This window comes from Arthrobacter sp. 01T425 (assembly GCF_056398725.1).
Window position 1 is genome coordinate 57,672 of the sequence record NZ_JBFTPY010000015.1, and the last position, 55,103, is coordinate 112,774.

Here is a 55,103-nt window from a genome sequence, read left to right on the forward strand (position 1 = left end):
GAACCTGGACGCCGCCGCCCTGAAGGAGCTGGCCGCCCCGCTGCTGCCGGCGTCGGAGCTGTTGGGGGCAGACCCGCTGGCCTGGGTCCTCGGCGGCGGTGAAGACCATGGGCTGCTCGCCACTTTCCCGGCAGGGGTTCCGCTCCCTCCCGGGTTCACTGCGATAGGCTCGGTAGAGGCCCCTGCACCAACCGAAAGCACGGGAGTAACGATCGCGGGCAGGCCCGCTGACGCTGTGGGATGGGATCACTTTGCAGACTAAGATTGCCGCCAACGCGCAAGCGATGAAGCGGTGGTTGGGCAAGGCGGAAACCACGCTCGGCAACCACAGCGACCGCCTGAACGCCATCAATATCTTTCCGGTAGCCGACGGCGACACCGGCACCAACCTCTACCTGACTGTCCGCGCCGCGGCCCACGCCGCGGACGCCGCCGTGCCGGGACACCCGGACGGGGCGGCGCACGCGGCGCCGGACCCGACCCTGCATGACGTTGGCGCCGTCCTGGCGCAGGCCGGCCAGGTTGCCATGGAGCAGGCCCGCGGCAACTCGGGAACCCTGTTCGCCGTCTTCCTCTGCGCTGCCGCCGAACCCCTGGCCGGGCACACCCGGATCAGCTCACCCCTGCTGGCTGCGGCCCTGAACCGGGCCCAGATCCGGGCCTGGTCCGCGCTGAGTGATCCCGTGCCCGGCACGATGCTCTCCGTCATGGAGGCTGCCGCCCGGGCCGCGGCCGCGGTGGACTCCGCACACGACGGCGATGACAGCAACCAGACCCTGGGCCTGGCCCTGGACGCCGCCGTCGAGGCGGCCCTGGCCGCCGTGGTCCGCACGGAGGAGCAGCTCGCTGCCCTGCAGGCCGCCCACGTGGTGGACGCCGGCGGCGTGGGCATGCTGCTCATCCTGGACTGCCTCCGCTCGGCCGTGCTGGGCGAGGAGCTCCAGAGCGAACTGCTGGACGGACTGCACGGCTACGACGTCCAGGATCCGCATATCCACGTCGGCATGCCGCGCGACGAAGGTGTCGAAGTCATGTGCACCATTTCCCTGTCCCCGCTGGACGCCGCCATGATGCGCCAACGGCTCGACGAAATGGGCGACTCGGTGATCATGAGCCAGGTCGGCGGCGGCGCCGACGCCGCCGGGCTCTACCGCTGGCGCGTCCACGTCCACGTCCTGGATGCGGACCTCGCCGTCGCGCTGATCCGTTCCCTGGGCGAGCCCACGGAGCTTTCCGTGAGCGAGCTCGCAGTCCCGCGCGACCCGGAGGCGCCGGCCGCCACCGTTGCCGCCACCGCAGCCCCTACAGTTGCCACTGCGCGTGCCGCCGAAACCCGAAACCCCGACGGACATGCACGCTGAACTTGAACTGGGCCTGGAGCGCCGCATCGGCAAGCGCTCCGCGGCTGTCATCGAAAAACACCTTGGCATCACCACTGTCGGCGGGCTCCTGAACTATTTTCCCCGCCGCTACCTCAGCCGCGGCGAGCTCACACCCATCAGCGAGGTCCCGCTGGACGAGGAAGTGACGCTGATCGCCCGGGTGGTCTCCAACAGCACCCGGCCCATGCGCGCCCGGCGCGGTTCCCTCACCGACGTCGTGATCTCCGACGACGCCGGCGGTGCCGCTTCCACGCGGGCCGCCGGCGCACTGCCGGGCACACTCAAGGTCAGTTTCTTCAACGGGTTCCGGGCCAAGGCCGAGCTGCAGCCGGGCCGGCGCGCCATGTTTTCCGGCAAAGTCACGCGCTACGCCGGATCCCTCGGCCTGACCAACCCGGATTTCCTGCTGCTGGACGAGGACCCCGAAACACCGGGCATTGACCCCGAGAAGCTCGCCGCCATGCCGATCCCGGTGTACCCGGCCACGGCGAAACTGACCAGCTGGTCCATCCAGAAGGTCATCTCGACGCTGCTGGACACCGTGGAACTGGAAACCCTCGGCGACCCGCTGCCCGCCGAGATCGCGGCGCGGGAGAAGTTCCTGCCGGTCGCGGACGCCTACCGGCTGATCCACGCCCCGCAAACGCCGGCGGACTACCAGTGGGCCCGCGACCGGTTCCGCTACCAGGAAGCCCTGGTGCTCCAGTCGGCCCTGGCCCGCCGCCGCGCCCAGCTCGCCGCCGAGGAAGCGACCGCCCGCCGCCCGGCACCGGGCGGGCTGCTGCCCGCCTTCGACCGCCAGCTCCCGTTTACGCTGACCGCCGGCCAGACCGCCGTCGGCAAGACGCTCTCCGACGAGCTCGCCCAGGACTCGCCCATGAACCGGCTGCTGCAGGGCGAGGTGGGCTCCGGCAAGACGATCGTGGCGCTGCGCGCCATGCTGCAGGTGGTGGACGCCGGGGGACAGGCTGCCCTGCTGGCCCCCACCGAAGTCCTCGCCGCCCAGCACTATGAATCCATCCGGCGCACGCTCGGACCGCTCTCCCGGGACGGGATGCTCGGCGGGTTCGGCCCGGACGCCGTCCAGGTCACCCTGCTCACCGGCTCCATGCCCACCGCGGCGCGGAAGCAGGCCATGCTCGACGCCGCCTCCGGAACGGCCGGAATCGTGATCGGCACCCACGCCCTGCTCAGCGACAACGTCTCCTTCTACGACCTTGGCCTGATCGTGGTGGACGAACAGCACCGCTTCGGCGTGGAGCAGCGCGACGCCCTCCGGGCCAAGGCCAGCAAACCGCCGCACCTGCTGGTCATGACCGCCACCCCGATTCCCCGGACCGTGGCCATGACCGTGTTCGGCGACCTCGAAACCTCCGTGCTCGATGAGCTCCCCGCCGGCCGCGCCCCCATCTCCACCCACGTGGTGGGGCTCGCGGAACACCCGGGGTGGGCCACCCGGATCTGGTCCCGTTCGCGGGAGGAGATCGACGCCGGCCACCAGGTCTACGTCGTTTGCCCCAAGATCGGCACGGACGACGACGGCGACTTCACCCCGGCCGAGGCCGAACCGTCCGCCGCAGACCTCGAAGGCGACAACGGCGCGCGGGAACTCGCCTCGGTCACCGGCGTCGTGGAACATCTCCAGGACGAACCGGCACTCGCCGGGGTACCCGTGGCGCCCCTGCACGGCCGGCAGGACCCCGTCCTGAAGTCCGAAACCATGGCCTCCTTCACGGCCAACCAGACCAAACTGCTGGTCTCCACCACCGTGATCGAAGTCGGCGTGGACGTCCACAACGCCACGCTCATGGTGATCCTGGACGCTGACCGCTTTGGCATCTCCCAGCTCCACCAGCTGCGCGGCAGGGTGGGCCGCGGCGGACTGCCCGGAACCTGCCTGCTGGTCACCACCCTGGAGCCGGGCCATCCGAGCCGGCGCCGCCTGGATGCCGTAGCCGCAACCACCGACGGCTTCGAACTGTCCCAGGAAGACCTCAAGCTCCGCAGGGAAGGCGACATCCTGGGCGCCTCGCAGTCCGGCGGGCGCTCCACGCTGAAGCTGCTGCGCGTCCTCGAACACGAGGACGTGATCGCCCGGGCCCGGCAGGACGCCCAGCGGATCGTGGCCGCCGATCCCGCGCTGGCGGGCCAGCCCCGGCTTGCGGCCGCGATCGATGAATACCTGAACCCCGAGAAGGAGGCGTTCCTTGAACGCGGCTAGGACCACGAGCCAGGCAAACACGTCCGCAGGGGTCCGCGCATGAGCCGGATCATTGCCGGGGCGGCCGGCGGCAGCACGCTGAACAGCGTGCCCGGGAACCTGACACGGCCCACCACCGACCGTGTCAAGGAGGCCCTGTTCTCCAGGCTGGACGCCTTCAACGTCATCGCCGGCGCCCGCGTGCTCGATCTGTACGCGGGATCCGGCTCGCTGGGGGTGGAGAGCGGCAGCCGCGGCGCGGACTCCGTGGACCTGGTCGAATTCGACGCCAAGGCAAGCGCCGTCTGCCAGCGGAACGCCGATCTTGTCAACACCGTCACGGGCCGCAAGGTGGTCTCCGTGCACCGCTCCAAGGTCGAATCGTTCCTCGACCGGGCCGCCGGCTCCGCGATCTGGGACCTGGTGTTCCTGGACCCGCCCTACCCCCTGGACGAGCCGGCCCTCGCTGCCGTGCTGGCCAAGCTGGTGCCGCACCTGGGCGAGGGAGCGGTCGTGGTGGTGGAACGGTCGTCCCGGAGCCCCGAACCGGCATGGCCCCAGGGCATGGAACGGTTTGCCGAGAAGAAGTACGGCGAAACCCGGCTGTGGTTCACCGAGCCCGGCGTGGAAGCCGCGGACGCTGTGGAAGCCGTGGACCTGGAAGCAGGGGACTAGCCGGCCAGCGCGTCCAAATCGACGCCGGCGAGCAGCCGGGCCGGATGCGGACCGCGCGCCGTGAGCGCCGCCGTCCAGACCTCCGGCCACGGCCCCTGCGTCCCGGTCAGGATGATGTTCCCGGGGAACCGGCCAGTGAACATTCCGGCCTCCGCGAAGGCCGAGACGTCGGCCATGGCCCGGCGCATGGCCGCGATCTGGCTCCGGACCAGGGTCAGTCCGGGTTCGTCGCCCACGTTGACGATCAACACGCCGCGCGGCGTCAGCCGGGCCGCCGCCTCCTGGTAGAACCCGGTACACGCGATGTGTTCCGGCGCCTCCGGCCCGGAGAAGATGTCCAGGATCACGACGTCGAAGCGCAGGTCCGCCGGAAGCCCGGCGAGAGCGTCGCGGGCATCGCCGATCACCGTGTGCAGCTCGGTTCCCTCCGGCAGGGGCAGCTGCGCGAGCACGAAGTCCAGCAGTTCCCGCTCCAGCTCCACGGCGTACTGAACCGAGCCGGGCCGGGTGGCCTGGATGTAGCGGGCCAGCGTCAGGGCCCCGGCGCCCAGGTGCAGCGCCGTGATCGGCTCGCCCCACGGGGCGGCGAGGTCCACCACGTGCCCGATCCTGCGCAGGTATTCGTAGAAGATGTCCGCGGGGTCGGCCAGGTTGACGTGGGACTGCTCGGCGCCGCCGATGCTCAGCACGAAGCCGCCGTCGGTAAAGGGATCCGGTTCGACTACGGCGTGCTGCCCGGTGGTCCGCAGGAACCGCGAGGCCCCGGGTTGCTGCCCGGCCATGTTCACAGCCTGTCGCGCAAGGTCGCCAGCCGCTCGGCGGCCTCCTCCAGAACGTGCAGCTGCTTGCAGAACGCGAAGCGGAGCAGGCTGCGGGTGCGTTCGGCGCCGTCGGCGTGGCAGAAGACGGGCACCGGGATCGCGGCGACGCCCACGAGGGCCGGCAGCCTGCGGGCCAGCTCCACGGAATCGGTGATCCCCAGCGGTGAGGTGTCCACGTTGACGAAGTAGGTCCCCTGCGGGGTCAGCACGTCGAGGCCGGCCGCGCGCAGTCCCTCGCTGAGGATGTCGCGCTTGTACCGGAGGGTGTCGGCGATGCCGGCGTAAGACTCGTCCGGAAGCCCCAGGCCCACCGCGATCGCGGCCTGGAAGGGCGTGCCGGAACTGTAGCTCAGGAACTGCTTGACCGTCCGGGCGGCGGCCACGAGCTCCTCCGGCCCGGAGAGCCAGCCGATCTTCCAGCCGGTGAAGGAGAACGTCTTGCCGGCCGAGGAAATGGTCAGCGTGCGCTCCGCCGCCCCGGGCAGCGTCGCGATCGGGATGTGCCGCACACCGAACGTCAGGTGCTCGTACACTTCGTCGGTGACGATGACGGCGTCGTATTTCGCGGCCAGTTCGACGACGCGCTCGAGCACCTCGCGGGGGAACACCGCTCCGGTCGGGTTGTGCGGATTGTTGATCAGCACCACCTTGGTGCGGTTGCTGAATGCGGCCTCGAGTGCGGCCAGGTCCGGCATGAAATCCGGGGCCAGGAGCGGGGCGGTGACATGCGTGGCGCCGGAGAGCCCGATGATGGCGCCGTAGGAGTCATAGAACGGCTCGAAGGTGAGCACTTCATCTCCCGGACCTACCAGCGCGAGCAGGGCCGCGGCGATGGCCTCCGTGGCGCCGGTCGTGACGATGATTTCGGTCTGCGGATCCGGGTCCAGCCCGTAGAACCGCTGCTGGTGCACCGAGATCGCCTCCCGCAGCGGCAGGATGCCCTTGCCGGGCGCATACTGGTTGGCTCCGGCGGCGATCGCGGCCTGGGCGGCCTCCTTAATCTCCACGGGGCCGTCCTCGTCCGGGAAGCCCTGGCCAAGGTTGATGGCGCCCGTGCTCAGGGCCAGGGTGGTCATCTCCTCGAAGATCGTCACGCCCAGCGAGCCATCGGGGGAGAGCAGGTTGGCGCCGGTTGCGGCGCGCTGCCACGGCAACGGCATGAGGGGGCTCATCGGGTGCCCGCCTTCTCGTCCCGGCCGGTGAAGCTGTCCATGGTGGTGTAGATCCCAAAGACCTTTCCGCCCACGAAGTCCCACGCCCGCACCGGCAGTATGCCCTTGAGTACTTTCCCCAGCGTGGCCATGGCGGGGGCGATCAGCAGCGGCCGCCCGGCGGCCGTAGCGCGCCATGCCCTGTCCACGGCGTCCTCGGGCGTCATGAGCGGGGTCAGCAGGGGACCGCGGGCTCCCTCGAACATGCCGGTGGAAATGTAGCTGGGGCAGAAGGTGGTGACTTTCAGGTGGCCGTAGCCCTGCTGCTCAAGCTCGAGCCGGAGCGAGTCGCTCCAGCCGATGACGGCCCATTTCGAAGCCGCGTACACGCTCATCCGCGGATTCGAGACCGTGCCGGCGGCGGAGGCAACGTTGAGGACCCGGCGCGGGCGGCCGGCGGCGGCCATCATGTCCGGCAGGAACTCCAGGGTGACGTACATGGGGGCGAGGGCGTTGATGTCCATGGTCAGGGCGATGTCACGGTCCGGGGCGTGGTCCCAGAAGTACGCGCCGCGGACAATCCCGGCGTTGTTCACCAGCAGCGCCAGCGGCCCCTCGGCCCGGGCCTCCCGGGCGGCGCCGGCAATCGCGGCGCGATCCGCCAGGTCCACCGTGCGGGGGACGGCGCGGGCGCCCAGAGCGGCAACTTCAGCGGCGGTGCCGGCCAGGGCATCGGCGTCGACGTCCCAGAGGATCACCACCCCGGCGCCTTCCCGGGCGGCGCGGAGGGCGTAGAGCCGGCCCATGCCGCTGGCGGCACCGGTGACCAGGACCACGCCGCCGTCCACGGTGAAAGGCGGCGCAGCGACAGGCCGCACAGTGAAAGGAGAAGTCGCGCGATTGTTCGATGCTGACATTCAGCCATGTTATCCCGGGCTGCGGCGCGGATACGGTAGGTTCGGAGCATGAGACGCGCTGTTTGCCCTGGCTCTTTTGACCCCATCCACAATGGACACCTGGAAGTCATTGCGCGTGCCGCGGGCCTCTTCGACGAGGTGATCGTGGCCGTGTCCACGAACTATTCCAAGAAGTACCGCTTCAGCCTGGAGGAGCGGATCGACATGGCCAGGGAAACGTTCGCGTCCTTGCGCGGGATCGTGGTTGAACCCGTGGGGGAGGGTCTCCTGGCCGAGTACTGCCGGCAGCGCGGTGTGTCGGCGATCGTCAAGGGCCTGCGTTCGTCCTCGGACTTCGACTACGAACTGCCGATGGCCACGATGAACCGGCAGCTGACCGGTGTCGAGACGGTGTTCCTGCCGGCGGAAAGCCACTACCTCCACCTGTCCTCCACCCTCATCAAAGAGGTCTTCGCCCTCGGCGGGGACGTCTCGGACTTTGTTCCCCGCTCCGTGCTGAAACGGCTGGCCCCGGGCGAGCCGGTCCCGAACCGGGCGCGCAAAGTGTAAGCTTGACCGGTACTCGGCGGCCTGCTGCCGGTTGCGGGGCCCGAATCCGAGGCCGCTTGTGGTGTGAACCGCCGGCGTGCCCCCGGTTTGAGTCCGTCCGGAAGTTCAGGCTAAGATAGTACGTCGGTCATATGTTCAACAGGAGTTCTCATTAAACGAGATGCTAGTTCGCCCTTGGCGTTCGACGTCAAGGACCTCGGACGCAGTCCGGGAAGCATGCGGACGCTGACGGAACATGTACCCGCGCCAAGTGATCTTGGCGTGGCGCTCATTGGCGTGCAGGAAGGCTCGGATGTCGAGCTGGACCTGCGGCTTGAGGCCGTACACGAAGGAATTCTGGTATCAGGAACCGCGCACGTTGAAGTTACTGGCGAATGCGGCCGATGCCTGGATCCCCTTGCGTATGACCAAGAGGTTGATGTGCAAGAACTTTTCTTCTACGAGGATGCTGTGTTCTCCGATGAAGAAGACGAAGAAGAGCAACGTCGAGTCGAGCACGATCTGATCGATCTTGAGCCGGTGTTGCGGGACGCAGTTGTCACCATACTGCCGTTCCAGCCGGTGTGCCGGGAAGACTGCCAGGGCCTTTGCTCCGAATGTGGAGTGCGCCTGGAAGACGAGCCGGGGCATCACCACGAGGTCGTAGATCCTCGCTGGGCCGCCCTGGCTGACTTGGCTAAGCCTGACCGGCAAAACTGATTTGTAAGTGTTTTTCTAGAGAGAAATGAGTTAGCCGTGGCTGTCCCGAAGCGGAAAATGTCTCGCTCGAATACCCGCGCCCGCCGCTCCCAGTGGAAGGCAACTGCCCCCCACCTGGTGAAGACTGTCGAGAACGGCCAGGTCACGTACAGCCTGCCGCACCAGGCAAAGGTCGTTACCGACTCGGCTGGCACTGCGCTGTTCCTTGAGTACAAGGGCCGCAAGGTCGCAGACGTCTAATCCGCCAACAGGCTGAAAAAGATGTCTTCAACTGAAGAGCTTCTGAAGCGTCTCGGTGTCACTATTGACGCCGGGACGCTTCGTCTTGCGCTCACACACCGTTCCTACGCCTACGAAAACGGCGGCATCCCCACCAACGAACGGCTCGAGTTCCTGGGCGACTCCATCCTGGGGTTCTCCGTAACGGACGCGCTGTACCGTGACAACCCCACGCTGCCCGAAGGCGACCTGGCCAAGCGCCGCTCCGCCGTCGTCAGCACCCGGGCGCTGGCCGGCATCGGCCGCAGCATCGGGCTGGGGGAGTACATCTACCTTGGACAGGGCGAAAAGCTCACCGAAGGCAAAAACAAGGCCTCCATCCTGGCGGACACCATGGAGGCGCTGATCGGCGCCACCTACCTCTCCAACGACATCGAGACGGCCCGGCAGCTGGTCATGCGGCTGGTCGGCCCGCTGTTGAAGGACGCCGCCGCCCTCGGCGCGGGCACCGACTGGAAGACTTCCATCCAGGAGCTCGCCGCCAGCCGGCAGCTTGGGACCATCAACTACGCGGTCGACGGCTCCGGGCCGGACCACGCCCGGACGTTCGAGGCCGTGCTGCGGATCGGCGGCACGGACTACGGCACCGGCACCGGCAACTCCAAGAAAGAGGCCGAACAGGAAGCCGCCGCCGACGCCTGGCGCCGGCTGACCGCCCCGTCCGCGCCGGATCCGCAGCAGCTGCAGTCCCAGACCGGCAGCTAGGCAGCGGCGTTGCCTGAACTGCCCGAGGTCGAGGTGGTCCGGCGCGGCCTGGTGAGCTGGGTGCGAGGCCGGACCATCACCTCCGTCGAGGTGCTGGACCCGCGCTCCCTGCGCCGGCACGCCCTGGGACCGGAAGACTTTGCCGGCAACCTTGAAGGCGCGCGGGTCCTGGACGTGGTCCGCCGCGGCAAATTCCTGTGGATGCCGCTGGCGGACACGCCCGCCCCGCCCGGAAACGGTACCCCGGCCGGCGAGCCCGCCCCCGCTGTCGCGCTCATGGCCCATCTGGGCATGTCCGGCCAGCTGCTTATGCAGGACCCCGGGGTTCCGGACGAAAAACACCTGAAGGTCAGGCTGCGGCTCAGCCCGGCCGACGGCATGCCCGAACAGCTCCGGTTCGTGGACCAGCGCATCTTCGGCGGCCTGTTCCTGACCACGCTGATCCCCACCGACGACGGCGGCCCTGGCGGCCTCGCCGAAACGCCGCTGCCGCTCATCGCCGAGGAAGCCGCGCACATTGCCCGTGACCCGCTGGATCCCTGGTTCTCCTTCGAGACCTTCTACCGGCGCCTGCGGGCCCGCAAAACCGGGCTCAAGCGGGCGCTGCTGGACCAGGGCCTGGTCTCGGGGATCGGCAACATCTACGCGGACGAGGCCCTCTGGACGGCGCGGCTGCATTACGCCCGGCCCACCGACACCCTGCGCCGACCCGATGCGGTGCGGGTCCTCGACGCCGCCCGTGCGGTCATGACGGATGCCCTGGCCGCGGGCGGCACGAGCTTCGATTCGCTCTACGTCAACGTCAACGGAGCCTCCGGGTACTTCGACCGTTCCCTGAACGCCTACGGCCGGGAGGGGCTCGAGTGCAAGCGCTGCGCCGCCGCCGGCCGGGTCAGCCTGCTCCTGCGGGAACAGTTCATGAACCGGTCCTCGTACACCTGCCCCGTCTGCCAGCCCCGGCCGCGGAACGGGCGCTGGTAGGGGGCGTCCGGGCGTAGTGCCCGGCCAGCCTCGCCAGGCCCTCGTCAAGTGAAACGGCGGGGGCCCAGTTGAGGAGTTCACGGGTCCCGCGCTGGTCGAACCAGTGGGCCGTAGAGAGCTGTTCAGCGAGGAATCTGGTCATCGGCGGCTCCCCGGCCCGGCCGGACCTGGACCACACCTTCTCCACCACCGATCCCGCAGCCCGCGCGAGACTGCCCGGCACCGTCCACGACGGCGCAGGGACGCCGCCCGCGGCGCAAATGCCCGCCAGCAGCTCACCAACCGGGCGGGGTTCGCCGTTGCTGACCACGAGCGCCCGGCCGTGGATGTGCTCCATCCGGTCAAGCGCGGCGACGATGGCCGAAGCGGCGTTGTCCACGTAGGTCGTGTCGATCAGTGCCGCACCGGCGTCGAGCAGCGGCAGGCGGCCGCGGCTGGCACGTTCCAGCACCCGTTCCACCAGCTGGGTGTCACCCGGGCCCCAGACGATGTGCGGGCGCACCGCCGTGACCCGGAAACCCGGCGAGTCCGCGGCCAGCGCCAGCAGTTCGGCCTCGGCCTTCGTGCGGGAGTAGTCACCGTGCGCGCGGGCCGGGTCCGCCGCCTCGGCGCCCAGCCCGGCGATGGCGGCCCCGGAATTGGCCACGGACGGGGAGGAAACAAACACCAGCTCCCGCACACCGGCCTCGCGGGCGGCCAGGAGCAGGCGGCGCGTGCCTTCGACATTGACCTCGTCGAACTCCGCGGCACGGCCGGTGAAGGACACCTTCGCGGCCAGGTGGATGACGCCCTCGGCGCCGGAGACGGCGCGGCGCACGGCGGCCTCGTCCGCAACGGACCCTTGGAGGTCCGTGGCGCCGTCGACGCCGGAGGGGCGGCGCTGGAACGTGCTGACGGCGTGGCCCTGCCGCACCAGCAGCTGTGCCACCTCCCGCCCGAGCAGTCCGCTCGCGCCGGTGACGAGGACCCTCATGGCGTGCCCGGACGGCCGCCGGCCAGCACCGCCGAAGCCCACCGGGCCAGGCGGCTCCGGTCGATCTTGGCGTTGTGGCGGATGTCGGTCGGCTGGGAGGGGACAGCGAGCACGGCGGAGACGCTGACCCCTGCCGCGCGGGCGGCGTCCCGCACGCGGCCCGCCAGCTGCGGCGCGGCGGGACCGGCCCGGCGGACCGGCGGAACGGTTTCGACGACGGCGACGACAGCCTGGGTCCCGGACGGACCGACCCCGACGACGGCTGCCATCCCGACGTCGTCCAGGCGTTCGATGGCCTGCTCGGCGCCTACCGGCGTCACCACGGCGCCCGGGGCCGTCACGACGTGCACGAGGCGTCCTTCCACCCAGAGCCGGCCGGCGGCGTCGAGGTGCCCCACGTCGCCGGTGCGGTGCCATCCGGCCGTGCGGACGCTCTCGCGCTGGGTCAGCCAGAGCCGGTCGTAGGCTTCTTTCACGTGCGGGGCGCTGACGAGGATCTCCCCGCTCACTCCGGCCTCGCTGACGGGCTCGTTCCCGGGTGCGGTGCCGTCCGCGGCCAGCGGGATGATGGCCACGCGGGCGCCCTGCACCGGCCGGCCCACGCACACGCCGTTGCCGGCGCCTGCCATGGTTCCGGCGGCGGCGTCGGCCGCGGCGGCACGGATCTGTTCGAGGCTGATGTCCGTGACGGGCAGCGCCTCGGTCATCCCGTACGGGGTATGCAGCGAGGCGCGCGGCAGCAGCCGCTGCACCTCTGCGAGGAGGGTTTCAGGGACCGGCGCGCCGGCGGAGAGCAGCAGCTCCACGCGCCCCAGCGCCTCGTGTCCGGCGCGGCTCAGGCCGGCCCGGGTGGCCAGGACGTTGCGCAGCGCCGCGGGCGAGGCGAATACCACCGTGGCGTCGATGGCTGCTGCGGCGTGCGCCAGCGCGCTGGCCGTCAAGGTGCGGGGGGCGGTGACGTCCATGGCGGGCGTCACTGAAACGGCTCCGAGCGCCGGTCCCAGCAGGGCGAACGGCGCGAAGCCCGCCACCAGGCGTGCGCCCGGGCGGATCTCCAGCGTCGCGGCCACGGCATCGCGCATCGCTGCCAGCCGCCGGTGCGTGTAGACCACGCCCTTGGCGGGCCCGGTGGAACCGGAGGTGAACAGCACCGCGGCGGGGGCGTCCGGGTCCGGAACCGGGGCCGTGCCCGGGCGAGGGAGTCCGGGGCTGAGGCCGGCTCCGCGGCGGGCAAGGGCAGCGAGGGAGGTCTCGACGGCGAGGAGCCGGCGGCGGCGGGCCGGCAGGTCCCGCACACTGATGCGCCGTCCCGGCCAGCCAAGTACCGAGGCGGCCGCCAGGGCCTTGTCGATTCCGATGAGGAAGTCCGGGGTGGCGCCCTTCACCGCACGGCTCAGGCCGCGGGTGCCCAGGCCGGCGTCGGCCACGATGACCACCGCGCCGAGCCGCAGGCAGGCGTAGAGGACCACGGTCAGGTCCACGCCCGGGGGAACCATCAGGCTCACCCGGGTGCCGTTCCCTACACCGGCGTCCTGCAGGCCCGCCGCGAGGGCGGCGATGTTCTGTTCGAGCTCCTGCCAGCTGAGCGAGCGGGCGACGCTGCCGTCCGTGGCCATTTCCGCGACGGCGGTATCCCCGGCCGCCGGTCCCGCCGCCAGCTCGGCGAGGGGCGCCCAGAGGGGCGTGACCCCGGCGCCGGGCTCCAGGGGCCCGGCCCCGAATTCCAGCATCGAGTCGTCGGCCGGGCCGTCGGCCGGTCCGCTGTCCGGGCCGCACCCGGCCAGCCACTCGAAGACGGGCGCGGCGATGTCCCGGTCTTCCGCGACCAGGTGGCCGGCACCCTCGAAGCGGTGAACTTTCGCGTCCGGCAGCCGGCCGATGAGGTCCTTGAGGTACCGGTCGGAAAAGATCGGATCGCGCGGGCCCCAGAGCATCAGGGCCGGAACCCCCAGCCCGCGCACCCCTTCCGCGACGCGGCTGAGCGTCGGAAAGCTGGGATGGGACGCGTCGGCGGGAATGTCCGCGACAAAGTTCCCCACGCCGGCGCGTCGGCCGGCGCCGCGATAGGGGGCCATGAAGGCGCCACGGACATCCGCGGTGAGCGGCGGGCGGGCCAGGGCATGCGTCACGCGCAGGAAGCTGTCCGTCCCCGTCGTTCCCCAGCGGTGCACGGCAGGGTGCAAGGCAAGCCGCAGCGCAGGCGGGATGCGGGCGCCGGAGGGCTGGTGCACGGCCGTGTTGGTCAGCACCACGCCGGCGAGCTGCTGCGGATGGGCCACGGCCCAGCCCAGGCTGATCACGCCGCCCCAGTCGTGGCCGACGGTGACGACCGGCCCGTCCAGGCCGAGCGCCGCGGTGAGGTCGCCCAGGTCGTTGATCCGGTCCTCCAGGCGCCGGAACGTGCCGGTGCGCTCGGAGAAGCCCATGTCCAGCTGGTCCACGGCCACCACGCGCCACGGGTGTGCGGGGTCGGATCCGGCGGCCAGCAGGGTCCGCCACAGGTAGGACCACGTCGGGTTGCCGTGCACGCACAGCAGGGTGCCGGCAGGTGTCAGGCCGCGGCGCGTGAGCTGGGCACCGTTGTCCAGCAGGTGCCAGCGGCGCACGGTGCCGGGCTCATCCGCGGCGGAGGTGGACGCCACATCGATTTCGCGCGACCATTCGGGGTCGACGCCGGGCCAGTCGGCGGCTACCAAACGATTTCCACCATGGCGGTGTTCAGGCCGGAACCGACGCCCATGCACAGCACGCGGTCCCCGGCGGCGAGAGTCTGCGCTTCGGCCGCGAGGGTCATGGGGAGGGAGGCCGGGCCCACATTGCCCCAATGCGGGAACGTGATCGGCACCTTGTCCGGGTCCAGGTCAATGGCGTTGATGATGGCCTGGGTATAGGCATTGCTCACCTGGTGCGTGACGTACCGGTCCATCGAGGCCCAGTCCCACTCCGGCTGGGCCTCGTGCCAGGCATCGACCACGAGCTGCAGGCCGCCGTCGAGCAGGCCTTTGGTGTCGGTGGCCATGCCGTCAATGCTGCCCACGCACAGTTCATGGTGCTCGGTTCCGGCACGCATCACGCCGCCGAGGACCCGGTGCGCCCCGGGGTGCTCGTCCGCCGGGCCCAGGACGGCCGCAGCGGCTCCGGAGCCGAGCGTCAGTGTGGCGAACTCGCGGTTGAAGTCCTCGCGGGTGGTCTCGGGCCGCTGCAGCCGGGCCAGGGTGGCCTCCTGCGTTGGCTGGGCGTCTTCACCGTTGACGATCATCGCGTACTTGATCTGGCCGGAGTCGATCATGTTGGCCGCCAGCGTCATGCCGTTGACGAATCCAAGGCAGGCGTTGGCCAGATCAAAGTTCATGGCCGACGAAGGCAGGCGCAGTCCGTGGTGGATCTTCACCGCGACGGACGGTTCGAGGTTTCGCCGCGTCACGGAGGTGTTGATCAGCAGGCCAATCTCGGACGCTTCGATGCCGGACTCGGCCAAGGCCTTTGCGCCCGCCTCGATGGCTGCGTCGTCGAACGATGTCCCGGGGGCCCACCAGCGCCGGTGCGTGATGCCTGCGACCCGTTCGAGCAGCTTCGGGGGGACCCTCAGCCGCCGCAGGGTCGAAGCCAGCCTGCGGTCGAAATCCATGGAACTGATGATCGTCGGAGCTTCGACGCTGCTTACCGAAAGTAGAGCGGTGTTGCTGTGCCGGAATGTTGCATTGCCTACCAATTCAAGCCCCTCTTCATGTCCGTCCTGCGCTCCGGCGGTGGCCGCTCACAAGCCCGAGAGCTTAACTATGCCCCGTGCAGGTCAATTCCCGCATATGCGGCCTCAGCCATCTGCGGCGGCTTCGCGCTGGTTCTGCGCGGAATGGCCGCAGATGCGCAGTAGATTGTAAGTATCCGGGGCCGCCCCGGAACCCCCGTGTCCGTCCGAATCATGCTTTCGTCGGACAGCGGACCAGTCCGCCGACCAGGAGAACCGAAGCGCCTTGCACCTGAAAAGTTTGACCGTCCGGGGATTCAAGTCGTTCGCCTCGGCGACGACCTTTGAATTCGAACCGGGCGTCACCGCCGTGGTGGGCCCCAACGGCTCGGGCAAATCCAACGTGGTGGACGCGCTGGCGTGGGTCATGGGCGAACAGGGAGCCAAGACCCTCCGCGGCGGCAAGATGGAAGACGTGATCTTCGCCGGCACCTCGGGCCGGCCGCCCCTGGGGAGGGCACACGTCTCGCTGACCATCGACAACAGCGACGGCGCCCTCCCGATCGAATACAGCGAGGTCACGATCTCGCGCACGCTGTTCCGGACCGGCGGCTCGGAATACGCCATCAACGGCGCGGGATGCCGGCTGCTCGATATCCAGGAGCTGCTCTCTGACTCGGGCCTGGGCCGCGAGATGCACGTGATTGTCGGCCAGGGCCAGCTGGACAAGGTCCTGCACGCCACCCCCGAGGACCGGCGCGGCTTCATTGAGGAGGCCGCCGGCATCCTCAAACACCGCCGCCGCAAGGAAAAGACGGTCCGCAAACTCGAAGCCATGCAGGCCAACTTGTCCCGGCTCAGCGACCTCACCGGCGAAATCCGGCGGCAGCTGACCCCGCTGGGCAAACAGGCCGAGGTGGCCCGGCGCGCCCAGAGCGTCCAGTTCGAGGTCCGTGACGCCCGCTCACGGCTCCTGGCCGACGACCTCGTTGCGCTGCAGTCCGCGCTGGCGCAGGACGTGGCGGATGAATCGGCGCTCAAGGCACGCCGCGCCGTCGTCGAACGCGACCTCGAGGCCGGGCGGCAGCGCCAGGCCGTCCTCGAAGGGCTCGCAGCCGAGGCCACGCCCGCGCTGAACGCCGCGCGGGAGAACTGGTATTCGCTTTCCACCGGGCGCGAACGGCTCCGTTCCCTCGGTTCGCTCGCAGAGGAACGCCGCCGCCTGCTCGGCGCCGCGGACGTGGTTCCGGACACCGGCCGGGACCCGGACCAGCTGGAGCAGCAGGCCGCCCGCGTCCGCGACGAGCAGGCCGGGCTGGAACGGCAGATCCTGGACCGCACCGAGGCCCTGGACGCCGCGACAGCCGCCAAACACTACGCCGAACAGGCCGCCGCCGCCGAGGACAAGCGGCTCGCGGCCCTGCTCCGCGCCGCCGCGGACCGGCGTGAAGGCCTGGCCAAGCTCGCCGGGCAGGTCGGCGCGGCACGGTCCCGCGTCGAGTCTGCCCAGTCCGAGCTCGGCCGCCTCCGCGAATCGCAAAAGGCGGGCGAGGAGCGCCGCCGCCAGGCGCACAGCGAGTTCACGGCCCTGGAAGCGCAGGTCGCAGGGGTCGAGGACGGCGAGGAATCGCTCGACGCCGATTACGAGGCCGCGAGCGAGGCCCTCGAAACCATCATCGCCGAAATTGACGCCCTGAAGGCGGCCGAGCGTGAAGGCGAGCGGGAACGCGGCGCCCTCATGGCCCGCCGCGATGCCCTCCAGCTGGGCCTGAACCGCAAAGACGGCTCCGGGCATGTGCTCGGTGTGGCAGCCGGGGACCTGGCTGACGGGGTCCTGGGATCGCTGGCATCCATGATCGCCGTGGATCCCGGATTCGAGGCCGCCGTCGCCGCCGCACTCGGCAGCGCGTCCGACGCCGTGGTGGTCCGGGACCAGCAGACGGCCGCCGCTGCCGTGCGGCTGCTGCGCGCGGACGACGCCGGCCGTGCCGCGCTGCTGCTGGCCGGCCCCCCGGCCGGGTCCCCGCCGCCGGTGGCCGATGCGCTGACGGCCGATGCATTAACCGGCGGCAGCACGCTTCCCGCGGGCGCGCGCTGGGCTGTGGATCTTGTGTCGGCTGAGGCACCGGACGTCGCCGGCCTGCCGCTGGCCGCCCTGCTGGCCGGCGTCGCCGTCGTCGAGGACCTGGATGCCGCAGCGCAGCTGATCGCCGCGCGTCCCGAGCTGACCGCCGTGACCCGGACCGGGGACGTCTTCACGGCGCTGACCGTGACCGGCGGGTCCGCGTCGGCGCCGTCGCTGCTGGAAGTCCAGGCCGCCGTCGACGACGCCGCGTCGAAGCTGGCCGCCGTCACCGCCGCGCTCGAACGCAACCGCTTCGCACTCTCCACCGCCCGGACCCGGCGCGCCGAAGCCCAGGACCGTGCCGACGCGGCCCTCGCGAAACTCCACGATTCCGACGCGAAACTCGCGGCCGTCGCCGAACGCCTGGGCCACCTGAACGCGGTGCTGCGCAGCGCCGTCGCCGAAAGTGAGCGGCTGGCCGCGTCCCTGGCCAGGGCTGAGGCCCAGATTGTCAGCGAACAAGGTGCGCTGGAAGCGGTGGCGGCCCGGCTCGCCGCGGCCTCAGAGGCCCCCGCGGAGCAGGAACCTTCCCCGGAGCACCGGGATGCCTTGGCCCTGGCCGCCTCGCTGGCCCGCACGGCCGAGATGGAGGCCAGGCTCGCCCTGCGCAGCGCCGAGGAACAGCTCACGGCCACCCGCAACCGGGCGGCGTCGCTGGAACGGGCCGCCGCCACCGAACGCCGCGCCCGCGAGGAAGCCGCGGAACGGGCCCGCCGCCGCCGGCTCCAGGCCCGGCGCGCCGCCGCCGTCGCCGGCGCCGTCCAGCAGGTCATCGGATTCATCGACGTGTCCGTGGAACTGGCCCGCCGCGAGCGGGACAGCGCCGAGGAACGCAGGGACGCCATGGACCGTGAACTGGCCGGGGTCCGCAGCGGCAACGACGCGCTGGCCCGCGAACTGGCCGAACTCACCGACTCCGTGCACCGCGACGAGCTCGCCCGCACGCAGCAGCGGCTGCGGATCGAGGCGCTGGAACTGAAGAGCGTGGAGGAGCTCGGGCTGACTGCCGGACAGCTCGTGGCCGACTACGGACCGGACCTGCCTGTCCCGGTCCCTGCCGGCGACTCGGCGGACAAATGGGCCGCACTGCGCGCCCCGGTGGACGAGGACGGACGCGAGATTTCCGACGGCAAGCCCTTCGTCCGTGCGGAACAGGAAAAGCGGCTCAAACGCGCCGAACGCGACCTCGCGGCCCTGGGGAAGGTCAACCCGCTGGCGCTCGAGGAGTTCGCCGCGCTTGAGGAGCGCCACCAGTTCCTCAGCACCCAGCTCGAAGACCTGAAGGCCAGCCGCAAAGACCTGTTGGACATCATCAAGGAAGTCGACGACCGCGTCCAGAAGGTCTTCGCCGAGGCCTTCGAGGACACCTCCCGGCAGTTTGTCCGCGTCTTCGCCCGGCTGTTCCCCGGCGGCGAGGGCCGGCTGGTCCTGACCGACCCCACCGACATGCTCACCACCGGCATCGAGGTCGAAGCCCGCCCGGCCGGCAAGAAAATCAAGCGGCTCTCGCTGCTTTCCGGCGGCGAACGCTCCCTGACGGCCGTGGCGCTGCTGGTGGCCATCTTCAAGGCACGGCCCTCGCCCTTCTACGTCATGGACGAGGTCGAGGCCGCGCTCGATGACACCAACCTGGGCCGCCTCATCACCATCTTCGAAGAACTCCGCGAATCCAGCCAGCTGATCGTCATCACGCACCAGAAACGCACCATGGAAGTCGCCGACGCCCTCTATGGCGTCACAATGCGCGGCGACGGCGTCTCCACGGTGATCAGCCAGCGGCTCAGTGCGGAGATCTGAGCAAACGTCCAGGTCCCGGCACGGCGGCGTCCGCGCGCAACAAAAGCGCTGGCCACGGCCCATTTGGGGTTTGTGAGAAGCTAGGGGAGTGAACGATATCCTCCCCATCATTCTGCCCATTTTCGCTGTCCTGGTGGTCCTCGGTGTGCTGATCCCGGTGCTCATGAAGACCCGGAAGAGCGCCAAGACCTACACCGGCCCGCGTGACGCAAACGACCCCGTGCAGGCCCCGGGAGCCGGAACCCTTGTGGAGGACCGTCCCGCGCAGGCGCCGGCACCGGCACGGACCTCGCCGGACGGCGTCGAACTCGAAGAACCAACCCTCGAAGTTCCGGACGACGCAGCCGGGCTGGAAACCGTCCCGGTGGAAACCCCGCTGCCGGTGGCCGGGCGGCTGATGCGGCTGCGCGAGCGGCTCGTCAAGTCCAACAACATCCTCGGCAAGGGGCTCCTGGCCCTGCTCTCGGCAGACAAGATCGATGAAAACGTCTGGGATGAGGTCGAGGAAACCCTGCTGCTGGCCGATCTCGGCACCGAACCGACCATGCAGCTCGTGGACTCACTCCGCGAACGCGTCAAGGTGATGGGCACCCGGGACCCTGAGCACGTCAAGGCCCTGCTCCGGGAGGAACTCATCAAGCTCGTGGATCCGACCATGGACCGGAGCCTGAACGTCGAGCGCCACGGCGACAAGCCCGCCGTCATGATGGTTGTCGGCGTCAACGGCGTTGGCAAGACCACCACCGTGGGCAAGCTGGCCCGCGTGCTCGTGGCCGAGGACAAGGACGTGCTGCTGGGCGCGGCGGACACCTTCCGCGCCGCCGCCGCCGAGCAGCTGGCCACGTGGGGCCAGCGCGTCGGCGTGCCCACCGTGAAGTCGGACATCGACGGCGCGGACCCGGCCTCGGTGGCCTACGAGGCCGTCAAGGCCGGCATCGACCAGGAAGTCGACGTCGTCATGATCGACACCGCGGGGCGCCTGCAGAACAAGGTGGGCCTCATGGACGAGCTCAGCAAGGTCAAGCGGGTCATCGAAAAGCTGGCCGAGGTGGACGAGGTGCTGCTGGTCCTGGACGCCACCACCGGCCAGAACGGACTCAACCAGGCCCGGGTGTTCTCCGAGGTCGTGAACATCACCGGGATCGTCCTGACCAAGCTGGACGGCACCGCCAAGGGCGGGATCGTCGTCGCCATCCAGAAATCCCTCGGAGTCCCGGTGAAGCTGATCGGCCTGGGCGAAGGCGCCGACGACCTCGCGCCGTTCGACGCTGAAGGCTTCGTGGATGCGCTGCTGAACTAGCCCGCACCGCAACAAAAAGAGTGCCCCGGTCCTGTCTGGCCAGTTCAGACGGGACCGGGGCACTCTTTGTTCAAGTGGCTAGTACTTGAAGTTCAGGACCGTCACTGTGCCGGCCGTCAGCTTGAACTGCTGCGTCTGGGACTTGTACGCGAAGCCGGGCACCGTGGCGCGCTTGGCGAGGGGCGTGGGCTCGGCCTTGGCGCCATCGATCACGGTCTGGTCCTCGGCTGCGTAGCTGGGTCCGCTGAGCTGGGTCATGGTCCCGGTGACCGGTTTGCCCGGAAGGTTCAGGGTGACGGAAGTCTGCGCGGCCTTTTCGGGGTCGTTTTCGTTGATGATCACCACGCTGGTGCTGCCGTCGGCGTTCTGCAGCGCGTAGCTGAACGCCGGGCCGCCTCCGGCGCTGTTCACTTTCATGAACTTGCCGGCCTCGAGCTCGGCCACCATGGAGATGCCGAAGAAGTTGGCCCGGCCGGACATCTGGCCGTTGCCGAACGGGTAGGCCCCGGCGCTGCAGATGGCGGACAGGGGCGGGCCGCCCTTGCAGGTCAGCAGCGAGCTGTGGAAGCCGATTCGGGTGATGCCCAGCTGGGCGGCGGTGAGGGCATAGTCTGCCGCCCAGAGCGCAGATGCGTGGGTGCGGGAGGTCTCATTGGAACCGGGGCACGCCGAGATCCCGGTTTCCGGAATCCAGGTTTCCAGGCCGGCGGCCTGACCCACCGCGAGGGCCGCCTTCTGGTAGTTGACGCCACGGTCGTGCATCGTTCGGCTCATCGCGTTTGCCAAGGTAGGCGAGTCCTGGGGCAAGCTGCCGTCACAGTTGGAGAGCGGGTAGTGGTGGAACGTCAGGATCTTCTTCTGCGGGAGGTCCGCATCGACGAACGGCTGCCACCACTTCTGGTCGTAGGCGCCCGGGCCGGAGATGGGCACGTTCGACGCCACTGCATAGATCGCGTTGGCGTAGTCCTTCAATTCCCGAATGTACTGATCCAGGCTGTAGCCGCTGCCGGACTTCACATCGTTGAACACGAAGCCGTTGGGCTCATTGCCCACAGTGATGCTCAGCAGCCGGTCGCCGAGGATCGCCGAGGCGTTTTTGGCCATGTCCGCAGCCCGCGCCGGGTTGTAGTGGCCCAGATCCACTGTGAGGCTGACCCTGGCGTCGCCGGCGTCCAGCAGGGTCTTGAGCCGGACCAGGTCTGCCGGGCCCACGGCCTTGACCGGGTGCGTCTTGTCACCCTTGTAGTCGGCGGGGACGGCCTCGCCGGTGGAGGTCCAGAAGAAACGCCGGTCCACGGCGTTGCCGCCGAAACGCAGGACCGGCTGGTCGATCTCCTTGAGCAGCTTGACCATCGACGCGTTGTCGCTGCTGAGGTCGGGATCGGCCAGATCCGTGGCCTCCAGGGAAATTCCCGCCATGCCCTTGTTCAGGGAAGTGCCCACGAGGTCGCTGGAGACATCGACCTTGAGGGGCTCAACCTTTTCCAGCGGCGACCCGGCCGGCGGACCCGGCTGCGCGTAATAGGTGACGGTCGGGCCCACCTCGGCAGGGGCGAGCGCCGGTGCCGACTGGGCCGGGGAAGAAGCGGCCGGCGGGGCCGGCGTCGGGTTTCCGAGGGCGAGGGGAACCAGTACTGCTGCGGCGACGGCGATAATTCCGGCGCCGGCGATCAGCCCTGCGCGCTTCCTGTTTCCCGCGCTTGTGCCCGCACTCTTACCGGGGTTTGCGGGTTGGGCGGGGTCGGGGCTTTCGGCTTTCCCGGGGGAAGAGTCGAATTTGGCCATGGGGGATTACCTCCGGAAGTTTGTGGCACGTGCCCCCAGCTTAGCCAAGGGCGGAGGCCGCCGCTGACCGGAAGGCCCTGGACAACGTCCCGTGCACGGTCCCGGACAAGATCCCGGCGGAGGCGCCGCCCGGAGCGGACCAGCGGCGGCAACGCCGCAGGTCAGGCGCGGTCCGGGGCCGGCCGGCGGAACGTTTCGCGGGCCGGCAACCACACGGCGGCGGCGGCCAACAGGATGCCGCCAGTGACCCCAAAGGCCCAGCCGTAGCCCAGCCGGTCCGCCAGCAGCCCGGCCACCACCGGTCCGACAATTGCGCCGCTGTCGGAAGCCATCTGGAAGACGGCCAGAACGCGGCCGCCCGAGCGCTCGTTGCCGATCACGTCGGCGATGGCGGCCTGCTGGGCCGGTCCGAGCAGCCCGGAGCCGATCCCGGCGCAGGCGGAGGCGAGCAGGAACCAGGGCAGCTGGTGCGTGAAGCCGATGGCCGCCGTGGCGGTGCCGGTGACCAGCAGTCCGGCCAGCAGGAGCGGCTTGCGGCCGAGGCTGTCCGCGAGCCGGCCGGAAAACGTCAGCGCCACCGCGTTGCCGCCGGCAAATACCGCCAGGGCCCAGCCGGCCGATTCCGGACCGGCGCCGAGCGCCACGACGGCGAAGAGCGGCACTGTGGCCATCCGCACCCCGAAGGTGGCCCAGCCGTTGGCAAAGCTCGAAAACAGGCCGGCCCGGTAGGCGCTGTCCCGCAGCGCGTCCCGTAGTTCCATCGCCGGGGCCGTGGCGCCGGGCTGCCGCGAGGCGGCGGGGACATGGCTGAGCTGGGTCTGCACCACGACGGCGGCCAGCACCAGGGCCCCCGCGTAGGCCAGGAACGGCACCCGCAAGCCGAAGCTGGCGAGCATCCCGCCGACGATGGGGCCGCAGACGTTGCCGATCAGGAAGGCGGAGGCATAGGCCCCGGAGACCCGGCCGCGGCTTTCCGGCGGCGCGAGGCGGACCACGAGCGCCATGGACGCCACCGTGAACATCACCGAGCCAGCCCCGCCGAGGCCGCGGAAGACCAGCAGCTGCCAGTAATTCTGGGCGAAGGCGCAGGCGGCCGTGGACACCGCGACGATCAGCAGCCCGGCCACATAGACCGGCCGTTCGCCCAGCTTCACGATCAGGGTGCCCGCGGCCGGTGCGAAGACGAGCCGCATGAAAGCGAAGATGCTCACGATCACGGCCGCGGCGGTCGCCCCGACGTCGAACGTGGTGGCGAACTGGGGCAGAACCGGTGCCACGAGGCCGAAGCCGATCGCAATCAGGAAGGCCGCCACCAGCATCACCTTGATGTCCCGGGGCAGCCGGGAACGGCCCGGGGCCCGGGAGGGCACCTCGGCTGCGGCGTCGCCGGCGGGGCGGGAGGTCTTGCTCATAATGCGTTCGTCCTTGGGAAGATGCGGTGCCGGCTGGCGGCGGGTCCAACAAGTGCGGGAATAATCCGCTGAAACATAACCGTAACAAGTGTGAGATGCACCATTTACGTCCGGGAGGTTCTTGTAACAACCCGGCAATGTAAATCCTCCGCCAGCGAAACACGGCCCCGCGAAACTCTTTCTAGAACGCAAATAAATGCGTTGGGACCGGCGGACTACTCCGCACCTAATAGCAAGAGAGGACGTAGACCATGGAACTCACCGCAGGTCTCGTTTGGCTCCTGGTCGCCGCGGCACTCGTGCTGTTCATGACCCCGGGCCTGGCATTCTTCTACGGCGGCATGACCCGCGCCAAGTCGGCTTTGAACATGATGATGATGAGCTTCGTTGCCATTGGAACCGTCGGCATCATGTGGATCCTGTGGGGCGCTTCGATGGCTACGACCAACGAAGACAACTTCTACCAGATCTTCGCCAACCCGTTCAGCCACTTCGGCCTGCACAACTTCACCGAACCGGCCGACCTGCTCAAGGTCGGCTACGCGGCCACGTTCGCGATCATCACGGTGGCCCTGATCTCCGGTGCGGTCGCCGACCGCGCCAAGTTCTCCGCATGGGTGGTCTTCACCCCCATCTGGGCCACCCTGGTCTACGCGCCGATGGCCTTCATGGTCTGGGGCGGCGGACTCTTCTCCGCGAATGGCTGGTTCGGCCAGACGTTCGCGCCGGTCATCGACTTCGCCGGCGGCACCGTGGTCCACATCAACGCCGGCGTCGCGGGCCTGATTCTGGTCCTGATCATCGGTAACCGCAAGGGCTTCGGCAAGGACCCGAACCACCGCCCGCACAACATTCCGTTCGTCATGCTCGGTGCCGCAATCCTGTGGTTCGGCTGGTTCGGCTTCAACGCCGGTGCCGCTGCCACTGTGGAGCAGGCCGGCCTGATCTGGATCAACACCCTGGCCGCCCCGGCCGCAGCCATGCTCGGCTGGCTCGCCGTGGAGCGCTTCCGCGACGGTCACCCGACCTCCCTCGGTGCCGCGTCCGGCGTGGTCGCCGGCCTGGTCGCCATCACCCCGGCCTGCGCCAACGTCTCCCCGCTGGGTGCGATCGCCCTCGGCGTCGTTGCCGGTGTGGCTTCGGCGCTCGCCGTCGGCCTGAAGTTCAAGTTCGGCTACGACGACTCGCTCGACGTCGTCGGCGTCCACCTCGTCTCCGGTGTTGTCGGCACGGTCGCAATCGGCTTCCTGGCCACCCCGACCCAGGGCGCCGCGGGCCTGTTCTACGGCGGCGGCACCACGCAGCTGGTCGCCCAGAGCCTCGCGGCAATGATGGCCATCGTCTTCACCGCCGTGATGACCTTCATCATTGCCTTCCCGATCCACAAGCTCATGGGCTTCCGGGTTTCCCAGGAACAGGAAGTTGTCGGTGTGGACCTGAGCCTGCACGCAGAGACCGCCTACGAGTTCGGCGTCGGCGGGCACGGCGGCAGCTTCCAGCCGCTGCACGAACTGATCACGGGCAAGCCGATGGGCGGCGAGCCGCAGGAGGAAGGCACAGCCGCCGAAGTGCCGGTGGACGCCGCGTCCAACGGCAAGCAGAACGCAACGGGCAAGGAAAGTGTGGGGGCATGAAACTGATCACGGCAATCGTCCGACCGGAAAAGCTTGAGGCTATTCGCGAAGGCCTGGAGGCCTACGGTGTGCAGGGCCTCACCGTCAGCGCTGCCAGCGGCTACGGCCGGCAGCGCGGCTACACCGAGGTGTACCGTGGGGCCGAGTACAACGTGGACCTGCTGCCCAAGATCCGGGTGGAAGTCTTGGCCACCGACGAACAGGCGGACGACATCCTGGATGTCATCATCGCCAGTTCCAACACCGGCCGGGCCGGCGACGGCAAGGTCTGGACGATGGATGTGTTCGAGGCTGTCAGGGTCCGTACCGGAGAGCGTGGTTCGGCAGCGATCTAGCTGCCCCGCTCCACTCCCGGAACGGGAGACAGGCAGGGCGTTGACACGGCACGGACACAGCGGGCCGGATACCTGAGAAGGTATCCGGCCCGCTGTGTCGTTGCTGCTTGTGTCGTTGCTGCTTGGTCGTTGCTGCTTGGTCGTTGCTGCTGTGTCGGCCCGGCGCGCCGCGGGATCCGCGCTGGCCCTGCCGCGACGAATCTAGGCCGGCCAGCCCTCCGGCCCCGGGGTCCCGGCCGGATATTCCTCCAGCGGGACATGTCCGGCGGTCCAGGATTTCAGCACCGGCGCCAGGATGCGCCAGCAGTCTTCGGCCGTGTCCGCCCGCACCGAGAGCAGCGGATCCCCGGTCAGCACGCCCTCGAGCACTTCACCGTAGGGGAGGAGTTCGGAGGCGCTCAGTTCGGCCTGCAGCGTGGCCCGGTCCAGGCTCAGGACATTGCCCGGGCCGTTCACGTCGACGTCGAACTGCAGCGTGTCCGGGCCAAAGCCGATCCTCAGCTGGTTGGGGGCGTCCACACCGGTGAACCCCTTCGGAAGGTGCGGCACCGGCCGGAAGGTCACCACGGCCTCCTTGCGTTTCTGGCCCAGCGCCTTGCCTGAGCGCAGGATGAACGGCACGCCCTGCCAGCGCCAGTTGTCGATCTCCACCTGCACCTCGGCGAGGGTTTCAGTAGCCCTGGACGCGTCCACGCCCTCCTCCTTGGCGTAGTCCGGGATGTCCCGGCCGTTGATCGAACCCGCCGTGTACCGGGCCCGGCGGCTGCTTTGCCGGTAGGGGGCCTTGATGCTGCTGGCCCGCAGCACGGTGGCCACGGCATCGCGGAGATCGCGTTCGTCCACGGATGCCGGCGGCTCGATTGCCATGAGGGCCATGATCTGAAGCAGGTGGCTTTGGATCATGTCACGGAGCGCCCCGGCGCCGTCGTAGTAGCGGGCGCGGCCTTCGAGGGCGAGGTCCTCGTCGAAGATGATCTCGATTCTTTCGATGTTCTGCCGGTTCCACACCGGCTCCAGGAACGTGTTCGCGAAGCGCAGGCCAAGGATGTTCAGGACCGTTGCCTTGCCGAGGAAGTGGTCCACGCGGTGGATGTGGTCCTCCGGGACCAGCGCGGCCAGCGTCTTGTTCAGGTGGCGCGCCGACTGCTCGTCGGAGCCGAACGGCTTCTCCATGACCAGCCGGGTGCCGGTGGGCACGTCCTCCGGCGCCAGGGCCTCGCACGCGAGCTGGCTGACCCGCGGCGGCAGGGCGAAGTAGACAGCCACAGGCCCCTCCAGTTTCGCCAGGAGCCCGGCGAGCTGGCCCTCGGCCGTGACATCGAGCTGGTGGTAGGTGCTCTCCTTGCGGATCCGCTTGAGCTCCCGCTTGCCGTGGGCGTCGGCCTTGGAGTCCTCGTCCGCGAACGACTCCTCGATCCGGCCAAGCCACTGCTCCGGCGTCCAGGGGTCCGATCCCGCTCCCGCCAGGGCGAGGCCGTCGGCGCGGCCCCGGGCCACCAGGCGGGCAAGCCCCGGTAACAGGAGCCTTCCGGTGAGATCGCCGGAAGCGCCCAGGATGAGCAGGGTTTTTACAGTTGTTTGGCTGGTCACCTACGCCAGCATGCCATCTTGAAGGCGCATCTTGGTACCCTAGATAGTCGAGTCCTGTTGTCGTGGCGGTTCGTCCAGGCGAATACCAGTCGCGACGCTGGCGTGCCGCACCGGCCGCCACCTGTAGATCCACTGAAAGAAGTGCACGGCGCGTGTTCAATTCACTCTCTGACCGGTTGACAGCAACCTTCAAGAATCTGCGTGGCAAGGGCCGCCTGACCGAGGCGGACGTTGACGCCACAGTCCGCGAGATCCGGCGTGCCCTCCTGGACGCCGATGTCGCTGTGCCCGTGGTCCGGGAATTCACCGGCCGCGTGCGCGAGCGTGCCCTCGGCGCCGAGGTCTCCGGGGCGCTGAACCCGAGCCAGCAGATCGTGAAGATCGTCAACGAGGAACTCGTCGAGATCCTCGGCGGCGAGACCCGCCGGATCCGCCTGGCCAAGACCGGACCCACCATCATTATGCTGGCGGGCCTCCAGGGCGCCGGCAAGACCACCCTGGCCGGCAAGCTCGCCAAATGGCTCAAGTCCCAGGGCCACAGCCCCATGCTGGTGGCCTGCGACCTCCAGCGGCCCAACGCCGTCACCCAGCTGCAGGTGGTCGGCCAGCGCGCCGGCGTACCCGTGTTCGCCCCGCACCCGGGCGCCACGTCCACCGAACTGGACCACCCTGCCGGAGACCCCGTCGCCGTCGCCCGTGACGGCGTCGAGGAAGCCAAGCGCACCCTGCACGACGTCGTGATCGTGGACACCGCCGGCCGTCTCGGCGTCGACGCCGAGATGATGGAGCAGGCGCGCCAGATCCGCCGCGCGATCGTCCCGAACGAAGTCCTGTTCGTGATCGACTCCATGATCGGCCAGGACGCCGTCAACACTGCCCTGGCCTTTGACGAGGGCGTCAACTTCACCGGCATCGTGCTCTCCAAGCTCGACGGCGACGCCCGCGGCGGCGCCGCGCTCTCCGTCGCGTCGGTGACCGGCAAGCCGGTCATGTTCGCCTCCACCGGCGAAGGCGTGGACGACTTCGAGCTCTTCCACCCGGACCGCATGGCCTCGCGCATCCTCGACATGGGTGACGTCCTCACCCTGATCGAGCAGGCCGAGAAGTCCTGGGACAAGGATGAAGCCGCCCGGATGGCGAAGAAGTTCGCCGACCAGGAAGACTTCACCCTCGATGACTTCCTCGCCCAGATGCAGCAGATCCGCAACATGGGCTCCATGAAGAAGATGCTCATGATGATGCCGGGTGCGCAGAACATCCGCCAGCAGCTGGAGCAGTTCGACGAGCGCGAGATCGACCGCGTCGAGGCCATTGTCCGCTCGATGACCCCGCACGAGCGCGTGGCTCCGAAGATCATCAACGGCTCCCGCCGGGCCCGTATTGCCCGTGGTTCCGGCGTGCACGTCTCCGAGGTCAACGGACTGCTGGAACGGTTTGCCCAGGCCCAGAAGATGATGAAGAAGATGGCCGCCGGCGGCGGGATGCCCGGCATGCCGGGGATGCCCGGCATGGGCGGCGGGGGCGGAGCCCGCAAGGGAGCCAAGTCCGCGCCCAAGAAGAAGGCCCGCTCCGGCAACCCGGCCAAGGCGGCGCAGGAACTGCGCGACGCCGAGGCCCGGCGTGCCGCCGGCCCCAAGGCGCTGCCCACCGGCGCGTCGTTCGGCCAGCAGGGCGGCGACTTCGATCCGTCCCAGCTGAACCTGCCGAAGGGTTTCGACAAGTTCCTCGGCGGCAGCAAGTAGCCGCAAGTGCTGACGGCCGCCGGCACTGTGTCGCCGGCAGCATCAGCACTGAAGTGCCATAGGGTTAGACAATGTTCAAGCAGCGCGTAGTCTTCGTCCACGGGGACGGCAGCTTCGGCGCCGCCGCGTGGCCAAAACAGCACGGAATGGCGCTGGACTACGACGCCCTGTTCCTGCGGCGGCACGGGTTTGACGCCGTCGCGGAACCGCTCGAATCCAGCTTCGCCGCCGACGCCGCCATCGTGCTCGCCTCGCTGGCAGACGACGGCCGCGGCGAGGCCGGCGGCCATGTCGTGGCCCATTCGCAGGGCGCGATCGCTGCGATGATGGCCGCCGTCGAACGGCCCGACCTCGTCCAGTCGCTGACCCTGGTGGAACCGGCCTGCCTGTCCCTGACCGCGGAGCTCCCGGCCACCGCCGCGCACCGGGCCCTGATGCAGCCGCTCTTCGACGTCCGCCACAACCTCAGCGACGACGACTTCCAGCGGGAGTTCATCCGCCGCGCGTTCGCGGCGGATGCCCCCGGGGCCACGACGCCGGAGGCCCTCCGGGCTGCGCGCCGGCTCCGCCTGCAGGCGCCGCCGTGGGAAGCCCCGCTGCAGATCGTGCCGGGCGTGCCGACCCTGGTCCTGACCGGCGGCTGGGAACCGCTGTATGAGGAAATCGCCGGCTACCTGCGCGAGACAGGCGCCCTGCACCGCACGGCGCCGGGAGGGCACCGGCCCCAGGATTCAGCCGAAGGGGACCGGGCCATCCGCTCCTACATCGCCGAGGTCAGCCGGCACCAGCACGCCCGGGCGTCCTAGGAAGCTGCGGGTCCTCCCACTGAGGGCTGCGGCAGGTAGACCTTGCCGCCCGAGGCGAGGAACTCGTTGCTCTTCGCCCGCATTCCGGCCGTCATCTGCGCTAGGGCCGCCTGCGAATCTGCTGATCCGTATTCGTCCCGGATGTCCTGGCTGATCCGCATGGAGCAGAACTTCGGACCGCACATCGAGCAGAAGTGGGCTGTCTTGGCCGGCTCCGCGGGAAGCGTCTCATCATGGTAGGCCTCGGCCGTGACCGGGTCCAGGGACAGCGCGAACTGGTCCCGCCAGCGGAACTCGAACCTTGCCTTGGACAGGGCATCGTCGCGTTCGTGCGCGCCGGGGTGGCCCTTGGCGAGGTCCGCGGCATGGGCGGCGATCTTGTAAGTGATCACCCCCGTCTTCACATCGTCCTTGTTCGGCAGCCCGAGGTGTTCCTTGGGCGTGACGTAGCAGAGCATGGCAGTGCCGTAGCGGGCGATCTCGGTGGCGCCGATCGCCGAGGTGATGTGGTCATAGCCCGGTGCGATGTCCGTGACGAGCGGCCCGAGTGTGTAAAACGGGGCGCCCTTGCAGAGTTCCTGCTGGCGCTCCACGTTTTCCCGGACGAGGTGGAAGGGCACATGCCCGGGGCCCTCCACCATGACTTGCACGTCGAAGTCCCAGGCCCGCTGCGTGAGCTCGGCCAGGGTGTCCAGTTCGGCGAACTGTGCCGCGTCGTTGGCATCCGCCGTCGCGCCCGGCCGCAGCCCGTCGCCCAGGGAGAACGCGACGTCGTAGCGGGCGAAGATCTCGCACAACTCATCGAAGTGGGTGTACAGGAAGTTCTCCCGGTGGTGCGCCAGGCACCAGCCGGCCATGATGGAACCGCCGCGGGACACGATGCCGGTGACCCGGTTGGCCGTCAGCGGCACATACCGCAGCAGCACGCCGGCGTGGATGGTCATGTAGTCCACGCCCTGCTCGCACTGTTCGATCACGGTGTCCCGGAAGATCTCCCAGGTCAGGGCGTTCGCCTCACCGTTGACCTTCTCCAGCGCCTGGTAGATCGGGACCGTTCCGATGGGGACGGGGGAGTTACGGATGATCCACTCGCGCGTGGTGTGGATGTCGTCCCCGGTGGAGAGGTCCATGACGGTGTCCGCGCCCCACTGCGTGGCCCACTGGAGTTTGTCGACCTCCTCGGCGATGGAGCTGGTCACGGCGGAGTTGCCGATATTGGCGTTGATTTTCACCAGGAACGACTTGCCGATGATCATCGGCTCGGATTCGGGGTGGTTGACGTTGTTGGGAATGATCGCGCGGCCCGCGGCCACCTCGCTGCGCACCAGCTCCACATCGCAGTTCTCGCGCAGCGCGACGAACCGCATTTCCTGGGTGATGACACCGTCCCGGGCGTAGCGCATCTGCGTGACGGTCCTGCCCTCAACGGCCCGGCGCGGCACCGGCCGGCCGCCCCGCCACTCGGCCGACGCAGCACCGCGGCGCACCGCCGATTTGCCGTCGTCGAGCAGCTCCCGTTCGCGGCCGGCGTAGGGTTCGGTGTCCGCCCTGGCCTCAATCCAGGGGGTGCGGAACGGTTCCAGCCCGCGGACCGGATCGCTGCCCGGGCCGGCAGTGCGGTACACCCGGAACGGCGGGTTCCGGACGCCGCCCGGGGAGGGTTCCAGGGCGATCTCGGTCACCGGCACGCGGATGCCATGCTCCTGGTCCGTGCTGAAGGCCAGCGAGTGGGACTTCAGCGACTGCGTGGCGGCTGCGGACTGAATTTGGACAGGGCTGTGCTGTGTCACTTGGGTGTTCACGGAAAAGCTCACTTCCTTCGCCGGCATTACCCGGACAGGTTCAACGGTCGCAGGCTGCGTCAGCCCGATCTCAGCCCCTGCAGGGGCACCCGTGTGGTCGTAGACGAAACTACCACGCACCTCCGGCCGGCCCTCGAGTGTGACGGAGTGCGGTCGGGCCGCGGTGTTAGCGTGGCATTGTGACTCTGCCCAGGGCCGTGCCCCGCATCCGGATGGCGACGCCGGAAGACCTCCCGGCGCTGCCGGTTCTCGAGGCCTCAGCAGACCGCATCCTCGAAGCGGAGCTGGGGAACCAGACGCTCCCGGCTCCGGAGTTGACGACGCCGGTTGAGCCGCTCTTCATACTTGTCGCCGGAAACCCGCCCGTAGGGTTTGCCCGCGTTGACGAGGTCGGCGGCCAGGCCCATCTGGAACAACTCTCCGTGCAGCCGGACTCCGCCGGGCGGGGGATAGGACGGTCCCTGGTGGAGGCGGCCCTTGATGCGGCCCGGAGCCGTGGCTATTTATCGATGACGCTTTGCACCTTCGCAGGCGTCCCGTTCAATGCGCCGTTTTATGCGAGCTGGGGTTTCGAGGAACTCGCCCAGCCAGGACAGGCGTTGGGCGCCCTGCGGATCCACGAAGCGCAGCTGGGGCTGGACCGTCTTGGCCGGCGGATCGTCATGCGGATTAGGCTTTAGGTCATGACCGGCATCATCGAGTTCAGCGGGCCTATCCTCACCGCGGCGGACCAGGAACGCCGCGGGCTCTGGTCGGTGGGCGGCCTGCTAACCTTCCACCGTCCGGCCGCCGCGCCTGACCTCGTACTCGACGGCTGGGTCATGCCCGGCCTCGTGGACGCGCACTGCCACATCGGCCTCGGCCCGGGCGGGGACGTTACCGAGGACACCGCGGAATCCCAGGCCCTGGCGGACCGCAACGCCGGGACGCTCCTGGTCCGCGACGCCGGCGCCGTCCACAACACACGCTGGCTCCAGCAACGCGCGGACCTGCCCCGGATCATCCGCTCCGGCAGGCACCTCGCCAGGACCCGGCGGTACCTGCCTGGCCTGGCCGTCGAGGTCGAACCGGAGGATCTCGTCGAGGCCGTGCGCAAGCAGGCCCGCGCGGGCGACGGCTGGGTCAAGCTCGTGGGGGACTGGATCGACCGCGACGCCGGCGATCTCGCCGCCAGTTTTCCCGCCCGGACGGTCAAGGACGCCGTCCAGGCCGCCCACGATGAGGGGGCCCGCGTCACCGCACACTGCTTCGCCGAAGACACCCTCGACGACATGCTCGACGCCGGGATCGACTGCATCGAGCACGCCACCGGGCTGCTGCCGCGGCACCTGCCGCGCTTCCTCGAACAGGGTGTTCCGATCGTGCCCACCCTGATCAACATCGCCACGTTCCCGGACATCGCCGCCCGGGCGGCGGCCAAGTTCCCCCGCTACACAGCCCACATGCGCTCGCTGTGGGAGCGCCGGGCGGAGCGGATCCTCGAAGCCCACGAGGCCGGGCTGGCGATCTATGCCGGCACCGACGCCGGCAGCGTGATCAGCCATGGCAGGATCGTGGACGAGATCCAGGCCCTGCACGCCGCCGGCCTTTCCGCCGCTGCCGCCCTCAACGCCGCGAGCTGGTCTGCGCGGACCTGGCTCGGCGCGGAGTCCATCGGTGAAGGGGCAAGCGCTGATGTCCTCGTCACCGCCGAGGATCCGCGGAGCAATCCGGCCACGCTCCGCCGGATCCGGCATATCGTGCTGCGTGGGCTGCCGGTGGACCGGGCGCCAGTCCATGTTTTGGAATAAATTGAAGCTTCAAGTAATTTATCTTTATGTAGAGTCGCCGAAGGCCGGTGGCTACAGAATCCACGGAGCATTGCCATGACCGCAGAAGCCAGCACCCAGGACCTCCTTCCTGCCGAACTCACCATGGGCACCGTGATGCTCAAGGTCGGCGACATGAAGCTCATGACCGACTACTACCAGCGCGCCCTCGGCCTGGAGACTGTGGCCGAACAGGACGGCGGGCTCTACCTTGGGCGCCAGCAGAAGCCGCTGGTGCATCTGGCGCCTGCCCCGGGCCTGAATCTACCTTCCCGCGGCGAGGCCGGGCTCTTCCACACCGCCCTCCTCTTCGAGGACCAGCACTCCCTGGCGGCCACCATCGCCACCGCGGCCCAGTACGAGCCCCAGTCCTTCACCGGCAGCGCGGACCACCTCGTCAGCGAGGCGTTCTACTTCAATGACCCCGAAGGCAACGGCATCGAGCTGTACTGGGACCGGCCGCGGGCGGCGTGGTCCTGGGAGGGCAAGAACGTCGTCATGGACAGTCTCGCCCTGCCGCCGCAGCGCTACCTGCAGCAATACCTGACCGAGGAGTCCGTGGCCGGCCAGCGCCAGGCCGCCGCCGGCGTCGGGCACGTCCACCTGCAGGTCGGCGACGTCCAGTCGGCGCATGATTTCTATGTCGGCACGCTCGGCTTCGAAAAGACCGCGGGCTGGCACGGCCAGGCGCTGTTCGTCTCGGCCGGCGGCTACCACCACCACATGGCCATGAACGTCTGGAACAGCCGCGGCGCGGGCCCCCGGCGCGACACGCTGGGCCTGGGCGAGGTCCTCATCGAGGTGCCCTCCGGCGACGACGTCGCGGCCCTGGCCGACCGGCTCAAGGTTGCCGGCGTCGAATCCCACCACACCGGCGCCGAGCTGCGCTTCGAGGATCCGTGGCGCAACCGGATCCGCGTCGCCGTGCGCTAGAAGTTCTCTCCGGGCGCGCTGGTCGCTGGACATGTCCAGCGCGCACAGCTCCCCCCGGACATGTCCACTCTTCGCCGGCGGGAACGCTGGGCATGTCCACTGCTCGCGGCCGGGACTCCGGAACATGTCCATTGCTCGCAGCCGGGAATGGACATAGTTGCCATATGTCCAGTGCTCAGGGTCAGGGGAGGGCATGTCCAGCGGGCCTTGGTCGGGTTCCCCGGGCCAGCGAGGGACATGTCCACTCTTCGCCAGCAGGAGACTGGAACATGTCCAGTGCTCGCAGCCGGGAATGGACATAGTGGCCATATGTCCAGTGCTCAGGGCCAGGGGAGGGCATGCCCATCGGGCGGGGCGAGGTCGTGCTGAAGCGGCTAGGCTGAAGCGACGCCGAAAACAGCGGTCTGCGGACCGCCGAACCCTAAGGACCAGCTGCATGGGATTCACCGAACTCTTTGTGTCCACCCACGAAGAAGCCCTCAAGCGCGCCGGCGCACTGGAAGGCGGCAGCCCGGCCGCCCCGGGCGCCGTCCGCATCCCGGAGATCAGCGATTTCGAGGTGGAGCGGCTGGGAGACCTCGCCGGCGTCGCCGTGCACGCCCCGGGCGCGGACTATGAACTGGCCATGGTCGACGTGGCCAGCGACTCGCTGCTCGGCGTCCCGGCGGCAATGGTCCGTACGCTGGCGGAACTGCTCAGCTATGAAACCGAAGGGGAGGGCGAGGTCCTGGAGGATGTCGCCGCCAACTGGGCCGCCGAGGAGGACATGCCCTTCGGCCCCGACGAGGCCCGGGACTACGTCCGCCGGATCGCCGAGCTCGCCGCCGGCGTCGACCCCGCCACCAGGTCCGGCCTCTACGTCTGGACGTCCTGACCGGCCCTCGAGGCCGCATCCAGGCCGCGCGCTGGTGCGCCGGGTACGTGTCAAGTCGAAATCCTGCCGGTGATCTGGCACAATGAACAGGTACTCGATCTGCGTGGCCCCTCTCTCCGCGTCTGGATCTTGTCCTTTAGAACCCCCAAGTACGGCCCGCCCCACGGGTGCAGAACGCCGGGCTCGACCCCGTTTCAGAAACAGGAGTGACCACAAAAGTGGCCGTAAAGATTCGCCTTAAGCGCTTCGGTAAGATGCGCGCACCGTACTACCGCATCGTCGTCATGGACTCACGCTCCAAGCGTGATGGCCGTGCTATCGAAGAGATCGGCAAGTACCACCCGACCGAAGAGCCCTCGTACATCGAGGTCGACACGGACCGTGCCCAGTACTGGCTCGGCGTCGGCGCACAGCCGTCCGAGCAGGTCGCCGCAATCCTGAAGATCACCGGTGACTGGCAGAAGTTCAAGGGTCTCCCGGGCCAGGAGGGAACCTTGAAGACCAAGGCTCCCAAGGCTGCCTTCGTTACCCCGGAAAAGGGTTCCGTGATCATCCCGGAAGCCATCACCAAGAAGGCCAAGAAGGACGAAGCTGCCGAGGCTCCCGCCGACGCCGCCGAAGCAGAGACCACCGAGGCTGAGTAAATTGCTGGCAGAAGCGCTCGAACACCTGGTCCGCGGGATTGTTGACAGCCCCGAGGACGTCAAGGTCAGTGCGAAGAACAACCGCCGCGGGGAAACCCTCGAGGTGCGCGTTCATCAGGACGACCTCGGACGGGTGATCGGCCGGCAGGGCCGGACCGCACGCGCACTGCGCACTGTGGTTGCGGCGCTGGCGGACGGCGAGCCGGTCAGGGTCGACGTCGTCGATACCGACCGCCGCCGGTAGCGCGTTCAGCACTACTTGTCTTAAGTCCGGCCCCTTCACCAGATAATGGTGGAGGGGCCGGACTGTTTTCCCGTAATTCCGCACCAGAGAATACAGAATCACCAACCCCGAACAGAGGAACAGATGCAGCTCCAGGTGGCACGAATCGGCAAGCCCCACGGCATCCGTGGCGAAGTGACCGTCCAGGTGCTCACGGACGCGCCCGGCGACCGTTTTGTCCCCGGCACGCAGTTCATCGTGGAACCCGCCTCGGCCGGGCCGCTGACGGTAATCAGCGCCCGCTGGAACAAGGACATCCTGTTGCTGGCCTTCGATGAGATCGAGACCCGCAACGAGGCCGAGACCCTGCGCGGCGCCAAGCTGTTCATCGAAACCGAAGACATCGGCGCCGAGGACGACGACGAGGGCTGGTACGAGCACGAGCTCGTTGGCCTGGAGGTCCGGGTGGGCGGCGACGTGGTCGGCAAGGTCTCCGGACTGCACACCCTGCCGGTCCAGGACCTGCTGGTGGTCACCACCGATGAGGGCAAGGAAGTCCTGATCCCGTTCGTCGAACAGATTGTGCCCGAGGTCAACGTGGGTGAAAAGTACGTCCTCGTCACCCCGCCGCCCGGACTGTTCGAAGTCAACACGGACGAGGCGCCCGAGGCCCAAAACCCCGAGGCCCCAAACCTCGAGGCCCAAAACCCCGCAGCCCAGGCTCCGAAAGCCGAGGGTGCCGCGGCCCGGAACTCCGAAGAGCAGGGCATCGCGTAGATGAGAATCGACGTCGTCAGCATCTTTCCGGAGTACCTGGCCCCGCTGGAGCTGTCGCTGATCGGCAAGGCCCGCCAGGACGGCCTGCTGGACCTCAAGGTCCATGACCTGCGGGACTTCACCACCGACCGGCACCGCACGGTCGATGACACCCCCTACGGCGGCGGCGCCGGCATGGTCATGAAGCCCGAACCCTGGGCTCAGGCCCTCACCGCCGTGGCCGCCGGGCGGTCCGGGGGCGCAAGGGACGCCGGCGCACCTGACGATGCCGGCACCCCCGGCACCCCAGAGTCTGCCGGCCCGGAAGATGCCGCCAAGCCTGTCCTGATCGTCCCGTCGCCGGCGGGGGAGCGCTTCACCCAGGCCACCGCGCACGAACTGGCCGAGGAAGACCAACTGGTCTTCGCCTGCGGGCGCTACGAGGGCATCGATGAACGGGTCCTGGAATGGGCCGCGGAGCACTTCACGGTGCGCCCGATGAGCCTGGGGGACTACGTCCTCAACGGCGGCGAGGTCGCCGTGCTGGCCATGGTTGAGGCCATCGGCCGGCTGCTGCCCGGGGTCGTCGGCAACCCCGAGTCCCTCGTCGAAGAGTCCCACTCCGACGGCCTCCTTGAATACCCCGTCTACACCAAGCCCTCCAGCTGGCGGGACCGCGACGTCCCGGCCGTGCTGCTGAGCGGCAACCACGGAAAGATCGCCCAGTGGCGCCGGCACGAGCAGTACCGGCGCACCGCCGAACGCCGTCCCGACCTCCTCGTGGAGTTCGACGCCGGCAAGCTGCCGCGCGCGGACCGTACGGCCTTCTCCGACCTGGGGTACGACGTCGTCGACGGCCGCCTGCTGCGCCGTCCCGACGCCTAACCGCCGGGATTGGGCTAACCCGCACAAAATGTGGCAAAATTAGTCCTTGTGCCTGCTGGGTTGCGAACCTGCCACAGGGGGAGCGCTACCAACAGCCCGGCACCCCGGCCCCGCCTACTCCTGACAGGGCCGGATTGACAAACTTTCGGCGGAAATTTCCGGGCGGCGCATGCCACCGGCCCTGACCGCCGTAACCCAACGTGAGTGACCTGTGGCGTTCACCAGGAGTGGATCAATGCATATCCTCGATTCCGTAGATGCAGCCTCGCTGCGCACCGATGTTCCCGAGTTCCGCGCGGGTGACACCATCAAGGTTCACGTGAACATCATCGAAGGCAAGAACTCCCGCGTCCAGGTCTTCCAGGGCTTCGTCCTTGGCCGCCAGGGCGATGGCGTCCGCGAAACCTTCACCGTCCGCAAGGTCTCCTTCGGTGTCGGCGTAGAGCGTACCTTCCCGGTGCACTCCCCGATCATCGACAAGGTCGAGCTCGTCTCCAAGGGTGACGTGCGCCGCGCCAAGCTTTATTACATGCGCAACCTGCGTGGTAAGGCCGCGAAGATCAAGGAAAAGCGCGACTTCCAGACCGCCAAGTAAGCCTTTTTCGTCTTCCACGACAGGCTTCCACCGCGGATCCACGGACCGTATCCGGTGCGTCAGCTAGTGCGGCGCCGGAGCTATCCGCAACAGCGCACATTAGTTCACGACAGCGCCAGGGGATACGGAACATGGAACAGCCAAAACGCCAGCCCAGGAAACCGGGCTGGCGTTTTGCGTTGCTCGCCCTGGTGCTCGCCGTGGCCATCAGCGCCGTGGTCCGCTCCCTGTGGGTGGACATCTTCTTCATCCCGTCCGCCTCCATGGAGCCGCTCCTGCACACGGGGGACCGGATCGTGGTGGCGCGGACCGGCTTCCAAGCTGAGCCCTTGGGCCGGGGCGACGTCGTCGTCTTTGACGGCCGCGGCTCCTTTGCCCCGCTCAACAGCGGCAACGGCCCCGTGGTGGATGCCCTCGCCGAAGCCGGACGCTGGCTTGGCCTTGCGGGCAGCGACACCACGTATGTCAAGCGCGTCATCGGACTGCCCGGCGACCGTGTGGTCTGCTGCGACGCCGGCGGCCGGCTCACAGTCAACGGCCAGCAAGTTGCGGAACCGTATGTGTATCCGGGGGACACCCCGAGCGATGTGAAGTTCGCCGTCCAGGTGCCTGCCGGGCGGCTCTGGCTCATGGGGGACCACCGCTCGATGTCCGCCGACTCCCGGAGCCTCCTGGGCGCCCCTGGCGGGGGCATGGTGCCGCTGGAACGCGTCATTGGCAGGCCGGTACAGATCATCTGGCCGCTTGATAGATTTGCAGCAGTAGCGCGGCCCGAACCGGCTGCGACAACGACGACGACGAACGGACAGTAGATGCCCGAGACCGAACCGCGCACTCCTGATCCGCAGGGCCAGGACCGACCCCGGGTTACCGCCTCGGCGATTCCCGCGGATGAGCCGGCGGATCCACCGGCTGGTGCGCCGGCTCCTGCTCCGGCGTCGGCTCCTGCGTCGCAGGACGACAGCGCCGGTGCGCAGCGCGCTCATCGTATCCAGGCTGCCCGTATCGAGACTGCCCCTACCGGGGCTGGGCCGACCGGGGCTGGGCCGACCGCGGCTGGGCCGACCGCGGCTGGGCCGACCACGCCTGAGCCGACCGGGAGGGAGCGGGCCGACGGCCCCGCCCACGCCGATCCGACCTCCCGCCGGGCCAGGAAGGCCAAGGCCCGTGAAGGCCACAGCCCGCTCTTCCTGTGGCTCAAGGAGGTTGCCACGGTGGTCGTCGTGGCGATCGTGCTGTCCTTCCTGATCAAGACCTTCCTGTTCCGGGCCTTTTACATCCCGTCCGAATCCATGGTCAACACCCTCGATGTGAACGACCGCATCTTCGTGAACCTGCTCGTGCCCGAGCCCATGGCGCTCCAGCGCGGGGACGTGGTGGTGTTCCGGGACAGCCAGGGCTGGCTTGCCCCCGCAGCCGCGAAGACGAAGGGCCCGTTCACCTGGGTGCAGGACGGGCTGACGTTCGTCGGTCTGCTGCCGGACAACTCCGAACAGCACCTGGTCAAGCGCGTCATCGGGCTCCCCGGCGACCACGTGGTCTGTTGCGACGCCGGCGGACAGCTCACCGTCAATGGCGCGCCGCTGGACGAGAAATACATCAATGCCGCAGAGATTCCCCAGGTCCGCGACTTTGACGTCGTCGTGCCCGCGGGCAAGGTCTGGGTCATGGGCGACAACCGCAACCACTCCGCGGATTCGCGCGCCCATATGGACACCAACGGCGGCTTCGTCAACGAATCCGACATTGAAGGCAAGGCCGCCGTCATCGCTTGGCCGCTGAACAGGATGTCGGCCCTGGACAACTACCCGGACGTCTTCCGCAGCGTCCCCGCCCCGTCCGGAAAGTAATCCGCCCGTCATGTCAGCAGCCCCCACCCTCGACTACGAACGCCGCTTCCGCAGCTCCGGCGCACGGCTCCTCGCGGGCATCGACGAGGTCGGCCGCGGCGCCCTGGCCGGTCCCGTCAGCGTGGGGATCGCCGTCGTCGACCTGCAGCAACAGAAGCTCCTGGCCGATGTCCGGGACAGCAAGCTGCTCAAGGTCGCGGACCGGGAGCGTCTGGTGCCGCTGGTCCGGGACTGGAGTGTCGCCTCCGCCGTGGGGCATGCGTCCGCGAACGAGATCGACGAACTCGGGATCATCGCGGCGCTCCGTCTTGCCGGGAACCGGGCCTGGTTTGCCGTGCTCGCCGCCGGCGTCAGGCCCGAGGTTGTCCTGCTGGACGGCAGCCACAACTGGCTCTCGCCGGATCTGCAGCCGTCCTTGTTTGACGATGCCCCCGCCGAACCCGGTTGCGATGCCCCGGTGCACACACTGGTCAAAGCCGACATGCAGTGCCTCAGCGTCGCCGCGGCCAGCATCATCGCCAAGGTCGAGCGCGATGCGATGATGTGCGGGCTGCACACCCAGTACCCGGCCTACGGCTGGGACGTGAACAAGGGCTACGGCACCGCAGCGCACAAGGAGGCGCTGCGGACCTCCGGTCCCACGCCGTACCACCGGGTCAGCTGGCAGCTGCTCTAGCTGTTCTGGCCGCTCGGGCACGACGGCCGGTGGCGCGCGGCCGGCGTCGGATGGTGCAAGATGGAACCATGAGTGCCGAGGACCTTGAAAACTATGAGACCGACATGGAGCTACAGCTCTACCGCGAATACCGCGACGTCGTCGGGCTGTTCAGCTATGTGGTCGAGACCGAGCGGCGTTTCTATCTTGCCAACCATGTTGACCTGCAGGCCCGCAGCGCCGACGGCGAGGTCTACTTCGACCTGACCCTGCAGGACGCCTGGGTGTGGGATGTCTACCGCTCCGCCCGGTTCGTCAAGAGCGTCCGCGTCATCACGTTCAAGGACGTCAACGTCGAGGAACTGCCCCGCAGCGAGGAACTCGCCCTGCCCAAGGTCGAGGACCTGGGCAACTGACCATCGTTTCCTAGCCCCTGAGTGGCGCAGGGTTTCCGTTGCGGTCCAGGGCAATGCCCTGCTGCCGCAGCAGGTCCAGCACACTCTCCGGATACGAACCGCAGCCATCCGTGTTCGCGGATCCCCGCTCGGCCGCGTGGTCGGACGCCGTGTCGCCGATGCCAATGGTTGCGACGGCCGCCTTCCATCCGCCGAGCCCCTCGATCTGCTTAGGGACCCACACGTTGGCCGCACCGTTGACGTAGTCCCACACTTTGGGGTGGACCCCCGGGCCCAGATAGATGCCGCCTCCCGCCGCCCGGGTGACGAGTGTGGGCAGTGGCAGGACCCCCATCAATTGCGCGGCCTGATACTCGGACATGTTCCACGGGGGTTCGTCGAAGTAGTACCAGCTCGCCGCGCAGATGCCGTACAGCTTCGGGCCGAACTGCGCATAGTTCAGATACAGCTCCATGATCCGTTGCGTGGTCAGGGTGAGGCTGAACTCGGTCGCAAGCCCGGCCTCCAGCCCCTTCCTCAGGGCATTCGCATCAGGCCACAGGAAGATGTTCTTGACCAGCTGCTGCGGGACCGTGGAACCGCTCGGGTCATCCTTGCCCTGCAGGTAGGCGACGGCCCTGTCCCGGAACTCATCGACGGAGAACGCGCCAACACGCGTTCCCAGCTGTTGGTCCTCGTGGGCGACGGCCGCGGCGATGACATAGCGGCTGATGTGGTTCAGGGACACGTACTGGTAGGCGATCGGGCCGCCGGTCTGCAGCATGTAGGCAGTGCGCGGGGGAGCGAACCAGATGAAGGAGACGGCGGCCAGCTCCGTGATGACCACCATGGCGAGAGCGAACTTGAAGACCCTGGCGAGGAACCGCCGCACCCGGTGCGTGCGTTTTCCCGCCGGATCCGCCGGCTCGGGCTCTGGAGCGGGGCCTGGCTCTGACCGCACTGGCGCGGGCCCGGTCTCGGGCTCAGGCCGCGCTGGTGCGGGCCCGGATCCTGGCGCAAGCCGCGGTGCGGTCTCGGTCTCGGGCCGCGCTGGTGGGGGCCAGCTGGGGCCCGCCTGCCCGCCGGGCGGACCCTGTTCCGTAAGCTGCTGCGTTCCCAGCGGCTGGGCCGCTCGATATTCCATACGCCGATCCTTCGGCCGATCCTCAGGAGAGACTACGGACGCCCCGCGGAATTCGAGGGGGTTGGGAAAAGCCTAGGTGGGCCGTGCGGGCATTGGCTACGTTTCGTTGCCTGACAATCGCATCAACACGTCCTGTCAATGCCGCCACGGATCTGATCGCCGGAAGTGGCCGCCCGGGATCCGCCCAGATCCGGGGCCGTCGGCAGGCGTCGCGGCGAAATGTCCCAACGTTGGTAGATGTGCACTCATGGGTTATCTCCACTGTTGAGAAATTCGGTTACCTGCTGCGCAACCTCGTCGGAGATTCCCGTTTGCCAGCTCGTTTTGAACAGGGGCTGATCGGCATAGAAGTCAGTGTCATCGTCGACGATTGCATACCGCGCAACTTCCGGATGCCGGTCCAGCCACATCTTCACTTCCTCGCCACGAAAACCTGTGTCCGCTGTCGGAGTAACGTCAAAGGTCTTGCAAACGTGTCTGTCGACTTCTTCACGGCCGCCTTGGATATGCCGCCATGTGGACGTTAGAACAACGGCTGCGTCCGTGTCGAAGATGATCTTGCAGACCTTGGACGCCAGGAAAGGATCGATGCCCATGAAGCCGCGAAAGCTCTGTCTCGTACCAACGCGGTTGACGACACCGTCAATGTCGAGGAAAAGTACCTTCATTCCTTGTTCCTCCTGCGGTTCTTTCGTTCTGCCTTGATTATGCGATCAGCAGTGCTGAAGGGGCTGCGGACACTCTTCTCATCAGGCTTGTGCTCTTGTAGCCCGGCGACGTTTTCCACATAGCCGAGGTGGGTCCTGTCGTCGTAAGTGGCGGCGCTGCACGCTGGAGGCATGAGAGCTAAGGATGTGCTGGGCCGGCGCGGGGAGGACCTCGCTGCGGATTTCCTGCAGGCCCACGGCATGAGGATCGTGGAGCGGAACTGGCGCTGCCCGGAGGGTGAGATCGACATTGTCGCGCTCGACGGCGACGCGCTGGTCATCGCCGAGGTGAAAACCCGGAAATCCCTGGCCTTCGGGCATCCGTTTGAGGCTGTCGGCGCGGACAAGCTGGCCAGGCTCCACCGGCTGGCAGCGGCGTGGTGCCGTGCCCAGGGGCTGTGGATGCCGCTGTGCCGCGTGGACGTGATCGCGGTGGTCGACGACGGCATCGGTGAGCCCGCCCTCGAGCACCTCAAAGGGGTGGGGTAGATGGCCCTGGGCCGGACCTATTCTGTCGCCCTCGTGGGCCTCAACGGCTACATCGTGGAGGTCGAAGCCGACATTGGCCAGACCCTGCCGGCGTTCGTGATCCTGGGCCTGCCGGACGCCTCACTGAACGAGGCCAAGGAACGGATCCGCTCGGCGGCGCAGAATTCGGGGATCCCGCTGAGCCGCCGGAAGATCACGGCCAACCTCATTCCGGCATCCCTGCCCAAACGCGGTTCGGGCTTCGACCTCGCCATCGCGATGGCCGTGCTGCTGGCGGCGAACGACATCAGGCCCACGGGCCGCACGGTCTTCATCGCCGAGCTCGGCCTGGACGGCCGGTTGCGGCCAGTGCGCGGTATCCTTCCGGCCGTGATGGCCGCGGTCCGGGCCGGCTACCCGGAGGTCGTCGTGGCCCGGGCCAACGTGGCGGAGGCCGAACTGGTCCCCGGCGCGCAGGTCCGGGGCTACGCCACACTGGCCCGGCTCGCGTTCGACTGCGGCGCGGACCCGCAGGACCTCGCTCTCGACTTCCAACCCGAGACCGAGGACTCCGGCCACCCCGAACCCGGCACCGGTCCCGCCCTGGCGCCGGACATGTGCGATGTCTCCGGCCAGGCGGCGGCGCGGCGTGCATTGGAAGTGGCCGCCGCCGGTGCCCACCACCTGCTGCTGACCGGACCGCCTGGTGCCGGGAAGACCATGCTCGCGGAGCGGCTGCCCGGGCTGCTGCCGGACCTGGGCGACACCGAGGCCATGGAGGTGACCGCCATCCACTCCCTGTGTTCGCTGCCGTCGGGCTCCGTGCAGCTGCTGCGCCGCCCGCCCTACGAGAACCCGCACCACACCGCGACGGCGGTTGCCATCATCGGTGGCGGGTCCGGGCTGCCGCGGCCCGGGGCGGCATCCCGCGCGCACCGCGGGGTGCTCTTCCTGGACGAGGCCCCGGAATACGACCGCGGCGTCCTGGACGCCCTGCGGCAGCCGCTGGAAAGCGGAGAGCTGGTCATCCACCGCTCGGCCGGGTCCGCGGCCTATCCCGCGCGATTCCAGCTGGTCCTTGCAGCCAACCCCTGTCCCTGCGGCAAGGCAACGGGCAAAGGAGTGGACTGCATCTGCACGCCCATCATGCGCCGCCGGTACCAGGCCCGGATGTCAGGGCCACTGCTGGACAGGGTCGACATCCAGCTCGAAGTCGAGCGGGTCTCGCTCGCCGGCTTCGGCCAACCTGCGGCCGAGGAAGGAACGGCCAGCATCGCGGAAAGGGTCCGGGCGGCCCGGACCCGCCAGCTGGACCGGTTGCTGCCATTCGGGATGGAAACCAACGCGCAGGTGCCGGGGCGGCTGCTGCGCGGGTCCCTGCGGCTCGATGCCCCCACCACCCGCATCCTGGACTACGCACTGGAGCGCGGAGTGCTGACCGCCCGCGGCTACGACCGCGTACTGCGCCTCGCATGGACCCTTGCGGACCTGTCCCGGCACGACGTCCCGGACGCAGACGACGTCGGGCAGGCGCTGGGCCTCCGGCAGGCCGCCGCGGTCTCACCCTGAGCCTGCCGGCACGAAGCCCACCCCAGCCGTGCGAAAGGAACCACCATGATTGATGACGACCGAACAGCCCGCGCCGCCCTGGCCCGCCTGTTCGAGCCGCAGGACGCGGCGGCCCTGGCACTGGTCCAGGCAGTGGGGGCGCAGGACGCCCTGCGGATTGCCAGCGGCGCGCTGGCCGCGGGTCCCGGGCTCGAACAGGAGATCACTGGAATCCTGGCGGACGGCGGGTGCGGCAGCGGCTGGTCCGGGCTCAGCGAGGCGCTGAAGCGTTGGGCCCCGCGCGTGCCCGACCTCGCGCCGGAGCGGGACCTGGCCACCATGCACCGGCTCGGCGGACGCCTCATCATTCCCACGGATGACTTGTGGCCGCGGCAGCTGGCGGACCTCGGACTGCAGGAGCCCCTGTGCCTGTGGTGGCGCGGCGTGGAACAGGAGCTGCCACCGGCGGCCCGGTCCGTAGCCCTCGTGGGCTCCCGGGACAGCACCAGCTACGGGGCATCGGTAACGGGCGACCTCGCCTACTCGCTGGCCCAGCGCGGCTTCACGATCGTCTCCGGCGGGGCCTACGGGATTGATGCCCACGCCCACAGGGCGGCCCTGGCCGGAAGCGCGGGCGGCGTGCCCACCATTGCCGTCATGGCCGGGGGAGTGGACCGCTTCTACCCCGCCGGCAATGAGGACCTGCTGCGGACCGTGGCGAACCGCGGCGCGGTCCTGGCCGAGGTTCCGCCCGGGTCCGCTCCCACCCGCTACCGGTTCCTGCAGCGGAACCGGCTCATTGCGGCGTTGGCCTCCGTCACGGTCGTGGTCGAGGCCCGGTGGCGCTCCGGCGCCCTCAACACGGCCCACCATGCCGAAAGCCTGGGCAGGGCCGTAGGCGCCGTGCCCGGATCCATCCACAGCGCCAACTCCGCCGGCTGCCACCGGCTTCTCCGTGAGGGCGGCGCGGTATGCGTCACGGATGCCGGGGAGATCGCCGAGCTCGCCTCCCCGAGCGGCGAGGCGATGCCCCCGGACAAGGCAGGCCGGTCCGAGGCCCACGATGGCCTGACCCTGGAGGACCTGATCCTGCTCGATGCCCTGCCGCTGCGGACCACCACCTCGGTTGAGAAGTTGGCCGCGGTGGCCGGGCTGAGCCCGGACTCGGTCCGCGCGGGTCTTGGCCGGCTCGGGCTGCTGGGGCTGGCCGAATCCCGGCACGGCGGCTGGAAACGCTCAGGGAAGGCGGACTGAGATGGGTTGCTTCACCGGGAAGAAGCGGCTCGCCGACCGGCTCCTTGAATGCCGGGGGAATACTGCCAGAGTAAGAGGGTGTCTACACAGGATCCCCCCGCTGCCTCGCCCGCCGCGCTCGACGGCGGTATCCGGCTCGTCGCCGCACGCTTCGGCCGCTACCTGGAAGCGGAGCGGGGCCGGTCCGCCCATACCGTGCGGGCCTATCTCTCCGATGTCGAAAGCCTGCTCGCGCACGCCGCAACCGAGGGCGTCCACGACCTTGCCGGGCTGGAGCTCGGGACCCTGCGGCGCTGGCTTGGTGCCCAGAGCGAGTCCGGGAAGTCCCGCGCCACCCTGGCCCGCCGCGCCGCCACCGCCAGAGCCTTCACCGCCTGGGCTGTCCGTGAGGAGCTGATCGAAGCCGACCCCGCCCTGCGGCTCAAGGCGCCAAAGCGGGAGAAGTCCCTGCCCGGCGTCTTGCACCAGCAACAGGTCCGGCGGCTCGTGGACGACGCCGAATCCGCCTCGGCCGAGGGGGAACCGCTGGCCTTGCGTAACCGTGCCATGGTGGAGCTGCTCTACGCCACCGGTGTCCGGGTTGGCGAGCTGGCCGGCATGGACGTCGACGACCTCGACCCGGACCGCAGGACCCTCCGGGTGCTTGGCAAGGGCAACAAGGAACGCACGGTGCCCTATGGGCTGCCGGCGGCGCTCGCCGTCGACGACTGGCTCCGCCGCGGCCGGCCGGCCCTCGCTACCGGGACCAGCGGCCCGGCGCTCTTCCTGGGCGCGCGCGGCGGAAGAGTGGACCAGCGCCAGATCCGCAGCGTGGTCAAGGAGATGCTGGAACGGCTGGGAGACACCGCCGCCACCGGGCCGCACGCCCTGCGGCACTCCGCAGCGACCCACCTGCTCGACGGCGGGGCGGATCTGCGCGCCGTGCAGGAAATCCTGGGGCACAGCAGCCTTGCCACCACCCAGATCTACACCCACGTGTCCGTCGAGAGGCTCCGGCAGAGCTACCAGCAGGCGCACCCCCGGGCCTGAGGATCGCCGGTCCGGCGCGTCCGGCCGGCCGGAAAAGGCACACAATTCGGCCCGGATTCCTACACCGGATTCGGCCCGCATACCTGCCCGGCGCCAAGCGGACCAGGGTCCACCTGCGGGACTGCCGAAGCATGCACGGCGCGCCGGAAAAGACGCGCCGAATCGCACTGGCGTAATTAGGAGGGGTAGGGCAGAATAAAACTCACGCCCGGGAAGTTTCAAGTTGAACTTGAAGCTGGAATGCACCACGTCCCAGCTTTGAACCCGGTTGTATATTAGTAGTCTGGCAGGGACCGCCGGCATAAATTCGGATCCGCGCAACAGACAGACATCCAGGCACAGGTCGTTGGGGAAGACGTACCTACAGCTATGGAGGATGGAATGTCTGTTGCACTGACCCGAGGTGTGTTGTTCGTTCACTCGGCCCCGACTGCCTTGTGCCCCCACGTCGAGTGGGCCATAGGGTCTGTCGTGGACAAGCGGACGGACCTGGAGTGGACCGCTCAGCCTGCCGCGCCCGGAATGTTCCGGGCCGAGCTGTCGTGGACCGGAACGCCGGGCACGGGGGCTCAATTGGCGTCGGCTCTGCGAGGCTGGGCGCACCTGCGCTATGAAGTCACTGAGGAGCCGAGCCAGGGGGTGGACGGCGGCCGCTGGTCGCACACCCCGGAGCTCGGGATCTTCCACGCCACCACTGACGTCCACGGCAACATCATGGTGTCCGAGGACCGCATCCGTTACGCCTACGAATCCGGCGCCGGCGACCCCTCGGCCGTCTACCACGAGCTCTCGCTCGCCCTGGGCGAGGCCTGGGACGAGGAACTCGAGCCGTTCCGGCACGCCGCCGAAGGCGCCCCCGTGCGCTGGCTCCACCAGGTCGGCTAGGGCCTCACCGGGCGCACCACCGCAGCAATTCCATAGCTAGGCGCCAAAAGGCAGATGGCGGCAATGTTCACGAAGAACATTGCCGCCATCTGCCGTCCCGGCGTGCTGCGGGCGTGCTGCTGGTCGTGCAGCTAGACGCTGCGTACCGCGATCACGGCGTTGTGGCCGCCGAAACCGAACGAGTTGCTCAGCGCGGCGATGCTGCCGGCCGGCAGGTCGCGGGCGGTCGTGACGACGTCGAGCGGGATTTCCGGATCCTGGTTCTCGAGGTTGATGGTCACCGGCGCCTTGCGGTCGTAGATGGCCATGACGGTCAGCACGGCCTCCACGGCACCGGAGGCGCCGAGCAGGTGCCCCATCTGGGACTTGGTGGCCGAGACCGCTACGGAGTCCACGTGCTTGCCCAGGGCGGCCTTGAGGGCCGCGTACTCGGGCTTGTCGCCGACCGGGGTGGAGGTGGCGTGCGCGTTGACGTGGACGATGTCTTCGGGCTGGATGCGGCCATCGAACATCGCAGCCTTCAGCGCGCGGGTGGCGCCCAGGCCCTGGGGGTCCGGGGCGGTGATGTGGTAGGCGTCGGCGGTGACCGAGGTGCCCGCCAGTTCGGCGTAGATCCGGGCGCCGCGGGCCAGGGCGTGTTCCTCGGCCTCGAGCACCAGGGCGCCGGCGCCCTCGCCCATGACGAAGCCGTCGCGGTCACGGTCGTAGGGGCGTGAGGCGTGCTCGGGATCGTCGTTGCGGCGTGAGAGGGCCTGCATGGAGGCAAAGGCGGCGATCGGCATCGGGTGAATGGCGGCTTCGGCGCCGCCGCACACGACGACGTCGGCCTTGCCGGCGCGGATGAGGTCCAGACCCACGTGCACGGCCTCGGTGCCGGACGCGCAGGCGGAAACGGGGGTGTGGGCGCCGGCGCGGGCACCCAGGTCCAGGCTTACCGCGGCGGCCGGGCCGTTGGGCATCAGCATGGGCACGGTCATGGGCAGGACGCGGCGGGGACCCTTTTCGCGCAGGGTGTCCCAGGCATCCAGGAGGGTCCAGACGCCGCCGATGCCGGTCGCGAAGGCCACCGCCAGACGGTCGTGGTCGATTTCAGTGATGCCGGAGTCGGCCCACGCCTCACGGGATGCGACCACGGCGAACTGGGTGGACGGGTCCATGCGCTTGGCCTCGACCCGGGTCAGGACGTCCAGGGCAGGGGTGGAGGCGCGTGCGGCGAAGTGGACGGGCAGCTCGTACTTGGCCACCCAGTCGTCCTCAAGCGTGTGCGCGCCGGAGACGCCCTTGAGCGCGTTCTTCCACATCGTGGGGACATCGCCGCCGATGGGTGTGGTGGCACCCAGACCGGTAATGACTACTTTGCGTGCCATGGGATCACTCTCTGTCGGTGCGCCTGCCGTATCCGGAACCGCGAACGGGATGGCCGGGGCCTGCGAGGGGAAAACTTTCGGGTGGTGCATTTCGTGGCGGTGCTGGTGGTCCGGTCCGGGCGCTGCTGCAGCGCCCGGACCGGACACCGGGGTCCGCCGATACCGGCGGATGCCAGACTAGGCCTGGGCGTTGGCGATGAAGCTGACGGCGTCGCCGACGGTCTTGAGGTTCTTGACCTCTTCGTCCGGGATGCGGACGCCGAACTTCTCTTCGGCGTTGACCACGATCGTCATCATCGAGATGGAGTCGATGTCCAGATCCTCGGTGAAGGACTTGTCCATTTCGACAGCCTCCGTGGCCAGGCCGGTCTCTTCGTTGACGATTTCAGCCAGGCCGGCCAGGATTTCTTCGTTGCTAGCCATTGATGGCTCCTTTTCTGGTTGTTGCCCTCGGCTGCCGGTGGAATGCCGGCAGCCTAAGGGCGGAAATGATTCAAACCGAGGGTTCGGCTTGGTGCGGGAATGCTTGCGAGCACAGCATGCGGGGCTGGCCCTGAAATTGAAGGACATGCGGTGCAAGGGTGAAACGGGTGGAACGTATTTAGTTCGGAAAAGCGGTGGCTGCCTAAGGAAGCACGACCACCTGGGCGCCGAAGACCAGACCGGCTCCGAAGCCGATCTGCAGCGCCAGCCCGCCGCTGAGCTCGGGGTTTTCCTCAAGCAGGCGGTGGGTGGCCAGGGGGATGGACGCCGCCGACGTATTTCCGGCGTCGGCGATGTCGCGGGCGATCTTGACGGTCTCGGGCAGCTGCAGCTTCTTGGCCATCTCGTCGATGATGCGCATGTTGGCCTGGTGCGGGATGAACGCAGCGAGGTCCTCGGACCGGATGCCGGCTGCGTCCAGGGCCTGCTGGGCCACCTTGGCCATCTCCCACACGGCCCAGCGGAAGACAGTCTGGCCGTCCTGGCGCAGGGTCGGCCACAGGGAAGCGTCGGTCACGGCCGCTTCCTCATCGCTGACGGCGGCGCCGTGCTTGCCGGTCAGGGCGAGCTCGCGGATGTCCAGCATGGAGTGGGTCATGCCGATGGCATCCCACTTGCTGCCGTCCGAACCCCACACCGAGGGGCCGATGCCGGGCGTGTCAGAGGGGCCGATCACGACTGCGCCCGCGCCGTCGCCAAGCAGGAAGGAGATGGTCCGTTCCGTGTTGTCGATGACGTCGGAGAGCTTCTCGGCACCGACCACCAGGACGTAGGAGGCCGCGCCGGAACGCACCAGGGCGTCGCCCTGGGCGATGCCGTAGCAGTAGCCGGCGCATGCCGCGGAGATGTCGAAGGCCGGGGCCGGCGTCGCGCCGAGGCGGTCGGCGAGGCTCGCTGCGGCGGACGGGGTCGCATACGGGTGGGTGACCGTGGAAACAATCACGGCGCCGAGCTGGGAGGCCTCGATGCCGGCCTTCTGCAGTGCTTCACGTGCGGCGCCCTCGGCCATGTCAATCACGCTGACATCGGCGGGCGCGCGGTGCCGGGTGATGATGCCCGTGCGCTGGCGGATCCACTCATCCGAGGAGTCGATCCACTGGCACACGTCCTCGTTGGTCACGATCACGCTGGGCCGGTAAGCCCCGATACCCATGATGCGGGTGTTGGCCTGCACCGGTGCCTGCTTCAGAGTGGGAACGCTCATGCCCCTCCCTCCAGTTCTGCAAATAGGGCCAGGGCCGCGGAAAGATCGTCCGGGGTCTTGACGGTGACTGTCTTGACGCCGGGCATGCCGCGCTTGGCCAGGCCCGCCAGTGTTCCGGCGGGAGCCAGCTCGATCACGCCGGTCACCCCGCGCTGCACCATCGTCTCCATGCACTGGTCCCAGCGGACCGGCCGGGAGACCTGGGCGATCAGGCTGTCGACGGCGGCGGCGCCGTCGGTGACTTCCGCGCCGTCGAAGTTGGACAGCAACGGCACCTGCGGGTCCTTCGGGTGCAGCGACGGACGCAGGGCCTGCAGGGCCGCGCCCGCGGGGGCCATATGCGAGGTGTGGAACGCGCCCGCGACCTTCAGCGGAATAACCCGGGCCTTGGCCGGCGGGTTCTCCGCCAGGGCCTTCAGCTGCTCCAGGGTGCCTGCGGCGACGGTCTGGCCGGCCCCGTTGACGTTGGCGGCCGTGGCCCCGGCGGCAGCAATGGCTGCCAGGACCTCCGCGGGGTCGCCGCCCACGACGGCACTCATGCCGGTCGGGGTGGCGGCGGCAGCGGCTGCCATGCTGTTGGCGCGTTCGCGGACAAACATCATGGCTTCGGATTCCGACAGGACACCGGCGAGGGAAGCCGCGGTGATTTCGCCGACGGAGTGGCCGGCAAGGATGACGGGAAGCGTGCCGAGTTCGACGTCGAACAGCGACTTCGCCGTCACCAGGCCCGCAGCAACGATCAGCGGCTGCGCGACTGCGGTGTCCTTGATCGTCTCCTCATCGGAGGTGGTGCCGTGGGCGGTGAGGTCGATGCCTGCTATTTCGCTGAGGGAGGCCAGGAGGCCTGCGACGGGTGGCAGTTCCAGCCAAGGGGCCAGAAAACCAGGGGTCTGGGAGCCCTGTCCAGGGCAAACGATTGCAAGCACGTAACCAGCTTTCCAAATTACCGCGTGAACATTCGTGTTTTCATGCACCAAGCTCACTGGGTCAGTTTGTAGGAAGTCTACAACGGTTCAGGAGCCGTTGCGGGGAGGTTGCCGCTCCGTGGGGGCCTTCGGCGGGGCAGAAAGCCGGCCCACGACGAGGGCGGTCTGGAGCACGAACGCCTCCCGCGGCAGCAGCGGATCCCAGCCGGTGACGTCGCAGACGCGCTTGAGCCGGTAGCGCACTGTGTTGGCATGGACGAAGAGTTCCCGGGCCGTGGCCTCGAGTGAATGGCCCAGTTCGAGGTACGTGCCGAGGGTCTCCACCAGCCCGTTGGAGGCGGCCAGAAGCGGGCGGTAGATGTTCTTGACCAGCGAGCGGCGGGCGGCGTCGTCGCCGGAGATCACCCGCTCCGGGAGCAGGTCATCGGCCGCCACCGGGCGCGGCGCGGAAGGCCACGCGCGGGCCGCGGTGAGGCCGGCAAAGGCGGACTGGGCGGAGCCGCTGGCCTCGAGGAGGGACCCGGCCTCCGGGCCGTAGACCACCGGGCCGGGGGCAAAGAGCTCGCTGAGTTTCAGGTACGCGGTCTCCCGGTCGTGGACCCCGCCCAGGATCAGGATGAGGCGGTCGCCCTGGATCCCCACAAGGGCGTCCTCGGCGAAGCGCCCCGCCGTGCGCCGCAGTTCGCTGACGTAGCTGGCGCTTGGTTCGGACGGGGAATTCCCGACCATGACCGTGAAGCGCTCCTGTGCTTTCCAGCCCAGGGCCGCGATCCTGGACCGCAGCGCGTCGGTGTTTTCGCCACGGAGGATGGCATCGACAATCAGGGCTTCCAGCCGGGTATCCCAGGAGCCGCGGGATTCCGCGGCGCGGGCATAGACGTCGGCGGCCGCGAACGCGACCTCCCGCGAGTAGCGCAGCACGGCCTCCCGGAGGGCCCCCTGGTCCGCTTCCGGGGCGATCACCGGGACCTGGTCCTCGACGACTTCCACCACGATCCGGATCAGCTGGAGCGCCTTCTGCAGGCTGATGGAGCGGGTCAGTTCGGTGGGCGCGGTGCCGAAGACGTCGGAGAGGATCCACGACGGCGAACTTGGCCGTTCGTACCAGGTGACGAAAGCCGCGATGCCGTTCTGGGCCACCATGCCCAGGGCGGAACGTTCATCCGAGTTCAGCCGGCCGTACCACGGCAGGGACTTCTCCAACTGGCGCAGCGTCGTCGTCGACAGCTGGCCCACGCTGGCCCGGAGCTTCTTGAGGGTTTCGGCTTTCTCCGGAGTCATCGCCCTCGAGCTCGGCTTGCGTTTTTCGGGAGTGGTGATCGGCTCTGCCATGCATTGAGCATACGGGGCGGGCCGCCCAAGCTCCATTTGTGCGAAGGCTACAACTGCCCTTGTCCTGCATCACAGCGGCCCGCGGGAGTCCAGAGCGCCCCCGGAGGGAGGCCCGGGGGAGGCAGGAGGGAGGCGGGGCGGTTAAACGCCCGACGGCGGCCCCCACCTTTCGGTGGGAGCCGCCGTCGAACGTTCGCTCTTGCGCTGAGGCGCGGTTAGGAGTCGCCGCCCGCGTTGCCGGTGGTGCCGGCGTTCACGTTGTGCAGGCGGTACTTCTCGATGGCCTGGGCAGGTGCCTGGGCATCCACTTCGCCCCGGCGGGCCAGCATCTGAAGGGAACGGACCACAACCGAGTGGATGTCGTTCTTGAAGAAGCGGCGTGCCGCGGCGCGGGTGTCCGAGAAGCCGAAGCCGTCCGCGCCGAGCGAGGCAAACTCGTTCGGCAGGAACTGGCGGATCTGGTCCGGCACGGCCTTCATGTAGTCAGTGACCGCGACGATGGGGCCGGTGGCGCCGGCGAGCTGCTGGGTCACGAACGGGACGCGGGCGGGCTGGCCGGGGTTGAGGAAGGAGTCTTCCTCGGCGGCCATGGCGTCGCGGCGCAGTTCGGTCCAGGAGGTCACGGACCAGACATCCGCCGAGACGCCCCAGTCCTCGGCGAGGACCCGCTGGGCTTCGAGGGCCCAGGGAACCGACACACCCGAGGCAAGGATCTGCGTGCGCGGGCCGTCAATCTTGGCCGGCGCCAGCAGGTAGATGCCCTTGATGATGCCCTCGACATCGAGTTCCGCCGGTGCGGGCGGCTGAATGATCGGCTCGTTGTAGACAGTGATGTAGTACATCACGTTCCGCGACGGATCGTTGTCGGCAATTTCTTTCCCGGCTTCGCCGGGGCCGTACATCCGGTTGAGGCCGTCACGCATGATGACGCCCATCTCGTAGCCGTATGCCGGGTCGTAGGTGAGGACGGCCGGGTTGGTTGCCGCCAGTATGGGGGAGTGGCCGTCGGCGTGCTGCAGGCCTTCGCCGGTCAGCGTGGTGCGTCCTGCCGTGGCGCCGATGATGAACCCGCGGGTCATCTGGTCGGCGGCCGCCCAGAAGGAATCGCCGGTGCGCTGGAAGCCGAACATCGAGTAGAAGACGTAGACCGGGATGAGCGGTTCGCCGTGGGTGGCGTAGGACGTTCCGGCGGCGGTGAAGGCTGCCACGGAACCGGCCTCGTTGATGCCGGCGTGCACGATCTGGCCGGAGATGGACTCCTTGTACGCCAGGACGAGCTCGCGGTCCACGGAGAGGTAGTTCTGGCCGTTCGGGTTGTAGATCTTCGCCGTCGGGAAGAACGCGTCCATGCCGAAGGTGCGTGCCTCATCGGGGATGATCGGCACAATCCGCTTGCCGAACTCCTTGTCCCGCATGAGGTCCTTGAGCAGGCGGACGAACGCCATGGTGGTGGCGGCGTGCTGCTTGCCGGAGCCGCGGTTGGCGACTTCGTAGACCTTCTCGTCCGGGAGGGTGACGTCGGCGTGCTTGGAGCGCCGCTCGGGGACGAAGCCGCCGAGTTGCTTGCGGCGGTCCATCAGGTACTGGATCTCCGGGGAGTCCATGCCGGGGTGGTAGTACGGCGGCCGGTAGAGGTCCGCTTCGAGCTGGTCGTCCGTGATCGGGATGCGCAGGTGGTCGCGGAAGGCCTTGAGGTCCGCGAGGGTGAGCTTCTTCATCTGGTGGGTCGCGTTGCGGCCCTCGAAGTGGGTGCCCAGGCCGTAGCCCTTGACCGTGTGCGCCAGGATGAC

At 68.7% G+C, this 55,103-nt stretch carries 51 protein-coding genes and 1 riboswitch (1 of these 52 only partly in view); of the genes, 33 read left to right on the forward strand and 18 right to left on the reverse strand.

The genetic code is table 11. The features are described from left to right. The 4 genes in view from thiL to rsmD are tightly spaced (at most 39 nt apart) and all read left to right on the forward strand, a layout consistent with a single transcriptional unit that may run on beyond the window. Window positions 1-262 carry the 3' end of a thiamine-phosphate kinase gene (gene thiL, locus AC1DNG_RS16145; RefSeq protein ID WP_476887802.1) on the forward strand. It extends 764 nt beyond the left edge of the window, so the window shows 262 of its 1,026 coding nt (coding positions 765-1,026); the start codon falls outside the window, past its left edge; it ends in the stop codon at window positions 260-262. Window positions 263-284: 22 nt separating this feature from the next. Then, window positions 285-1,361: a DAK2 domain-containing protein gene (locus tag AC1DNG_RS16150; protein ID WP_476887803.1), complete on the forward strand. Its 1,077-nt coding sequence runs from the start codon at window positions 285-287 to the stop codon at window positions 1,359-1,361. Continuing rightward, the gene (locus AC1DNG_RS16155) at window positions 1,351-3,603 is read left to right on the forward strand and encodes an ATP-dependent DNA helicase RecG (RefSeq protein WP_476887775.1); all 2,253 of its coding nucleotides are present in this window, start codon (window positions 1,351-1,353) and stop codon (window positions 3,601-3,603) included. Before AC1DNG_RS16150 ends, AC1DNG_RS16155 begins: the two co-directional genes overlap by 11 nt. Before the next feature lie 39 nt (window positions 3,604-3,642). Further along, window positions 3,643-4,257: a 16S rRNA (guanine(966)-N(2))-methyltransferase RsmD gene (gene rsmD, locus AC1DNG_RS16160; protein WP_476857249.1), complete on the forward strand. Its 615-nt coding sequence runs from the start codon at window positions 3,643-3,645 to the stop codon at window positions 4,255-4,257. On the opposite strand, the gene AC1DNG_RS16165 is transcribed toward rsmD, so the two are convergent. From AC1DNG_RS16165 to AC1DNG_RS16175, 3 genes are read right to left on the reverse strand one after another with little or no spacing between them, the layout of a single operon-like run. Next, a complete protein-coding gene (locus tag AC1DNG_RS16165) occupies window positions 4,254-5,039 on the reverse strand; it encodes a spermidine synthase (protein WP_476887776.1) in 786 nt (261 codons plus the stop codon). The two genes, rsmD and AC1DNG_RS16165, sit on opposite strands and share 4 nt — an antisense overlap. A gap of 2 nt (window positions 5,040-5,041) precedes the next feature. Then, window positions 5,042-6,250 carry an aminotransferase class I/II-fold pyridoxal phosphate-dependent enzyme gene (locus tag AC1DNG_RS16170; protein WP_476887777.1) on the reverse strand — a complete coding sequence of 403 codons (1,209 nt, stop codon included), beginning with the start codon at window positions 6,248-6,250 and terminating at the stop codon, window positions 5,042-5,044. After that, a complete protein-coding gene (locus AC1DNG_RS16175; RefSeq protein WP_476887778.1) occupies window positions 6,247-7,107 on the reverse strand; it encodes an SDR family NAD(P)-dependent oxidoreductase in 861 nt (286 codons plus the stop codon). Before AC1DNG_RS16175 ends, AC1DNG_RS16170 begins: the two co-directional genes overlap by 4 nt. An 87-nt stretch (window positions 7,108-7,194) precedes the next feature. Here AC1DNG_RS16175 and coaD point away from each other — a divergent pair, with 87 nt between their 5' ends. The 5 genes from coaD to mutM all read left to right on the forward strand — a co-directional run bounded on the left by coaD (window position 7,195) and on the right by mutM (window position 10,359). Further along, complete coding sequence (gene coaD / locus AC1DNG_RS16180) at window positions 7,195-7,695, forward strand: pantetheine-phosphate adenylyltransferase (RefSeq protein WP_223916485.1); 501 nt, start codon at window positions 7,195-7,197, stop codon at window positions 7,693-7,695. Window positions 7,696-7,869: 174 nt separating this feature from the next. Then, a complete protein-coding gene (locus AC1DNG_RS16185) occupies window positions 7,870-8,394 on the forward strand; it encodes a YceD family protein (RefSeq protein WP_079553424.1) in 525 nt (174 codons plus the stop codon). Between the two features lie 36 nt (window positions 8,395-8,430). Then, window positions 8,431-8,634, forward strand: a complete 204-nt coding sequence (gene rpmF / locus AC1DNG_RS16190; protein ID WP_009356569.1) for a 50S ribosomal protein L32 — start codon at window positions 8,431-8,433, stop codon at window positions 8,632-8,634. Between the two features lie 21 nt (window positions 8,635-8,655). After that, on the forward strand, window positions 8,656-9,378 hold the full coding sequence (gene rnc / locus AC1DNG_RS16195; RefSeq protein ID WP_079553422.1) for a ribonuclease III: 723 nt from the start codon (window positions 8,656-8,658) through the stop codon (window positions 9,376-9,378). Between the two features lie 9 nt (window positions 9,379-9,387). Continuing rightward, complete coding sequence (gene mutM / locus AC1DNG_RS16200) at window positions 9,388-10,359, forward strand: bifunctional DNA-formamidopyrimidine glycosylase/DNA-(apurinic or apyrimidinic site) lyase (RefSeq protein WP_476887779.1); 972 nt, start codon at window positions 9,388-9,390, stop codon at window positions 10,357-10,359. Here mutM and AC1DNG_RS16205 read toward each other — a convergent pair. The 3 genes from AC1DNG_RS16205 to AC1DNG_RS16215 are packed head-to-tail and all read right to left on the reverse strand — an operon-like array spanning window position 10,295 to window position 15,044. Beyond that, window positions 10,295-11,332, reverse strand: a complete 1,038-nt coding sequence (locus tag AC1DNG_RS16205; protein ID WP_476887780.1) for an NAD-dependent epimerase/dehydratase family protein — start codon at window positions 11,330-11,332, stop codon at window positions 10,295-10,297. The two genes, mutM and AC1DNG_RS16205, sit on opposite strands and share 65 nt — an antisense overlap. Beyond that, window positions 11,329-14,028 carry an alpha/beta fold hydrolase gene (locus AC1DNG_RS16210; RefSeq protein WP_476887781.1) on the reverse strand — a complete coding sequence of 900 codons (2,700 nt, stop codon included), beginning with the start codon at window positions 14,026-14,028 and terminating at the stop codon, window positions 11,329-11,331. The genes AC1DNG_RS16205 and AC1DNG_RS16210 overlap by 4 nt, the downstream gene beginning before the upstream one ends. Next, a complete protein-coding gene (locus AC1DNG_RS16215; protein ID WP_476860310.1) occupies window positions 14,022-15,044 on the reverse strand; it encodes a 3-oxoacyl-ACP synthase III in 1,023 nt (340 codons plus the stop codon). The genes AC1DNG_RS16210 and AC1DNG_RS16215 overlap by 7 nt, the downstream gene beginning before the upstream one ends. Before the next feature lie 262 nt (window positions 15,045-15,306). On the opposite strand from AC1DNG_RS16215, the gene smc reads away from it, so the two are divergent. Together smc and ftsY are read left to right on the forward strand one after the other, a co-directional pair. Further along, complete coding sequence (gene smc / locus AC1DNG_RS16220) at window positions 15,307-18,942, forward strand: chromosome segregation protein SMC (protein ID WP_476887782.1); 3,636 nt, start codon at window positions 15,307-15,309, stop codon at window positions 18,940-18,942. Between the two features lie 88 nt (window positions 18,943-19,030). Further along, window positions 19,031-20,242 carry a signal recognition particle-docking protein FtsY gene (gene ftsY, locus AC1DNG_RS16225; RefSeq protein WP_028276845.1) on the forward strand — a complete coding sequence of 404 codons (1,212 nt, stop codon included), beginning with the start codon at window positions 19,031-19,033 and terminating at the stop codon, window positions 20,240-20,242. Between the two features lie 78 nt (window positions 20,243-20,320). On the opposite strand, the gene AC1DNG_RS16230 is transcribed toward ftsY, so the two are convergent. Continuing rightward, a complete protein-coding gene (locus AC1DNG_RS16230; RefSeq protein WP_476887783.1) occupies window positions 20,321-22,027 on the reverse strand; it encodes a hypothetical protein in 1,707 nt (568 codons plus the stop codon). Between the two features lie 161 nt (window positions 22,028-22,188). Beyond that, entirely contained in the window at window positions 22,189-23,439 is a 1,251-nt protein-coding gene (locus tag AC1DNG_RS16235) for an MFS transporter (protein WP_476848955.1), read from the reverse strand. Between the two features lie 251 nt (window positions 23,440-23,690). Here AC1DNG_RS16235 and AC1DNG_RS16240 point away from each other — a divergent pair, with 251 nt between their 5' ends. Both AC1DNG_RS16240 and AC1DNG_RS16245 read left to right on the forward strand, forming a co-directional pair. Continuing rightward, window positions 23,691-25,073 carry an ammonium transporter gene (locus tag AC1DNG_RS16240; RefSeq protein ID WP_476887784.1) on the forward strand — a complete coding sequence of 461 codons (1,383 nt, stop codon included), beginning with the start codon at window positions 23,691-23,693 and terminating at the stop codon, window positions 25,071-25,073. Further along, entirely contained in the window at window positions 25,070-25,408 is a 339-nt protein-coding gene (locus AC1DNG_RS16245) for a P-II family nitrogen regulator (RefSeq protein WP_028276847.1), read from the forward strand. The genes AC1DNG_RS16240 and AC1DNG_RS16245 overlap by 4 nt, the downstream gene beginning before the upstream one ends. A gap of 201 nt (window positions 25,409-25,609) precedes the next feature. Here the strand turns inward: AC1DNG_RS16245 and AC1DNG_RS16250 are convergent, their stop codons facing one another. Then, complete coding sequence (locus AC1DNG_RS16250; RefSeq protein WP_476887785.1) at window positions 25,610-26,998, reverse strand: glucose-6-phosphate dehydrogenase; 1,389 nt, start codon at window positions 26,996-26,998, stop codon at window positions 25,610-25,612. Window positions 26,999-27,150: 152 nt separating this feature from the next. Here AC1DNG_RS16250 and ffh point away from each other — a divergent pair, with 152 nt between their 5' ends. After that, complete coding sequence (gene ffh / locus AC1DNG_RS16255; protein ID WP_223916506.1) at window positions 27,151-28,740, forward strand: signal recognition particle protein; 1,590 nt, start codon at window positions 27,151-27,153, stop codon at window positions 28,738-28,740. Between the two features lie 71 nt (window positions 28,741-28,811). Further along, window positions 28,812-29,546 carry an alpha/beta fold hydrolase gene (locus tag AC1DNG_RS16260; RefSeq protein WP_230011099.1) on the forward strand — a complete coding sequence of 245 codons (735 nt, stop codon included), beginning with the start codon at window positions 28,812-28,814 and terminating at the stop codon, window positions 29,544-29,546. On the opposite strand, the gene thiC is transcribed toward AC1DNG_RS16260, so the two are convergent. Continuing rightward, window positions 29,543-31,348, reverse strand: coding sequence for a phosphomethylpyrimidine synthase ThiC (gene thiC, locus AC1DNG_RS16265; protein WP_476887786.1), 1,806 nt, complete (start codon window positions 31,346-31,348; stop codon window positions 29,543-29,545). The two genes, AC1DNG_RS16260 and thiC, sit on opposite strands and share 4 nt — an antisense overlap. Next, window positions 31,344-31,451, reverse strand: a riboswitch (TPP riboswitch). Its footprint overlaps the gene before it by 5 nt. Window positions 31,452-31,527: 76 nt before the next feature. Between thiC and AC1DNG_RS16270 the strand changes: the two genes are divergently transcribed. From AC1DNG_RS16270 to AC1DNG_RS16330, 13 genes are all read left to right on the forward strand, one after another. Continuing rightward, window positions 31,528-32,028, forward strand: a complete 501-nt coding sequence (locus AC1DNG_RS16270) for a GNAT family N-acetyltransferase (protein WP_476887787.1) — start codon at window positions 31,528-31,530, stop codon at window positions 32,026-32,028. Window positions 32,029-32,031: 3 nt separating this feature from the next. Further along, window positions 32,032-33,138 (forward strand): amidohydrolase family protein, encoded by a 1,107-nt coding sequence (locus AC1DNG_RS16275; protein ID WP_476887788.1) that lies wholly within the window; start codon window positions 32,032-32,034, stop codon window positions 33,136-33,138. A gap of 75 nt (window positions 33,139-33,213) precedes the next feature. Continuing rightward, entirely contained in the window at window positions 33,214-34,089 is an 876-nt protein-coding gene (locus AC1DNG_RS16280) for a VOC family protein (protein WP_476848963.1), read from the forward strand. A 436-nt stretch (window positions 34,090-34,525) separates the two neighbouring features. Then, entirely contained in the window at window positions 34,526-34,963 is a 438-nt protein-coding gene (locus tag AC1DNG_RS16285; RefSeq protein ID WP_223916518.1) for a hypothetical protein, read from the forward strand. A 218-nt stretch (window positions 34,964-35,181) separates the two neighbouring features. Next, window positions 35,182-35,607, forward strand: coding sequence for a 30S ribosomal protein S16 (gene rpsP / locus AC1DNG_RS16290; protein WP_026266438.1), 426 nt, complete (start codon window positions 35,182-35,184; stop codon window positions 35,605-35,607). Between the two features lies 1 nt (window position 35,608). After that, on the forward strand, window positions 35,609-35,851 hold the full coding sequence (locus AC1DNG_RS16295) for an RNA-binding protein (protein ID WP_018773450.1): 243 nt from the start codon (window positions 35,609-35,611) through the stop codon (window positions 35,849-35,851). A 123-nt stretch (window positions 35,852-35,974) separates the two neighbouring features. Continuing rightward, window positions 35,975-36,607 (forward strand): ribosome maturation factor RimM, encoded by a 633-nt coding sequence (gene rimM, locus AC1DNG_RS16300; RefSeq protein ID WP_230009935.1) that lies wholly within the window; start codon window positions 35,975-35,977, stop codon window positions 36,605-36,607. Next, window positions 36,608-37,471, forward strand: a complete 864-nt coding sequence (gene trmD / locus AC1DNG_RS16305; protein WP_476887789.1) for a tRNA (guanosine(37)-N1)-methyltransferase TrmD — start codon at window positions 36,608-36,610, stop codon at window positions 37,469-37,471. Between the two features lie 235 nt (window positions 37,472-37,706). Further along, window positions 37,707-38,066: a 50S ribosomal protein L19 gene (gene rplS, locus AC1DNG_RS16310; protein WP_018773447.1), complete on the forward strand. Its 360-nt coding sequence runs from the start codon at window positions 37,707-37,709 to the stop codon at window positions 38,064-38,066. 131 nt (window positions 38,067-38,197) lie between these two features. Then, window positions 38,198-38,878, forward strand: a complete 681-nt coding sequence (gene lepB, locus AC1DNG_RS16315; RefSeq protein ID WP_079554792.1) for a signal peptidase I — start codon at window positions 38,198-38,200, stop codon at window positions 38,876-38,878. Beyond that, window positions 38,879-39,916, forward strand: coding sequence for a signal peptidase I (gene lepB / locus AC1DNG_RS16320; RefSeq protein WP_476887790.1), 1,038 nt, complete (start codon window positions 38,879-38,881; stop codon window positions 39,914-39,916). A 10-nt stretch (window positions 39,917-39,926) separates the two neighbouring features. Further along, window positions 39,927-40,592 (forward strand): ribonuclease HII, encoded by a 666-nt coding sequence (locus tag AC1DNG_RS16325; RefSeq protein ID WP_223916524.1) that lies wholly within the window; start codon window positions 39,927-39,929, stop codon window positions 40,590-40,592. Window positions 40,593-40,660: 68 nt separating this feature from the next. After that, window positions 40,661-40,987, forward strand: a complete 327-nt coding sequence (locus tag AC1DNG_RS16330; RefSeq protein ID WP_018773443.1) for a DUF2469 domain-containing protein — start codon at window positions 40,661-40,663, stop codon at window positions 40,985-40,987. A gap of 10 nt (window positions 40,988-40,997) precedes the next feature. Here the strand turns inward: AC1DNG_RS16330 and AC1DNG_RS16335 are convergent, their stop codons facing one another. Together AC1DNG_RS16335 and AC1DNG_RS16340 are read right to left on the reverse strand one after the other, a co-directional pair. Beyond that, window positions 40,998-41,858 (reverse strand): transglycosylase domain-containing protein, encoded by an 861-nt coding sequence (locus tag AC1DNG_RS16335; RefSeq protein ID WP_476887791.1) that lies wholly within the window; start codon window positions 41,856-41,858, stop codon window positions 40,998-41,000. A 497-nt stretch (window positions 41,859-42,355) separates the two neighbouring features. Beyond that, on the reverse strand, window positions 42,356-42,778 hold the full coding sequence (locus tag AC1DNG_RS16340; RefSeq protein ID WP_476887792.1) for an HAD domain-containing protein: 423 nt from the start codon (window positions 42,776-42,778) through the stop codon (window positions 42,356-42,358). 171 nt (window positions 42,779-42,949) lie between these two features. On the opposite strand from AC1DNG_RS16340, the gene AC1DNG_RS16345 reads away from it, so the two are divergent. From AC1DNG_RS16345 to AC1DNG_RS16365, 5 genes are all read left to right on the forward strand, one after another. Continuing rightward, window positions 42,950-43,306 carry a YraN family protein gene (locus tag AC1DNG_RS16345; protein WP_230012585.1) on the forward strand — a complete coding sequence of 119 codons (357 nt, stop codon included), beginning with the start codon at window positions 42,950-42,952 and terminating at the stop codon, window positions 43,304-43,306. Further along, window positions 43,307-44,854 carry a YifB family Mg chelatase-like AAA ATPase gene (locus tag AC1DNG_RS16350; RefSeq protein WP_476887793.1) on the forward strand — a complete coding sequence of 516 codons (1,548 nt, stop codon included), beginning with the start codon at window positions 43,307-43,309 and terminating at the stop codon, window positions 44,852-44,854. Window positions 44,855-44,899: 45 nt separating this feature from the next. Beyond that, window positions 44,900-46,087, forward strand: coding sequence for a DNA-processing protein DprA (gene dprA, locus AC1DNG_RS16355; RefSeq protein WP_476887794.1), 1,188 nt, complete (start codon window positions 44,900-44,902; stop codon window positions 46,085-46,087). Between the two features lie 48 nt (window positions 46,088-46,135). Next, window positions 46,136-47,116 (forward strand): tyrosine recombinase XerC, encoded by a 981-nt coding sequence (locus AC1DNG_RS16360; RefSeq protein WP_476874055.1) that lies wholly within the window; start codon window positions 46,136-46,138, stop codon window positions 47,114-47,116. A gap of 381 nt (window positions 47,117-47,497) precedes the next feature. Further along, window positions 47,498-48,001: a DUF3145 domain-containing protein gene (locus tag AC1DNG_RS16365; protein WP_026266435.1), complete on the forward strand. Its 504-nt coding sequence runs from the start codon at window positions 47,498-47,500 to the stop codon at window positions 47,999-48,001. Window positions 48,002-48,132: 131 nt separating this feature from the next. On the opposite strand, the gene fabF is transcribed toward AC1DNG_RS16365, so the two are convergent. The 6 genes from fabF to AC1DNG_RS16395 all read right to left on the reverse strand — a co-directional run. Beyond that, complete coding sequence (gene fabF, locus AC1DNG_RS16370) at window positions 48,133-49,368, reverse strand: beta-ketoacyl-ACP synthase II (RefSeq protein ID WP_028275211.1); 1,236 nt, start codon at window positions 49,366-49,368, stop codon at window positions 48,133-48,135. 177 nt (window positions 49,369-49,545) lie between these two features. Beyond that, window positions 49,546-49,791: an acyl carrier protein gene (locus AC1DNG_RS16375; protein WP_018773434.1), complete on the reverse strand. Its 246-nt coding sequence runs from the start codon at window positions 49,789-49,791 to the stop codon at window positions 49,546-49,548. Between the two features lie 202 nt (window positions 49,792-49,993). Next, window positions 49,994-51,055 carry a beta-ketoacyl-ACP synthase III gene (locus AC1DNG_RS16380; protein ID WP_026537071.1) on the reverse strand — a complete coding sequence of 354 codons (1,062 nt, stop codon included), beginning with the start codon at window positions 51,053-51,055 and terminating at the stop codon, window positions 49,994-49,996. Continuing rightward, window positions 51,052-51,981 (reverse strand): ACP S-malonyltransferase, encoded by a 930-nt coding sequence (locus tag AC1DNG_RS16385; protein WP_476887795.1) that lies wholly within the window; start codon window positions 51,979-51,981, stop codon window positions 51,052-51,054. The genes AC1DNG_RS16380 and AC1DNG_RS16385 overlap by 4 nt, the downstream gene beginning before the upstream one ends. An 87-nt stretch (window positions 51,982-52,068) precedes the next feature. Then, window positions 52,069-53,313: a PucR family transcriptional regulator gene (locus AC1DNG_RS16390; RefSeq protein ID WP_018773431.1), complete on the reverse strand. Its 1,245-nt coding sequence runs from the start codon at window positions 53,311-53,313 to the stop codon at window positions 52,069-52,071. A 215-nt stretch (window positions 53,314-53,528) separates the two neighbouring features. After that, window positions 53,529-55,103: transketolase-like TK C-terminal-containing protein (locus tag AC1DNG_RS16395; protein ID WP_476887796.1), on the reverse strand; the 1,575-nt coding region annotated here is incomplete at its 5' end.

Excerpts from the sequence above, each read along its gene's own strand:
- AC1DNG_RS16150 (WP_476887803.1), top strand. The coding sequence starts at position 285 with ATGAAGCGGTGGTTGGGCAAGGCGGAAACCACGCTCGGCAACCACAGC.
- AC1DNG_RS16155 (WP_476887775.1), top strand. The coding sequence starts at position 1,351 with ATGCACGCTGAACTTGAACTGGGCCTGGAGCGCCGCATCGGCAAGCGC.
- rsmD (WP_476857249.1), top strand. The coding sequence starts at position 3,643 with ATGAGCCGGATCATTGCCGGGGCGGCCGGCGGCAGCACGCTGAACAGC.
- AC1DNG_RS16165 (WP_476887776.1), bottom strand. The coding sequence starts at position 5,039 with ATGGCCGGGCAGCAACCCGGGGCCTCGCGGTTCCTGCGGACCACCGGG.
- AC1DNG_RS16170 (WP_476887777.1), bottom strand. The coding sequence starts at position 6,250 with ATGAGCCCCCTCATGCCGTTGCCGTGGCAGCGCGCCGCAACCGGCGCC.
- coaD (WP_223916485.1), top strand. The coding sequence starts at position 7,195 with ATGAGACGCGCTGTTTGCCCTGGCTCTTTTGACCCCATCCACAATGGA.
- rnc (WP_079553422.1), top strand. The coding sequence starts at position 8,656 with ATGTCTTCAACTGAAGAGCTTCTGAAGCGTCTCGGTGTCACTATTGAC.
- AC1DNG_RS16205 (WP_476887780.1), bottom strand. The coding sequence starts at position 11,332 with ATGAGGGTCCTCGTCACCGGCGCGAGCGGACTGCTCGGGCGGGAGGTG.
- AC1DNG_RS16230 (WP_476887783.1), bottom strand. The coding sequence starts at position 22,027 with ATGGCCAAATTCGACTCTTCCCCCGGGAAAGCCGAAAGCCCCGACCCC.
- AC1DNG_RS16235 (WP_476848955.1), bottom strand. The coding sequence starts at position 23,439 with ATGAGCAAGACCTCCCGCCCCGCCGGCGACGCCGCAGCCGAGGTGCCC.
- AC1DNG_RS16240 (WP_476887784.1), top strand. The coding sequence starts at position 23,691 with ATGGAACTCACCGCAGGTCTCGTTTGGCTCCTGGTCGCCGCGGCACTC.
- AC1DNG_RS16245 (WP_028276847.1), top strand. The coding sequence starts at position 25,070 with ATGAAACTGATCACGGCAATCGTCCGACCGGAAAAGCTTGAGGCTATT.
- AC1DNG_RS16260 (WP_230011099.1), top strand. The coding sequence starts at position 28,812 with ATGTTCAAGCAGCGCGTAGTCTTCGTCCACGGGGACGGCAGCTTCGGC.
- AC1DNG_RS16275 (WP_476887788.1), top strand. The coding sequence starts at position 32,032 with ATGACCGGCATCATCGAGTTCAGCGGGCCTATCCTCACCGCGGCGGAC.
- AC1DNG_RS16280 (WP_476848963.1), top strand. The coding sequence starts at position 33,214 with ATGACCGCAGAAGCCAGCACCCAGGACCTCCTTCCTGCCGAACTCACC.
- AC1DNG_RS16285 (WP_223916518.1), top strand. The coding sequence starts at position 34,526 with ATGGGATTCACCGAACTCTTTGTGTCCACCCACGAAGAAGCCCTCAAG.
- rimM (WP_230009935.1), top strand. The coding sequence starts at position 35,975 with ATGCAGCTCCAGGTGGCACGAATCGGCAAGCCCCACGGCATCCGTGGC.
- trmD (WP_476887789.1), top strand. The coding sequence starts at position 36,608 with ATGAGAATCGACGTCGTCAGCATCTTTCCGGAGTACCTGGCCCCGCTG.
- rplS (WP_018773447.1), top strand. The coding sequence starts at position 37,707 with ATGCATATCCTCGATTCCGTAGATGCAGCCTCGCTGCGCACCGATGTT.
- lepB (WP_079554792.1), top strand. The coding sequence starts at position 38,198 with ATGGAACAGCCAAAACGCCAGCCCAGGAAACCGGGCTGGCGTTTTGCG.
- lepB (WP_476887790.1), top strand. The coding sequence starts at position 38,879 with ATGCCCGAGACCGAACCGCGCACTCCTGATCCGCAGGGCCAGGACCGA.
- AC1DNG_RS16325 (WP_223916524.1), top strand. The coding sequence starts at position 39,927 with ATGTCAGCAGCCCCCACCCTCGACTACGAACGCCGCTTCCGCAGCTCC.
- AC1DNG_RS16330 (WP_018773443.1), top strand. The coding sequence starts at position 40,661 with ATGAGTGCCGAGGACCTTGAAAACTATGAGACCGACATGGAGCTACAG.
- AC1DNG_RS16340 (WP_476887792.1), bottom strand. The coding sequence starts at position 42,778 with ATGAAGGTACTTTTCCTCGACATTGACGGTGTCGTCAACCGCGTTGGT.
- AC1DNG_RS16345 (WP_230012585.1), top strand. The coding sequence starts at position 42,950 with ATGAGAGCTAAGGATGTGCTGGGCCGGCGCGGGGAGGACCTCGCTGCG.
- AC1DNG_RS16350 (WP_476887793.1), top strand. The coding sequence starts at position 43,307 with ATGGCCCTGGGCCGGACCTATTCTGTCGCCCTCGTGGGCCTCAACGGC.
- dprA (WP_476887794.1), top strand. The coding sequence starts at position 44,900 with ATGATTGATGACGACCGAACAGCCCGCGCCGCCCTGGCCCGCCTGTTC.
- AC1DNG_RS16360 (WP_476874055.1), top strand. The coding sequence starts at position 46,136 with ATGCCGGGGGAATACTGCCAGAGTAAGAGGGTGTCTACACAGGATCCC.
- AC1DNG_RS16365 (WP_026266435.1), top strand. The coding sequence starts at position 47,498 with ATGTCTGTTGCACTGACCCGAGGTGTGTTGTTCGTTCACTCGGCCCCG.
- fabF (WP_028275211.1), bottom strand. The coding sequence starts at position 49,368 with ATGGCACGCAAAGTAGTCATTACCGGTCTGGGTGCCACCACACCCATC.
- AC1DNG_RS16375 (WP_018773434.1), bottom strand. The coding sequence starts at position 49,791 with ATGGCTAGCAACGAAGAAATCCTGGCCGGCCTGGCTGAAATCGTCAAC.
- AC1DNG_RS16380 (WP_026537071.1), bottom strand. The coding sequence starts at position 51,055 with ATGAGCGTTCCCACTCTGAAGCAGGCACCGGTGCAGGCCAACACCCGC.
- AC1DNG_RS16390 (WP_018773431.1), bottom strand. The coding sequence starts at position 53,313 with ATGGCAGAGCCGATCACCACTCCCGAAAAACGCAAGCCGAGCTCGAGG.